The 55,799-nt window shown below is 51.9% G+C and carries 50 protein-coding genes; 15 read left to right on the top strand and 35 right to left on the bottom strand.

Translation table 11 applies throughout. The features are described from left to right. Positions 1 to 74: 74 nt before the first annotated feature. A complete protein-coding gene (gene soxR, locus ACMWJS_RS19505) occupies positions 75 to 533 on the bottom strand; it encodes a redox-sensitive transcriptional activator SoxR (RefSeq protein ID WP_008503388.1) in 459 nt (152 codons plus the stop codon). A 98-nt stretch (positions 534 to 631) separates the two neighbouring features. Here soxR and soxS point away from each other — a divergent pair, with 98 nt between their 5' ends. Beyond that, a complete protein-coding gene (gene soxS / locus ACMWJS_RS19500; RefSeq protein ID WP_008503387.1) occupies positions 632 to 958 on the top strand; it encodes a superoxide response transcriptional regulator SoxS in 327 nt (108 codons plus the stop codon). A gap of 6 nt (positions 959 to 964) precedes the next feature. Here soxS and ACMWJS_RS19495 read toward each other — a convergent pair whose 3' ends face one another. Then, on the bottom strand, positions 965 to 2,530 hold the full coding sequence (locus ACMWJS_RS19495) for an EAL domain-containing protein (protein ID WP_414747440.1): 1,566 nt from the start codon (positions 2,528 to 2,530) through the stop codon (positions 965 to 967). Positions 2,531 to 2,869: 339 nt separating this feature from the next. Next, a complete protein-coding gene (locus ACMWJS_RS19490; RefSeq protein ID WP_048030236.1) occupies positions 2,870 to 4,273 on the bottom strand; it encodes a sensor domain-containing diguanylate cyclase in 1,404 nt (467 codons plus the stop codon). A gap of 491 nt (positions 4,274 to 4,764) precedes the next feature. Here ACMWJS_RS19490 and ACMWJS_RS19485 point away from each other — a divergent pair, with 491 nt between their 5' ends. Continuing rightward, on the top strand, positions 4,765 to 5,046 hold the full coding sequence (locus ACMWJS_RS19485; protein WP_045261050.1) for a YjcB family protein: 282 nt from the start codon (positions 4,765 to 4,767) through the stop codon (positions 5,044 to 5,046). Positions 5,047 to 5,432: 386 nt separating this feature from the next. On the opposite strand, the gene ACMWJS_RS19480 is transcribed toward ACMWJS_RS19485, so the two are convergent. From ACMWJS_RS19480 to ssb1, 7 genes are all read right to left on the bottom strand, one after another. Next, on the bottom strand, positions 5,433 to 7,907 hold the full coding sequence (locus tag ACMWJS_RS19480; protein ID WP_414747439.1) for a DEAD/DEAH box helicase: 2,475 nt from the start codon (positions 7,905 to 7,907) through the stop codon (positions 5,433 to 5,435). 721 nt (positions 7,908 to 8,628) lie between these two features. Next, positions 8,629 to 13,392, bottom strand: coding sequence for an AVAST type 4 anti-phage nuclease Avs4 (gene avs4, locus ACMWJS_RS19475; protein ID WP_414747438.1), 4,764 nt, complete (start codon positions 13,390 to 13,392; stop codon positions 8,629 to 8,631). A gap of 75 nt (positions 13,393 to 13,467) precedes the next feature. After that, positions 13,468 to 13,887 (bottom strand): hypothetical protein, encoded by a 420-nt coding sequence (locus ACMWJS_RS19470; RefSeq protein ID WP_181264021.1) that lies wholly within the window; start codon positions 13,885 to 13,887, stop codon positions 13,468 to 13,470. Then, positions 13,880 to 15,913, bottom strand: coding sequence for an integrase (locus ACMWJS_RS19465; RefSeq protein WP_414747437.1), 2,034 nt, complete (start codon positions 15,911 to 15,913; stop codon positions 13,880 to 13,882). Before ACMWJS_RS19465 ends, ACMWJS_RS19470 begins: the two co-directional genes overlap by 8 nt. After that, positions 15,906 to 17,465, bottom strand: coding sequence for a site-specific integrase (locus tag ACMWJS_RS19460; RefSeq protein WP_181264022.1), 1,560 nt, complete (start codon positions 17,463 to 17,465; stop codon positions 15,906 to 15,908). The genes ACMWJS_RS19465 and ACMWJS_RS19460 overlap by 8 nt, the downstream gene beginning before the upstream one ends. Continuing rightward, positions 17,455 to 18,702: a tyrosine-type recombinase/integrase gene (locus ACMWJS_RS19455; protein ID WP_044702296.1), complete on the bottom strand. Its 1,248-nt coding sequence runs from the start codon at positions 18,700 to 18,702 to the stop codon at positions 17,455 to 17,457. Before ACMWJS_RS19455 ends, ACMWJS_RS19460 begins: the two co-directional genes overlap by 11 nt. A 159-nt stretch (positions 18,703 to 18,861) precedes the next feature. Next, complete coding sequence (ssb1, locus tag ACMWJS_RS19450; protein ID WP_008503384.1) at positions 18,862 to 19,386, bottom strand: single-stranded DNA-binding protein SSB1; 525 nt, start codon at positions 19,384 to 19,386, stop codon at positions 18,862 to 18,864. Between the two features lie 250 nt (positions 19,387 to 19,636). Here ssb1 and uvrA point away from each other — a divergent pair, with 250 nt between their 5' ends. Then, a complete protein-coding gene (gene uvrA, locus ACMWJS_RS19445; protein ID WP_045909175.1) occupies positions 19,637 to 22,459 on the top strand; it encodes an excinuclease ABC subunit UvrA in 2,823 nt (940 codons plus the stop codon). Between the two features lie 3 nt (positions 22,460 to 22,462). Here uvrA and ACMWJS_RS19440 read toward each other — a convergent pair whose 3' ends face one another. From ACMWJS_RS19440 to tyrB, 4 genes are all read right to left on the bottom strand, one after another. Further along, entirely contained in the window at positions 22,463 to 22,816 is a 354-nt protein-coding gene (locus ACMWJS_RS19440) for an MmcQ/YjbR family DNA-binding protein (RefSeq protein WP_395996764.1), read from the bottom strand. 2 nt (positions 22,817 to 22,818) lie between these two features. Beyond that, entirely contained in the window at positions 22,819 to 23,235 is a 417-nt protein-coding gene (locus tag ACMWJS_RS19435; RefSeq protein WP_045909174.1) for a secondary thiamine-phosphate synthase enzyme YjbQ, read from the bottom strand. A gap of 113 nt (positions 23,236 to 23,348) precedes the next feature. Continuing rightward, positions 23,349 to 24,062 (bottom strand): acid phosphatase AphA, encoded by a 714-nt coding sequence (gene aphA / locus ACMWJS_RS19430; protein WP_111967844.1) that lies wholly within the window; start codon positions 24,060 to 24,062, stop codon positions 23,349 to 23,351. 259 nt (positions 24,063 to 24,321) lie between these two features. Continuing rightward, positions 24,322 to 25,515 carry an aromatic amino acid transaminase gene (gene tyrB / locus ACMWJS_RS19425; RefSeq protein WP_414747436.1) on the bottom strand — a complete coding sequence of 398 codons (1,194 nt, stop codon included), beginning with the start codon at positions 25,513 to 25,515 and terminating at the stop codon, positions 24,322 to 24,324. A gap of 206 nt (positions 25,516 to 25,721) precedes the next feature. Between tyrB and ACMWJS_RS19420 the strand changes: the two genes are divergently transcribed. The 6 genes from ACMWJS_RS19420 to ACMWJS_RS19395 all read left to right on the top strand — a co-directional run bounded on the left by ACMWJS_RS19420 (position 25,722) and on the right by ACMWJS_RS19395 (position 28,671). Continuing rightward, positions 25,722 to 26,279, top strand: coding sequence for a DUF2589 domain-containing protein (locus ACMWJS_RS19420; RefSeq protein ID WP_045335167.1), 558 nt, complete (start codon positions 25,722 to 25,724; stop codon positions 26,277 to 26,279). Positions 26,280 to 26,354: 75 nt separating this feature from the next. Continuing rightward, the gene (locus tag ACMWJS_RS19415) at positions 26,355 to 26,957 is read left to right on the top strand and encodes a DUF2589 domain-containing protein (RefSeq protein WP_111967846.1); all 603 of its coding nucleotides are present in this window, start codon (positions 26,355 to 26,357) and stop codon (positions 26,955 to 26,957) included. Then, on the top strand, positions 26,957 to 27,406 hold the full coding sequence (locus ACMWJS_RS19410; RefSeq protein WP_414747435.1) for a lysozyme: 450 nt from the start codon (positions 26,957 to 26,959) through the stop codon (positions 27,404 to 27,406). Before ACMWJS_RS19415 ends, ACMWJS_RS19410 begins: the two co-directional genes overlap by 1 nt. Positions 27,407 to 27,424: 18 nt before the next feature. Further along, positions 27,425 to 27,907, top strand: a complete 483-nt coding sequence (locus ACMWJS_RS19405) for a ribonuclease domain-containing protein (protein WP_167215073.1) — start codon at positions 27,425 to 27,427, stop codon at positions 27,905 to 27,907. A gap of 65 nt (positions 27,908 to 27,972) precedes the next feature. Continuing rightward, on the top strand, positions 27,973 to 28,380 hold the full coding sequence (locus tag ACMWJS_RS19400) for a hypothetical protein (protein ID WP_023334172.1): 408 nt from the start codon (positions 27,973 to 27,975) through the stop codon (positions 28,378 to 28,380). After that, entirely contained in the window at positions 28,381 to 28,671 is a 291-nt protein-coding gene (locus ACMWJS_RS19395) for a hypothetical protein (protein WP_111967849.1), read from the top strand. It abuts the gene before it with no gap. A gap of 80 nt (positions 28,672 to 28,751) precedes the next feature. Here the strand turns inward: ACMWJS_RS19395 and ACMWJS_RS19390 are convergent, their stop codons facing one another. Continuing rightward, a complete protein-coding gene (locus ACMWJS_RS19390; protein WP_240741472.1) occupies positions 28,752 to 29,345 on the bottom strand; it encodes a response regulator transcription factor in 594 nt (197 codons plus the stop codon). A 316-nt stretch (positions 29,346 to 29,661) separates the two neighbouring features. Here ACMWJS_RS19390 and ACMWJS_RS19385 point away from each other — a divergent pair, with 316 nt between their 5' ends. Continuing rightward, positions 29,662 to 30,792, top strand: coding sequence for a hypothetical protein (locus ACMWJS_RS19385; protein ID WP_167215129.1), 1,131 nt, complete (start codon positions 29,662 to 29,664; stop codon positions 30,790 to 30,792). Between the two features lie 51 nt (positions 30,793 to 30,843). Here ACMWJS_RS19385 and alr read toward each other — a convergent pair whose 3' ends face one another. Beyond that, positions 30,844 to 31,923: an alanine racemase gene (gene alr, locus ACMWJS_RS19380; protein WP_248223118.1), complete on the bottom strand. Its 1,080-nt coding sequence runs from the start codon at positions 31,921 to 31,923 to the stop codon at positions 30,844 to 30,846. A gap of 16 nt (positions 31,924 to 31,939) precedes the next feature. Beyond that, entirely contained in the window at positions 31,940 to 33,352 is a 1,413-nt protein-coding gene (gene dnaB, locus ACMWJS_RS19375; protein WP_008503375.1) for a replicative DNA helicase, read from the bottom strand. A gap of 60 nt (positions 33,353 to 33,412) precedes the next feature. On the opposite strand from dnaB, the gene ACMWJS_RS19370 reads away from it, so the two are divergent. After that, a complete protein-coding gene (locus ACMWJS_RS19370) occupies positions 33,413 to 34,396 on the top strand; it encodes a quinone oxidoreductase (protein ID WP_048226446.1) in 984 nt (327 codons plus the stop codon). A gap of 184 nt (positions 34,397 to 34,580) precedes the next feature. Here ACMWJS_RS19370 and pspG read toward each other — a convergent pair whose 3' ends face one another. From pspG to ACMWJS_RS19350, 4 genes are all read right to left on the bottom strand, one after another. Then, positions 34,581 to 34,823 carry an envelope stress response protein PspG gene (pspG, locus tag ACMWJS_RS19365; protein ID WP_008503373.1) on the bottom strand — a complete coding sequence of 81 codons (243 nt, stop codon included), beginning with the start codon at positions 34,821 to 34,823 and terminating at the stop codon, positions 34,581 to 34,583. 136 nt (positions 34,824 to 34,959) lie between these two features. Further along, positions 34,960 to 35,955, bottom strand: coding sequence for a tRNA dihydrouridine(20/20a) synthase DusA (gene dusA, locus ACMWJS_RS19360; protein WP_032623124.1), 996 nt, complete (start codon positions 35,953 to 35,955; stop codon positions 34,960 to 34,962). 82 nt (positions 35,956 to 36,037) lie between these two features. Continuing rightward, the gene (locus ACMWJS_RS19355; RefSeq protein WP_167215066.1) at positions 36,038 to 37,348 is read right to left on the bottom strand and encodes a conjugal transfer protein TraF; all 1,311 of its coding nucleotides are present in this window, start codon (positions 37,346 to 37,348) and stop codon (positions 36,038 to 36,040) included. Positions 37,349 to 37,520: 172 nt separating this feature from the next. After that, positions 37,521 to 38,009, bottom strand: a complete 489-nt coding sequence (locus ACMWJS_RS19350) for a cupin domain-containing protein (protein WP_262766910.1) — start codon at positions 38,007 to 38,009, stop codon at positions 37,521 to 37,523. Between the two features lie 115 nt (positions 38,010 to 38,124). Here ACMWJS_RS19350 and zur point away from each other — a divergent pair, with 115 nt between their 5' ends. Continuing rightward, complete coding sequence (zur, locus tag ACMWJS_RS19345; RefSeq protein ID WP_008503369.1) at positions 38,125 to 38,637, top strand: zinc uptake transcriptional repressor Zur; 513 nt, start codon at positions 38,125 to 38,127, stop codon at positions 38,635 to 38,637. Positions 38,638 to 38,684: 47 nt separating this feature from the next. On the opposite strand, the gene ACMWJS_RS19340 is transcribed toward zur, so the two are convergent. The 4 genes from ACMWJS_RS19340 to ACMWJS_RS19325 all read right to left on the bottom strand — a co-directional run bounded on the left by ACMWJS_RS19340 (position 38,685) and on the right by ACMWJS_RS19325 (position 41,501). Continuing rightward, positions 38,685 to 38,894: a CsbD family protein gene (locus ACMWJS_RS19340; RefSeq protein WP_014830284.1), complete on the bottom strand. Its 210-nt coding sequence runs from the start codon at positions 38,892 to 38,894 to the stop codon at positions 38,685 to 38,687. Between the two features lie 120 nt (positions 38,895 to 39,014). Next, positions 39,015 to 40,352 (bottom strand): MATE family efflux transporter DinF, encoded by a 1,338-nt coding sequence (dinF, locus tag ACMWJS_RS19335; protein WP_414747434.1) that lies wholly within the window; start codon positions 40,350 to 40,352, stop codon positions 39,015 to 39,017. A 63-nt stretch (positions 40,353 to 40,415) separates the two neighbouring features. Then, entirely contained in the window at positions 40,416 to 41,024 is a 609-nt protein-coding gene (gene lexA, locus ACMWJS_RS19330) for a transcriptional repressor LexA (RefSeq protein ID WP_045909165.1), read from the bottom strand. A gap of 108 nt (positions 41,025 to 41,132) precedes the next feature. Next, complete coding sequence (locus ACMWJS_RS19325) at positions 41,133 to 41,501, bottom strand: diacylglycerol kinase (RefSeq protein ID WP_021242750.1); 369 nt, start codon at positions 41,499 to 41,501, stop codon at positions 41,133 to 41,135. A gap of 154 nt (positions 41,502 to 41,655) precedes the next feature. Between ACMWJS_RS19325 and plsB the strand changes: the two genes are divergently transcribed. Next, entirely contained in the window at positions 41,656 to 44,076 is a 2,421-nt protein-coding gene (gene plsB / locus ACMWJS_RS19320) for a glycerol-3-phosphate 1-O-acyltransferase PlsB (RefSeq protein WP_021242749.1), read from the top strand. A 104-nt stretch (positions 44,077 to 44,180) separates the two neighbouring features. Here plsB and gntU read toward each other — a convergent pair whose 3' ends face one another. From gntU to ACMWJS_RS19295, 5 genes are all read right to left on the bottom strand, one after another. After that, positions 44,181 to 45,521 (bottom strand): gluconate transporter, encoded by a 1,341-nt coding sequence (gene gntU / locus ACMWJS_RS19315; protein WP_014833577.1) that lies wholly within the window; start codon positions 45,519 to 45,521, stop codon positions 44,181 to 44,183. Between the two features lie 3 nt (positions 45,522 to 45,524). Continuing rightward, entirely contained in the window at positions 45,525 to 46,052 is a 528-nt protein-coding gene (gene gntK, locus ACMWJS_RS19310) for a gluconokinase (protein WP_008503362.1), read from the bottom strand. A gap of 126 nt (positions 46,053 to 46,178) precedes the next feature. Further along, complete coding sequence (gntR, locus tag ACMWJS_RS19305) at positions 46,179 to 47,174, bottom strand: gluconate operon transcriptional repressor GntR (RefSeq protein ID WP_021242747.1); 996 nt, start codon at positions 47,172 to 47,174, stop codon at positions 46,179 to 46,181. A gap of 101 nt (positions 47,175 to 47,275) precedes the next feature. Beyond that, positions 47,276 to 47,971, bottom strand: coding sequence for a pirin family protein (locus ACMWJS_RS19300; protein ID WP_021242746.1), 696 nt, complete (start codon positions 47,969 to 47,971; stop codon positions 47,276 to 47,278). A 123-nt stretch (positions 47,972 to 48,094) separates the two neighbouring features. Continuing rightward, the gene (locus ACMWJS_RS19295) at positions 48,095 to 49,132 is read right to left on the bottom strand and encodes an oxidoreductase (RefSeq protein ID WP_063622868.1); all 1,038 of its coding nucleotides are present in this window, start codon (positions 49,130 to 49,132) and stop codon (positions 48,095 to 48,097) included. Between the two features lie 255 nt (positions 49,133 to 49,387). On the opposite strand from ACMWJS_RS19295, the gene yhhY reads away from it, so the two are divergent. Next, complete coding sequence (gene yhhY / locus ACMWJS_RS19290) at positions 49,388 to 49,879, top strand: N-acetyltransferase (RefSeq protein WP_262781104.1); 492 nt, start codon at positions 49,388 to 49,390, stop codon at positions 49,877 to 49,879. A gap of 86 nt (positions 49,880 to 49,965) precedes the next feature. On the opposite strand, the gene ggt is transcribed toward yhhY, so the two are convergent. Continuing rightward, positions 49,966 to 51,711, bottom strand: coding sequence for a gamma-glutamyltransferase (gene ggt / locus ACMWJS_RS19285; protein ID WP_414747433.1), 1,746 nt, complete (start codon positions 51,709 to 51,711; stop codon positions 49,966 to 49,968). Between the two features lie 123 nt (positions 51,712 to 51,834). On the opposite strand from ggt, the gene ACMWJS_RS19280 reads away from it, so the two are divergent. Beyond that, the gene (locus ACMWJS_RS19280; RefSeq protein WP_045328887.1) at positions 51,835 to 52,212 is read left to right on the top strand and encodes a DUF2756 family protein; all 378 of its coding nucleotides are present in this window, start codon (positions 51,835 to 51,837) and stop codon (positions 52,210 to 52,212) included. Here ACMWJS_RS19280 and ugpQ read toward each other — a convergent pair. The 4 genes from ugpQ to ugpA are packed head-to-tail and all read right to left on the bottom strand — an operon-like array spanning position 52,196 to position 55,740. After that, entirely contained in the window at positions 52,196 to 52,942 is a 747-nt protein-coding gene (gene ugpQ, locus ACMWJS_RS19275; RefSeq protein ID WP_414747432.1) for a glycerophosphodiester phosphodiesterase, read from the bottom strand. The two genes, ACMWJS_RS19280 and ugpQ, sit on opposite strands and share 17 nt — an antisense overlap. Continuing rightward, positions 52,939 to 54,009: a sn-glycerol-3-phosphate import ATP-binding protein UgpC gene (locus ACMWJS_RS19270; protein WP_414747431.1), complete on the bottom strand. Its 1,071-nt coding sequence runs from the start codon at positions 54,007 to 54,009 to the stop codon at positions 52,939 to 52,941. The genes ugpQ and ACMWJS_RS19270 overlap by 4 nt, the downstream gene beginning before the upstream one ends. Before the next feature lies 1 nt (position 54,010). Further along, a complete protein-coding gene (gene ugpE, locus ACMWJS_RS19265) occupies positions 54,011 to 54,856 on the bottom strand; it encodes a sn-glycerol-3-phosphate ABC transporter permease UgpE (RefSeq protein ID WP_414747430.1) in 846 nt (281 codons plus the stop codon). Beyond that, positions 54,853 to 55,740: a sn-glycerol-3-phosphate ABC transporter permease UgpA gene (gene ugpA, locus ACMWJS_RS19260; protein WP_032650577.1), complete on the bottom strand. Its 888-nt coding sequence runs from the start codon at positions 55,738 to 55,740 to the stop codon at positions 54,853 to 54,855. The genes ugpE and ugpA overlap by 4 nt, the downstream gene beginning before the upstream one ends. Positions 55,741 to 55,799: the final 59 nt, after the last annotated feature.

The raw sequence follows: 55,799 nt of genomic DNA, 5'->3' as shown, positions 1-55,799 counted from the left end.
GGCTACGCCTTACCCGGCCTACATTTGCGGGTTTGGTAGGCCGGGTAAGCGAAGCGCCACCCGGCAAACCGATCTCAATCCTCTTCCAGCAACCGCGCTCCCGTCCCCTGCTCGCCCAGTTTGTCGCCGGGGTTACGCAGCGGGCAGTCGCTGCGCGACAGGCAGCCGCAGCCAATACAGCCATCCAGTTCGTCACGCAGCGCGACCAGCGTATGAATACGCCTGTCCAGCTCTTCACGCCACTGGGACGACAGCTCTTTCCACTCTTTCGGGCTCAGCGTGTGCCCTTCCGGCAGCACGCCAAATGCCTCGCCGATCGTGGCCAGGGGAATTCCGATTCGTTGCGCAATTTTGATAATCGCCACGTAGCGGAGCACGTCGCGGGTATAGCGACGCTGGTTGCCCCCGTTGCGGATGCTCTTGATTAACCCTTTGCTTTCATAGAAGTGGAGCGCCGATACCGCCACGCCGCTTCGCTTTGCCACTTCGCCGGGGGTTAACAGCGCTTTAATGCGCGGCAATCTCTTTTCCATAAAACCTCTTTACCTCAAGTTAACTTGAGGAATTATACTCCCCCGCAGAGAAAACGACGAATTAACCGAGATAGTTGTATCTACAGAGGGGCAACCTTATGTCGCATCAGCAGATTATTCAGACGCTTATTGAATGGATTGATGACCATATCGACCAACCGTTGAACATTGATGTGGTCGCGAAAAAGTCGGGCTATTCGAAATGGTATTTACAGAGAATGTTCCGTACGGTCATGCATCAAACGCTGGGTGAGTACATTCGTCAGCGCAGACTGCTGCTGGCGGCGCAGGCGCTACGCTCAACGCAGCGGCCGATTTTTGATATCGCGATGGATCTTGGCTATGTGTCGCAACAAACCTTTTCCCGCGTGTTTCGCCGCGAGTTTGACCGCACGCCGAGCGACTATCGCCACCAGTTGAATTAATCACGCTCAGTGCAAAGGTTGCTGCTGCCAGGTCATAAATTCCTGGGGCGGCATCGCTTTCGCGAAGTGCCATCCCTGACAAAACTGGACGCCGCGCTTCAACAGCCAGCTCACCTGCTCTGCCGTCTCAACCCCTTCCGCAATGGTTTTCAGTCGCAGGCTTTGCGCCATCTCGATAATATGCTCGGCGATCAGGTGGCTGGTGCTGTTGGTCGTTAAGGTATCGATAAACGATTTGTCGATTTTCAGAATATCGACGTTCAGCGAGTACAGATTGTGCAGGTTCGAGTAGCCGGTACCGAAATCATCGATCGCCACTTCATACCCCGCCTGACGAAAAGCCTGAATCACCGGCGTGGTTTTAGGCACGTCGATAAAACCGCGTTCCGTCACTTCAATTTTGATTTGCTGCGCGCGGACGGCATAGTGGCGGGCCTTCTCAGAAATCATGGCGATCAGCCGCGAGGAGTGGAAATCCGTCGCCGACAGGTTAATCGAAATATAGAGATGCGGATGTTCGGCAAGGAAATGGCCCAAATCGCTGAACACTTCCTCAACGACATAATCCGTAATCCGCTCGCTCATCCCCTCATTTTCAGCCAGCGGAATAAACTCAGCCGGGCTCATCACCTGCCCGTTAAAACCAGGCCAGCGTAATAACGCCTCCGCGCCGACACACCGGTTGTTCTTGATATCAATAATCGGCTGATAGTGCACGCAAAGCTGGCGTTTGTTCAGCGCCCTGTGCAGTAAACGCCCCGGCGAATTGAGCTCACGATAGGTGCGGGACCAGACCAGCAAAATAATAATGCTGCAAATCATTCCCAGCGGCAGCGTTAATGTCGCCTGATGGTAAAGCGTTTCATAAAAGCGTTTATTCGATGTCGACACGATGGCTGCAATCGGTCTTTTGGGGGACGTGACGATCGTATAAAAGCGGTTATCTTTTTGAAATACCGATTCCTTATCCCGAATCATCGAATTTAATAAAGAAACATTGGCTTTCTGACTGACGGAAAAGAAAGCATTGGTTACCGTGTCGTATACCCCCCACGAGAGAGAATGATCCGCAGACATGACTTCGCTGTATGAAAGTGGATTAACGACCACCACATAATTTCCACGCTGCATATATGTCATTTTATAACCAGTATAAAATGGGGTATCGCGATAATAATAGATAGCGACGTCAGGTTTACGCGTGTAATTAGCGACGGGAATGGCGTAGGGACGATCCGGTGTAAAAACGGTCGAACAAAGAAAATTCTGACCTTCAGCATAAATTAAATCGGCAACAAACAGGCGGCCACGAACAACGTTCAACATATATTGACGGTGCCCCGGGGTGCAAAGCTCGCCCCGATATTTTTCCGCCTCGTCCCGGGCCAGATCAACCTGCTGTATAACCAGCTCTGTTTTGTCTAAAGCCAGTTCAGCAAATGTCCGTAGCTGGGCGCTTGTTTCAGACACGGCTCTTAGCTGGGCAAACCATAGCGCAAGCATCACCGGCAGCATAACTACCATGATGATCCCTACCACCCTGAGCATCTTGCGCTGCGCGCTACGATTCATTTCCCGCCCTATATCCCTGCATGTTGTACGCCTGTAGTAATGAAGGCCGGATGCTGTGTTAAACAGGTGATTACGTTGCATGAATCATGCGAAGTTAGCAACTGACTTTTCGTATTAAAAATCTTAAATTTCGTTATGACGATAATATTTTCCCGTAAGTGAAACTGTAAGTATTCGTTCCGTTTCAATTAAGGAAAATAATTATCCAGCCCGTAAGGGCGGTGGGAAGATAACACAACAGACGATTGTTGATTAAGCCAAACTTCTGGCAGCATGAAAAAAGCACACCGTCATCATGACGTTTTATGCTATTTGATCGGGTGTATTGTGTTCACTGATTTATAAATAATCAGCCGCCACCACCGTTTTTCCTCGCCCCAAATGCTTAGCTTCATATAACGCTTTATCAGCACGCCTTAGCAAGGCTGAAGTATCCCGCTGTCCCCCGCGGACTTCCACGACCCCTGCGCTAAACGACAGCGACAGCGTTCTCTCGCCCACAATCAGCGGATGAGTTTGCAGAACGGTGCGCAACCTGGCGGACAGTTGCGCAGCGCCATTGCCGTCAGTTTGCGCCAGCAGGAGCAAAAATTCCTCCCCTCCCACGCGCCCTAATGCGGAGCCCGAAGGGGCCAACTCACGGATAGCATTACAGAAGTGAAGAAGCGCCGCATCGCCCACCGGGTGTCCCCACTCGTCGTTGATCTGTTTGAAAAAATCCAGGTCAAACATCAGAACGCAAAAATGGCTGTTAGCCTCCTGCCTGGCACTGGCGGCCAGCGCAAGCTCCAGCTGCTGCAAAATCGCCGACCGGTTAAAGCAGCCGGTGAGATCGTCAGTGGTGGCTTTAACTTCGAGTTGCTGTTCGGCTTTTTTCCGCTCGGTGATATCCAGCCCAATATTCAGGATAGAGTTGTCCGGCAACAGAATGTTTGACCACAGCACCGTCAGCGGGGTGCCGTCTTTGCGTAGCGGATGCCATTCATACATATCCTTCAGCGGCGAGACATTGACCGACTCTCTTACCCGCCGCCGCTCTTCAGGATCGGGATAAAACAGCGAAAGCGGATCGGCATGTTCCGCGATCTCCGCCATCGTCCAGCCGAATACTTTTTCACATTCGGCATTCCACAGCACGCAGCGGTTAAATTTGTCGAAAGAGTTCATTAAAACCGGGGCGCGTTCAAAGAGCGTCTTATATTGCGTCACGACGCGCTGCATTTCCTGCGCCGTTTTTTCTCGGGCAATAATTTCCGCAAAATAGTCTTTTAATTTTTCGACCAGCACCACGACGATATTTTTCAGGATCGGCAAAGAAGAAAGCCTTTCTTCGAACGCTAAAAAGAAATAGCCGCTGCAGTGCCAATTTTGGGTGGAAAGCTTGCACAGCACACCGCTTTGCAGTTGCGCATAGCCCGGGTGCTGAGGAGGAAATAACGTGCGGCCAATATTCTCTTTCCAATAGACCACCCGCCACGATCGATGATGTCGCTGAAGCAGCGTGTTCGCCAGGAAATCGGCCACGTCGAGGGGATGGCAGGTCATCTCCCCGGCGGATACCACGCGCTTCAGCCCGTCATCACCGTTTACGCTGACCCAGGCAAGGCTTGCGCCCAGCGCGCGACTGATGGTCGCCAGCATGTCGGCCAGAGAACATTGAGCATGAAGCTGGGGCATTAGCTTAGCCAGCGCATGCAATGCCTGCATGCTGTCATTAACAATCTCACGTCGGTTTTCTTTCATTTTTTTCGCTGATTATCAGGCGATAAACCGGACGCAACTTTCTTCAGATTCGAAAAATCGACAAACCAATGCGCAGGCTGAATCTCAGCGTAGCGAATTAAAAACAACGTTGTGTGTAATTAAAAACGTACAAATAAATAAAAAAATAATGAAATTCAAAAACCTGAAAGGTTAGCTGCGAGTAAAATTAATTGTCCACTCAAGCATAAGCCATAGGGTTATTGCTGTAAACATTGTACAGAGTGCGTCCTTTTGCATCAGTTTTGCTATCTTAATGAATTCATTATAAAGAGTGCGGGAACTGGGGAACTTAGCCAGCAAAGATATATTTTCACTCAGGCACCCACTGATTCTCGGCAACTATGAATCGCTCGTTTTTCATCATCCCGGGACTGGCGAATAAAACAGCAAACGTGATATAGTTCACACAACTTATGTAACGAAAACACTCTGTTTCATTCAGTTCGTCTGTTTTATAGAGGATGGGTTTTATGGCAACCATTACTACCAGCATGGTACTCCTGCGCTGGCCTTTGTTGAGTGCGGTACTGATGTTTTTGGCCAGCACGCTGAACATTCAGTTTCGTAAATCTGACTACGCGGGTCTCGCTGTCATCAGCACGCTGTTGGGGCTGGGGGCTGCCTGCTGGTTTGCAACGGGTCTGCTTGGCATTACCCTGCTGGATATGGCCGCCGTCTGGGAAAATATCAAAGTGGTGATGGTTGAGGCGATGAGTCACACGCCACCAGACTGGCCGATGGTGATTACCTGATCCCTTATGGAATAAAAAAACCCAGACGATGTCTGGGTTTTTTGTTTGGGGTACGCGGAAATCAGAACGGTTAAGTTTACCTAATACCTTGTCTATTAACACTCAATAGACAGTTGGGCCTTAGCAAACGCTTAGATAGGTTAGAAACTGAACACTTGTTTCCTAAACCGCGAACTTTTCTAGGCTCAACTGTAATGAATTTTGTAAGGTATTAATTTCATATACTTGTCAAACTTTACAGTTTAACTACCTTCGCCAATTCTGCCCGAATGCAAGAACTACTTGCATGCAACTTACCAGTTAAGGCTAGTTGACGACGGCTAGCAAGCTAAATTTAATCGTATGTCACCAAGCAACAAATGCGGGCCAAAGTAAAGTGAGTTACGTCACTTTGCACCTTGTGCTACCGTACACAAAGCCTCAATATCTTCAGCAGAAAGTTTATGATGTTTAAGTTGCTTATGAACGATTTGCGAGTCGGCATACCCACCATTACTCGCCAACGAGATTGAATATGCTTGTATCGCATTGCGCATCCTATTGAGTCCTTGTTCGTTAACTATTCGGATGTCGGAATGGGGCGATGCCGCGTGTTCAAATATGGTTTTAGGATGCACCAAGATGGGAGTCCTTGTACAAGTGTGACCGTACTTTTCATCAAACCAGACGATGGACCCATTTAACTGGTTCGTGTCATGTTTGGAGATTCTTTCTGCCAGAACAGCTCCGCTCTTGCACTCAATCACGAAATACCTCGAGTTGCCAAGAGCCCAAAGATTATCTGGTCCTCTGCCCACTAGGTCTTCTGGCCTCTCGGATCCGAAACCGAGAAAAATGCCTAATTCCTTAATGGCAGCCTCAAACCGCTTCGACCCTTCCTCTCCCCATTGTAGATCGTCTAACAACCCGTTGACCCATATGATGAGATCGTTTCCTTCGAGAAAACGCGTCATGAACTGAACGGCTGCGGCCGCTTGTCCGCTAGCGGGTGCGCTGAGACGGTGATAAGTCGTTCCTGCCAAGGGTTTAAGAAGTCGATAGTTATCGCTGAGCGCGGCCAGTTGCAGTTCCTGCGCCTGTGAAGGGTCAGTGAAATTCGTATACGCCGCTAACTGCTGCTTCAGATAGCCTTTGATCTGACGCTCGCTTGCTGCATTCACCGCTGTCTGAGCCTTATTCTTAGCAATGTCATATCGCGACACACGGGCCGCATCGAAGGCCTCCCGCAACAGGACCTGATTATCGTCAATCCGTCCCCCTTCGACAGGTGGCGCATTCACAACCGCATTACGGCCAGCCTGTACCCAGTTGTCATCTTGGGTCAGGCATAGGCCCATAATACCCTGCAGCTTCTCAAGCGATTGTCCACGCAACTGCTCCGCCACACTTTTACCGAGCTCAATCTGAGCACGAGTGGCTGAAGAAAACATCGTTTCAGCTTCGGGTTGATGGAGTCGTTGCGTCAACCTGCCACCAAGCAATAGTACGACACAATGATCGTCACTTGAACGTACACCACGACCCATTCCCTGTTCAATTCTCTGAACTTGGCGCACAAGTTGGCGTTTGGTTCCGTCTAGCAGCAACATTTCACGCCTTTCACCGAGTCCGTAAACCTCCGGCAAGCCATCAATGACGAGCAACTCACAAGCCTTTCCTGGCAAATCGATACCGTCGTATTTATTAATTAGTACGGTTAGGCCTACAAAACCGTCCTTGAGACGCTGTATTCCAGCCTGAATGTTATCTTTGTTAAGTATCTGATGAGCAGAATCTTTCCAGAATTTCGCGCGTTCTTTAGAGGGTACGATAACTACTACGTTCAGATCCTTTGCGATATCTGACACAAGTTCGCGGATCTCCTCCATTTTGAAGTCCGGATTGATCTCCTGTGGGGCAAGAATCATTCGGTCTCCAATATCTCCGCCCCCTTTAGGTCGGATCGGCTTAACTACCTCGTCCGCCAATGCCCCAAAGTGACTCACGAGGATCGTGTCGTCAGCTAAGGTGGCCGTCATATAGATTCTTCGCTGAGCAGTTGCGAAGGATGGAATGCGGTCGATCGGAATGAAATGCGGCGCGATTTCTAGTTTACCGCCGCCGAAAAGGCAGGTGCAGAGCGGGATACAATCGCGCAACAAGGGCCAACTCCATTCCAACTCTGCAGAATTCCGTTGTGCATGAAGCAACGCGATTACTTCCTTTTGTTTAGACTGCCAAGCCCAGTATGGCACTTCCATTACAATGCTAGGATCTAGAGCCTGCACGTCGAGCAGCCCAGTAGGGGACTGTTTATCCAAGTCGTTCTCAAAAAGGTTCAGAAGGTCGTCGTACACCGGTGTGCCAACATCTGCCTTTATCGAGAACTGGTCGTGGACCACGCTAAGACATGCATGTGCATCATCGACAACAACACAGCCTATCGGGATCTTTTTCTGTCCGACCCCAAAAACCGATCTTGCATTGAATAGCTTCCACACATTAGCAACAAGGATGGCACGTCCAGCAAGGAAATCTGGATCCTTCTCATCGTCTGTTGCGGGAATGCCGAGCGCCTTAGCCTCATCTAGTACCTGATTGACAAGGAAACTATCGGGCGTAATGTATACTGCGGGCTTGACGTTTTCGTTGAGGGAGCTCTGCAAGCACAGCAGGCCCACCACAGTCTTACCACCGCCGGTATTCATCTTCAGCGTCAAATCTTTGGCCTGCCTCCGTGCATACCAAACGTCAAGTACGTCCGCCTGTTCATCCAATGGCCGCTTGAAACGAGCGTCTCGCTTAAGCGTCGTAAAGATTTTTCTCGGGTCAGTTTGTTTTGCACCGATACCAGCGTTCAGCTTGTCAAAGTCTAGGCTCATGTAACAATCTCAAGTTAGGATTGGGCTATGTAAGTCCCCAATATTTCTATAATGTATTACAATGACCATGCAACGAGATAGTCATTGCCCCAATTAGAACTTTAAAGCACTCCGTTTCTAGATTCATTGAACCACTACAAATTTTATTAAAACGCTACAAGATAATTCCTCCTAGAGCTAGGAGAAAATTGGGGGCTATCAATCCATAGATTGACTTGCACCACAGCTGACGACATGGAGTCTAGATGACAGAATTTATGACAATACACACTTTTATCTGCTAGATAGTGATATAATATTCCATCCTATTGATATATACCGAGGTATACGTGAAAAATCAGGTTGATATCGAACTCCAGAGATTGATAAGGGCGCGGTATGACGCCGCGTTAGAAAATTGGAGTGAATGGAAATGGTTAGAAATCGGGCATGGCGTCGTCATCATATATCTCGATTAAAATTTAAGAGAAAAACATATCGAACTGCGGTGGCTAAAACAGCAAAAGTTGTAGGGAAAATTTACTGCACTCCTTGTGCTTGTTCTTGTTATTTATGTGGTAATCAAAGAACTCATCACGGATTGAACATTCAAGAGCTACGAGCCTTGCTGCGTTTCACTGATTGACTTATAAAAAATTAATCTATTAGATAATAAAAAAGGCTCCAACCTCAGGAGCCTAAATTGCTAAAGAGCTAATTAAAAACATTATCTTTTACTACATCAAAGAATATTTTCCCGTGACATATAACCAACAACAGATCCTTTTTCCACCAAAAACTCTAATATTACTAAAACCTCTTCCTTCAACTGTTTTGTTCGTCTAATTCGCTCACGCTCAGTGTTAATATACCGTCTAACCAAACATTCTAAATAATAAACTGTATCATTCTCCAATTTCTTTTCACATAACTCTTTATTAGCCGACAATATCCCTGAAAGCCAGGTTATACCTTGATTAAGATAGCAACCAGCAATATTATTCAAAGATTTAGCAAGAGAGTATAAAGTTGAAGGGCAATGACCCATAGTTTTAGAAACATCGGAAAAGAATTGACTGTTGCTATCTTTAAATGTGTGCCAACCATTAGAATTTTCTTTCCAAGAAGTTTCAGCAAAAAGATAACTTTTTAGAATTTTATCAACATACCAATACCTATCTCCATCTTTGCACAAAGTAACCACCTTATCAAAAAACAAATCCCAAACCTGCCAAAATTTGGCATAAGTATTTAATTGATCTTCGGCAAGAATAAATTCTTTAAATAATTCTGCAATAGGTTCAGAACCATTGAAACCATCAAGAAAGGGTTTTAAATAATCAGGGAGTTCACTCGCAGATGTATGAAGTGTAAAATAGGCAAATCTTTCTAAGAATGAGTGCCGTACAGCGTAATCTACTCTATCCTCCCGATCACTCGATAATAGGCTTGTAGAAAAATGTTTAACAATCAATGATACCAATTGCTTATGCTCAATATTAACAGTATTAATTGGGATCAAATGAAAAGCAGTATTCAAAATATGTAGTTCAACCTTTTCCATATCTCCTAAATGATCTATAGAAATTTTATTACCAATGACATTTGATATGCATTGTCCATAATCATTTAAGAACCTCTCATTGAGATTCGTTTTTTTGATATCATAGTCGCCCTGTCGATACCTCTCATGAATAATTTCCCGTCCGAGAGCCACATGCTTTGGCTTTAAAATCAAAAAACCAAACAATAAAGACTGCATGTCATCAAAATAGTCTTTCCATAATTTATGAATCACCATACTAGGAAATACGGAGTAACGTCCCCCTAACATTCCAGTAGGATAATCATTAAACAACGTTAATAGTAATATTATTTTGATAGTATCCCTTTCCATTGGGTAATTATGATAAACTACAGATAAAGCTGAAATTGCAGAGGTTGTCCCATCAAGAGCCTGATAATTATAACCGTCCGACAAAGGCAACTTTGAATACGCTAAAACAATATCTTTACAGTATTCTCTTTCTTCATATGCTAGCTCGTTAAAATGCTCTAATAGCAATATAGAACAAACATCCGCTGGTATATTACTATTTAAAAGGCGGAAATCGTCATCACTGTTTTCATTAAGCTTACACATTATTTCCTTAGTCTCTTGTAAAACAACCTGCGGTTTATTCTCATACATTTCATACAGCTTGTGACGTTCATCCTTATCTCTTTTATAGCTTACCCAAAGCTTCAGCGTCATATACTTCATATGTTCGGAATTTTTCTTGATTGCTTCATCACTATACTGTTTTAGCTTAGGGTCGATCTCAGGATTGAATAATATCTCAATCCCTTCATCTTTCTCCTTAGTAGTTATCTTCATCTTCCGCCGATCCATTCTCGCTAAGCAAAGCCTCCACGTTTTATCGACTTCTGTTTCTTGTGATTCATCAGGAAACTGACTATAGTATTTATCGAAAATATCCCAAAGTACTTGTTGTCTTTCCTTAACAACTTCCTCCGTTATATTTTCACTTCTGAATATTTGATAATGCAAAGCTAGATTTTCGAGATAATTATTTCTGTGGACATCATCACAAGCCTTAATCCTATCTTCTTCGTGTAAAGTGTTTTTGTAATTTGCACCGCCAAAGCTATTCCTCAGTGAGATTAATGAACTTTTATGTGTTTTGTCTAGAATCATTCGATTCATATCAAAATGGAAGAAAGCCTTTGTTTGGAATAGCACTTTAGCTACATTGAATGACTTCTCAGGAAATGCAAGTACAATACTCGTAACTACCGCGGAGATAGAAGCTGACTTGGAATTTCTCAGCAAATAGAGAAGCCAGCTTTCCAGTACTTTTGAGTCTGCATTTTTAAATTTCTCAAGGAAAAACTTCTCCAAAGCCATATGAATTGATGAGAGTAAGTAGGCAGAGACCTGTGTGCCTCGATATGAACACCATAGACGATTGCATATATATTGCTTTATTAACTTCCCGTCTTCGATAAAAACTTCAACTTCTTCAACTTCGTTTTTAGCAAAGCGGGAGTGTGCAAAACATACCGTTGTCTTGTTCGTAAAATCAAGAATGAAATCTATTGTTTTTTTGAACTGTAATTGTAGCAACCAATATATAGGAGTCTGATATGGACTTTCTGGATAATAGTCATGATGAGACCTAAATAGACCGAACTCATCTTCAATATCCATATGGTGATAACGTTCGCCTTTTTCTTTAAGTGGCCGATACCAGAACAGATCTGCCAATTGTAGAACATATTCCGGGAGAGATGCCCAAACCGGATGTGAATCTAAGTCTGTAAGGATTAAAGTCATAAGATCGAAATATGGGGTACCGTGCTCGTTCCACCTATTTTTAAGAACCTTAACTAAAACCTCTTCTATTTCAGGTTTAATCATGGCCGCCCCATGAAGAATCGCATGCAAAATATTTTTCTCATTACCCCTTCCGGATAAATAGACATCCTCCTCTACAGTCCATTGATAATATTTTAGGGCTATCAAACTAGATAATCGAGTCGTTTCACCCACTTTGTTCTTTTGATTCCACTCTTGAATCACCGGAAGTATAAAATTAATATTTCTGACGCCGATTTCATCTAAATTTTCATGGATTAATTTGATCAAACTATGCCAACCAGTTCCCTTTGGCTTGGTAAGAACATATTTAATGGAAAGCAGATCAGAATTACTAACCCCTAACTGTCTCAGGAGATCGTAATCAACATCCTTGCAAGCAAGCCTAAGTAAGAAAGTTAGTCTTTTTAAAAGATTCTGGTCATTACCAAGTAAATATCGTTTAAAGAAATTAAAAAACATATCTGAGTTGTCGGAAAGAAGGACAGCTATCCATAACTCATCTTTCCAAAATTTTGATATTCCTTCCCCACAGACTATTTCGGCGATAAAAGGCTTTAATGTCTGGTCATCTAAAAGCAATCGTTCAGATATCCAATTCCGGAAACTACGGCGAACAGGAAGTGATTCTCCTATTTTTTCGAAGAATTCATTATTGTTCGCTTTACGGATATAATCGACGGAAATTTTCTTTTCTAATGCCCATTCCTCGTATATATCATGTGTAATGAAGTAACCAGCAGCTTCATAGCCGATAACTCCGTCTTTAACTAACGCATCTAAAATTTTTGTATCACATGCCGGGGAGACAAAAAATTGGCCCTCGCTAGCCCGCTGAAAAGCAGTCGCTAAGAAACACTGCTCTCGAGAAGGTTTATTTTTAACAATAATCTTATTCCAAAGCTTTTCTTTGAAGCTCACATAATCGATACTTTCATCGGTATAGAACCTCAGATATTCACTTAGATAAAATGGATTTTTGATTAGCTCTAATAATCGAACATCTTGAGGAAGGCTAAATCCATTATTATCAGATAACTCTATTAGCTCGCTGCGTTCAAGGTTCTTTATTACTAAGTTCTCAGGAGTTATCTTATAAATATCTATGAAAGCATAGTTCAGATCTGACAAGTAGTTGTTACGGGTTGTGAAAACAATCTGCCATTTATCCTTTATTAAAACAGTTAGGAATTCTTTAAAAGGATCGATATTGGTCAGTTCTAAAAGCTTTTCAGCAGAATCTACGACTATGACTTTACGTAATTCGTCTTGATGAGCATTAGAGAAATCGTCTAAGCCATGCGCACCGAATAGCTCATTAATGCTGTCCTTTTTAAATTCGCTAGCCTTAAAGACATAGAAAGGAGTGCATTGTTTTTCTGCTTCATAAATTTTTTTGATAACTGCTGTTTTTCCAACTCCACCCTCTCCGCTGACGATGACAATTTTTTTCTGAACTAGATTCTCATATAGAATTTCTATGCAATGTCGTCTGTCAATTTCAATACTTCTGTCTTTGAAATCTATATTGGTTTGAATTTCATATAAAACATTTTCTGTGTGCTTGCGCTTTTCTTCTAATAAATCAAAGATGCTTTCATTGAGGGAGAAAAAATGTTTTGCAATCTTTTCATTCTCAACTATTACAAACGGTGATTCAAAAAAACTAGCAACTCTCCATACTATTTCGATACCCGACTCATATGCTTTCTGATCAACTTCAATTTTTATTTTTGGATCGTTACTATTTCCGATATTTTCCAGATAATTATCAGCACTCTTCTCGTCTTCAGGTTCATGGGACTTTCTCCCCTGCCCCCACTCTTGATTGGTATAGAAAATGATCTTACTTAATCCTGGATAAGCCTTTTTGCTTTTCCCAATCATTTCTATAAGATCAGCTTTGTTATCCGACAATTTTGTGTCATAGAATTTAGCTTGCCAACCGATAAGCTCATTATCTTTGGTTATCGGATTAGTTTCGATACCAGATTGATTCTTATATCTAAATATACCTGCGGGTATTTTGAACTCTTGACAGAACAACAAGTAGCAAAACCACTCAAAATTATCTTGAGGATTCTCATTAAATTTAGCTTTAAAATTATCCCAGTTTGGTTTGACCATTTAATTATTCTCCTAGTTTTTTGTAAATAACTGCCCCTATACAGAGAAATGCACCCTCGATATCGTACTCAGCAACTATCTTCTTTCTCCATCAGAGCGCTCACGGTCAATTTTTGTCAGCTGCGTATTAAGTTGATGTTCTGTCATTCCATGTTTGTATGCATTGTATTGCCAGATCACAAACTGTTGTTTGTACCTCCGGTTCTCTTCCTTAAGCTCTTCGATTTCGCTTTCAAGATTCACAATCCTAGCGGCTGCAATGTTCAAACTAGCTGGACGCGGATTTTTGGGGCCACGGCCTTTAAGCGCCCCTTTCTTTGTTTGATAGGCAGTCACTATTGCCTCATGTGCATTAAGGGACTGTCTCGACGGCAACTTTCCGACCAATGGTTCTGCCGCCTCACAGATTGCTGACCAGGACAGTTTTGGTTCCTGCCATCCTCGAATTAGATTCACGATGGCGTTAATGTCTCTATTGTCCAGATGCTTAGCCAAGGCCACCTCCTAACAAAGTTGTCAAATCATCTAACATCACAGCTTCTTCGCTTTCTTTGCCTTTTTGCTCGATGGCCTCAATAGACGTCTTTGCGACAACACGTCGAAGCTGGCTGAAATCATTGCCCCGGAGCTTAATCTGGGCACCATTTTCAATGCCTGGATTCTCTAAAATAGCGACTAGCTCACGAAGCCGGGTGACAGTTTTCTTGTGGTATTGATACCAGCGATCAGCCCCCATCTCGCAGCTTTCTACCGCTGCATCAGCAATACAAAGCATTTGTTCTAACGTCACCAAACGTTTCTTAATTCGATCCAATATTTCTGTATCCTCGCCTTTGATACAAACCTGCTCGGTACAATTGATGCAATCTCGGAACTTCTCGCAAGGACCGATGGTGTAATCATGTACGCAGTAGCCATACTCCGTCACATGGACTGCGGCATGCTCTAAGGTACTGAACTCCAGCATAGTCATAGGAAAGTGCTTCGCCACCTCGCCTGCCGGCCCAAATAGAGCTTTTGAGGAATCGAGGCGTTCAGCCATGCCAACCAGCTCATATTCAGTCATGTGGTTGTAAGTTCGATTTTGTTTCACATCTGCCCGCCCCGACCACTTGGCAATTTCCAGGTTTGACAGACCGCCGCGCTGGGCAATGGTATTGAGTAGATGTCGAGCCTGGTGGGAGGTCAGTTTTACCGGTTCTCCGTTTACAGCATGGTAACAATGGCGATCAAAGATACTGGTGTGTTTTCCTTTCAAAACAAGACGAGGAGTTAGATCGCTGTTGAAGAAATTATTGGTTGGCTTATGCAATTCTACTGGTAGGCATCCTCTGTTACCGTGGAACTGATTTGCATTCAGCGCAAACAAGGCATTGCTGTACTTAATTCCCTTGTCTTTATCAAACCACGGGAAGTCATCAGGCAAACGCGCCAACGTATGCTCCCACAAGCTTTTTAGTGTATGAACACCATCTTTATGGGCCAACCCTCGATTATAAAGAGAAGAACGGCATTGTTTTTTGGATTCAGAGACAAGACCGAGAGCCATACATGACTGCTCTATCGTCAAAGGCTCATCATCGGCGACATCAGGGCAGTTAGCATGGCGGTAAAATCTATTCGGATGTGACTCAATCCACTTAGCTAGTTGCCGAGCATTCTCAGTTAACATTTTAATTCTGGCTACGGCTATTTTAGCGACGCTGACCATTACTGTGGGTATCCATTTGATGTCTCCCTCATAGCCTTTACCGGCAAAGAAACGCCAACCATAGCGTTCTATACCATCGCGGTCCGTTTCGAACACCTCACAATCCGCAGGAAGTGCTAACACCTCAGAAATGCGTGAAGGAGCTGACATCAGCATGGCAAATACCGATGTTGTAAATATGTCTCTTCCGTCTATTGGATCATTGGCAAAAATTTCCGCAAGCGCATTGAGAGCGATATCACTCGGTAGTTTCTCTTCCCTATTTTTATTCGCCTCTCTACCTGTTTTGTTCTTGTCGTCTGCACGCTTAATGGGGTTGACCCAATTTTGCACAGCACATGATACAAGCTGGTTTTCGACGACAAACTTAGCCAGCCGCTCAATCTCTCGACCACAATGATATGCTGAGCCATCGGAGTAGTGCTGCCTTGCCAACTCGGCTGCTTCATCCAGTACTGAAATCGAAAGGCCATTAATATTTGCATTCCCATTGACTTGAAGTAAAGCCGCCTCGACTGTACGGAAAGCCTTACTTTCATTCTTTGCTCCCGTGGGATGATGCCCCTGCTGGTAACGGAAATAAGCTTTGGCAAAATCAATGAAAGCAGGGTCTTGTACCTCTCCCTGTATAGGTTTTCGCGTAGTCATGCCTAACTTGGCAAATACAATTATGTTTGGCCAAACAGGTGCCCCCCAATTTAAATCGGAGCCGAATACAGTCAATTGATCTCGGCACTTGGATATGAATACTCGAAGGTTTTCAGCTGCTGTCAGCGTAGCCTTTGGCTTAAACTGGAAAATCTCAGCCATTGGCGATTGCTCCCTGTGGACGAAGCTCTTCACGACGTTTTGCACAACGCATGATCACATCTGCCACCGCGATAATGCTGCGATCAAGTACGGCAGCAATCTGGATGTCGCCGGTTATCTCTTTCACCCGTTCACGTTCGTTGAGCAGCCACTGATAGACATCGTCATGGGGGCCATCCAGCCAAGGCTGGAAATGCATGCAGGTGTAGCAAGGAATAGGAACATTGGCACCACAAAAGCCATACTCCCCACAATTACCAACACTATGGCCCATATCGGTCCTAATACGACTGGCAGGGTCGTTACCTCGATACGCGCCCCTCTCGGAATCGACAAGTACCCCGACAAAAGCCTGGGCGTATGGTGCCAATTGGAAACCAACCGCCTCATCAAGCCTTTTCACATGCTCGGGAATGTTTTTGATGTAAACTCCGGCGTTTTGGGTATCCGTATGGTCAAGCAGTTCCGCAATAACCAACTCGCCAAAGCCTTCCCTAGCTGCTCGTGTGCCCGTGGTATAGCGAAAACGACGAGCATTGATATGTAATAGCTCACCGGTGCGTTCCGACCGGATATCCGATTTTTCTATGATGTACTGAAGTGTGTTGGTTATCTTTGCTGCGGGAATGTGGAGTTTGTCAGTAGCAAGTAGCTGGCGGAATTCATAAAGAGATTGGACGACATCTAACACATCAAGATCTGGAAACAGAGGGATTTGCTGTCGGTCACCTTCCTGCAATTCAAACCTTAGATGATTCTCAATCAGTGAAATCGCATTTCTTGCCTGAGCGCTCAGAATTGCCCATAGTTCCAGTGATATCGCAAAAGGTTTGAAATTTTTACGAAAAGAGCTGTTGCACTGCTTGGCTCGCGGCACATTCAAAACATAGAATGGCTCACCTTTTTCATTTTCACCGCAAAGCACATCGACCGCATGAAGCATCGAGATCTGAATGGGCCGTCGTCCTGTATGACTGATGCTAAGTGCCATCGCCAACTCAGCTATGGTAATTAAGCTCTTTTCATAAGCCCGAACAGCCCCCTCGTTAAACGCTGTCAGCTCATTATCTGTCAGTGGCCCTTCATGAGGATCCTGACGCTTAACCGCATCCCCCTTACGATTACCCTTTAGCCTCCAGCCATACAGCAAACGGATCACATCTTTGCTGATACCGGGATAACCAAGCTGGTGCCAAGTTCGAAGAAAGCCACGTATAGTTGCCAGATACCATTCTGTTGCAGGCGTCAACATTGAACGATAATTAACCAATGTCGTATCAGTGATTGCTTCCGCTTCAGTCTCACGCAGCATGTGCTGAAACCGCATAGTAATGTTCATAGTATGAGAAGCGGAAAGACTAGAAGCATAAAATGCTAGTGTACGCAGGCAGCCATCAAGTACCTCGCCTGACAAGTGTTGGTGAATATCTGCAAGAGTAACAGTTGTATTTTTATCCAAAACCCACGATGGATCATACAACTGAAAGAAGTAGCCATTGGCCTTGGCACGGATTTGATCTGATGATGCTCCAGGTACAGCTCTATTCGTCATCATTCTTCATGTCCTCTGGTAAACGGGTACCGCTGCCTTCTTGCAATACCAGAGCGGCCTCAAAACCCTTTTGCCGAATGAAACGTTTGTTGTAAATAGCTGCGGTTCCTGAGCCATCCCTCCAGCCCATTAAATACGAACGAAGCTGTTCTTGGCGTTCCTCGCTGACTTTCTCATCCATTGCATCCATTCTTTCTGAAAACTTGCGATTCCAGGTATGACGGAGCGAATGCCCGGTCGCTGCATACAATTGCGGCGAGACAGTCCTGACCACGGAAAAAATTTTGTGATATCCCGCCTTCGAAATAGGATTACCCACAGTTGGTCCAGACTTGTATGTCACAAACAAGTAATCATTTTTCTTAGCATTTCGGATTTTACGCCGATCATGAATGATATAACTATGCAGTTCTAGAACTAAAGATTCAGACAACGGTAAGAGTCGTTCTCTGGTTTTGGCATTAGGCTCATTGGTTCTAGAGTCAGCCCGCTCATCTGCTCGCCTAACAATACGGATCCTGTTAGTACTAAAATCAACATCCTGTATTCTGATATTCAATAATTCACCACCCCGAATACCAAGATAAAACAGAAGCAAGATCATCAGCCGATTTCGGCGCTGCACTTCAATTGAAAAAGGATTTAATTTGGATCCAGGAAGGATAACTTCAAATAGTGAATCCAATTGAATATCACTCAGTGACCTATCTTGTAGCTCACTGCTTCTGCGCTGTTTAGAAGGCCTGCGCTTCTTTATCTGTTGCGCCATAGCGTCGATCTGTTGGACCACTTCCAGTTCTGCCGTCTTTAAAATATGCATCGCATACCAGTGTAAATAGTTGGCACACGTTGTCAGCCTAGAATGCTGTGTTCCGTTATCAACAATATCGGACTCCGGCTCATCAAGCCAAAGGGTAGAGGATGTATTTAACGACTTCTTTGCTTGCTTACGCTGAGCAAAATCTCGCAGGTCGTCCAGCTCATGTGGTTTTAAGAAATTTTTGGTCAAAAAACGCTGTTCAAGGTCAATTCCACGAATATCTAAAAAGCGGAGCAAAACAATTAGGTTGCTAGCCGCCGCTGACATCGTTGAAAAAGCATCCCCCCTATTGCGGAGTTGTGTTGTTAAATAAAGAGTAGGGTAATACACGGGAAGGCCAGAAGAGCGATTCATCACTATGCAGTAGCGCTCGCCACTGTCCATAACAAATGTTTTAAGCCCGTAGTGATTCTTCATGCACCTACACCTCATAAATTTTACACAATTGCAAGGTCCATAATATCCTAAGAGAGGGTCAATAAAAAATTGACGGTTTTGATATGTCGAATACAAAAAAGCCCCTGTATTAACAGAGGCTTGATAGAAAATTCATGACTAAATGTTCTTAGGTAAATCCTAGAACGGAATGTCGTCGTCGAAATCCATTGGCGGTTCGTTAGACGGTGCAGGAGCAGACTGCTGCTGCGGGCGAGACTGCGCGCCGCCGCTGAACTGGTTGCCACCCTGCGGTTGCTGAGGCTGACCCCAACCGCCCTGCTGCTGGCCGCCACCTGCTGGTGCGCCACCGCCCTGACGGCCACCCAGCATCTGCATGGTGCCGCCGACGTTAACCACCACTTCCGTCGTGTACTTCTCAGCACCGGACTGATCGGTCCATTTGCGGGTGCGCAGCTGGCCTTCGATATAGACCTGAGAACCTTTACGCAGATACTCACCGGCCACTTCGGCCAGTTTGCCAAACAGCACAACGCGGTGCCATTCGGTCTGCTCTTTCATCTCACCGGTCGCTTTATCACGCCAGGATTCGGAAGTAGCCAGCGTAATGTTGGCAACTGCGCCACCACTCGGCATGTAGCGTACTTCCGGGTCCTGGCCCAGATTACCGACGAGAATCACCTTGTTTACGCCTCTGCTGGCCATGTTCGTGTCTCCTGAATACGTTTCTTAATAGTGTAAACGCGCGAGTGTACCATTTCCATGCTGCACTTTGATAGTTGCGTAGCACGTTCCAGAGTTCTCCCGCAACTCGACATTGTTACACAGCGAATCAGAAAATGCATTCCAATACTGTATATTCAAACAGGTCAAATTGTGTCATAATTAGCCGTTTCTGACAGCCGTTTGTCCTTCAAACAAACCAGGCAATCCGTGTTCCAACCGGGAAAGGTGAATGGATAAGATCGAAGTTCGGGGCGCCCGCACCCACAATCTCAAGAATATCAACCTGATAATCCCTCGCGACAAGCTGATTGTCGTGACCGGGCTGTCGGGGTCTGGCAAATCCTCACTGGCTTTCGACACCCTGTATGCCGAAGGACAGCGTCGTTACGTTGAATCACTCTCTGCGTACGCGCGTCAGTTCCTGTCGCTGATGGAAAAACCGGATGTCGACCACATTGAAGGGTTGTCCCCTGCTATCTCTATTGAGCAGAAATCCACCTCGCATAACCCGCGTTCAACGGTCGGTACCATTACCGAAATCCATGACTACCTGCGTCTGCTGTATGCCCGCGTGGGTGAGCCGCGCTGCCCGGACCACGACGTCCCGCTGGCGGCACAGACCGTGAGCCAGATGGTGGACAACGTCCTGTCGCAGCCGGAAGGCAAGCGCCTGATGCTACTGGCGCCGATCATCAAAGAGCGTAAGGGTGAGCACACCAAAACGCTGGAAAACCTGGCAAGCCAGGGCTATATCCGCGCCCGTATTGACGGCGAAGTGTGTGACCTGTCCGATCCGCCCAAGCTGGAACTGCAGAAGAAGCACACCATCGAGGTGGTGATTGATCGCTTTAAGGTGCGTGACGATCTCGCCACGCGTCTCGCAGAATCGTTTGAAACGGCGCTGGAACTCTCCGGCGGCACGGCCGTGGTCTCCGACATGGACGACCCGAAAGCGGAAGAGCTGCTCTTCTCCGCCAACTTTGCCTGCCCGATTTGCGGTTACAGCATGCGCGAGCTGGAACCGCGCCTGTTCTCGTTCAACAACCCGGCGGGCGCCTGCCCGACGTGTGACGGCCTGGGCGTGCAGCAGTATTTCGATCCGGACCGCGTGATCCAGAATCCGGAGCTGTCCCTGGCGGGCGGCGCCATTCGCGGCTGGGACAAGCGTAACTTCTATTACTTCCAGATGCTGAAGTCGCTGGCGGAGCACTACAAGTTCGACGTGGAAGCGCCGTGGGCCAGCCTGAGCCCGAACGTACACAAAGTGATCCTGTTCGGCTCTGGCAAAGAGAACATCGAGTTCAAATACATGAACGATCGCGGTGATACCTCCGTGCGTCGCCACCCGTTCGAAGGGGTGCTGCACAACATGGAGCGCCGCTACAAAGAGACCGAATCCAGCGCGGTGCGCGAAGAGCTGGCGAAGTTCATCAGCAACCGCTCCTGCGCCACCTGCGAGGGCACGCGCCTGCGTCGCGAAGCGCGCCACGTGTTTGTGGAAAATACGGCGCTGCCGACCATCTCAGACATGAGCATCGGCCACGCGATGGACTTCTTCAATAACCTGAAGCTCTCTGGCCAGCGCGCGAAAATCGCCGAAAAAGTCCTGAAAGAGATTGGCGATCGCCTGAAGTTCCTGGTGAACGTCGGCCTGAACTACCTGACGCTTTCCCGCTCGGCAGAAACGCTCTCCGGCGGTGAAGCTCAACGTATTCGTCTGGCGAGCCAGATTGGTGCGGGCCTGGTGGGCGTGATGTACGTGCTGGACGAGCCGTCCATCGGCCTGCACCAGCGCGATAACGAACGTCTGCTCGGCACCCTGATCCACCTGCGTAATCTCGGTAACACGGTGATTGTGGTCGAGCACGACGAAGACGCGATCCGCGCCGCTGACCACGTGATCGACATCGGCCCGGGCGCTGGCGTACACGGCGGTCAGGTGGTGGCGGAAGGGACGCTGAAAGACATTATGGCGGTGCCCGAGTCGCTGACCGGCCAGTACATGAGCGGCAAGCGCAAGATTGACGTCCCCAAACAGCGCGTAGCAGCGGATCCGGAAAAAGTGCTGAAGCTGACCGGCGCGCGCGGCAATAACCTGAAAGACGTCACCCTGACCCTGCCCGTCGGGCTGTTTACCTGTGTCACCGGCGTGTCCGGCTCCGGTAAATCGACGCTGATCAACGATACGCTGTTCCCGATTGCACAGACCGCGCTTAACGGTGCGACGCTGGCAGAGCCGGCACCGTACCGCGACATTCAGGGGCTGGAGCATTTCGATAAAGTTATCGATATCGACCAGAGCCCGATTGGCCGTACGCCGCGCTCTAACCCGGCAACCTATACCGGCGTTTTCACGCCCGTACGTGAACTGTTTGCCGGTGTGCCGGAGGCGCGCTCACGCGGGTATACGCCAGGACGTTTCAGCTTTAACGTACGCGGCGGCCGCTGCGAAGCGTGCCAGGGCGATGGCGTGATCAAGGTTGAGATGCACTTCCTGCCGGATATCTACGTGCCGTGCGACCAGTGCAAAGGCAAACGCTATAACCGCGAAACGCTGGAGATTAAGTACAAGGGCAAGACCATCCACGAAGTGCTGGACATGACTATCGAAGAGGCGCGCGAGTTCTTTGACGCCGTTCCGGCGCTGGCGCGTAAGCTGCAGACGCTGATGGACGTCGGCCTGACCTACATTCGTCTGGGTCAGTCCGCAACGACGCTGTCCGGCGGTGAAGCGCAGCGCGTGAAGCTGGCGCGCGAGCTGTCAAAACGCGGTACTGGCCAGACGCTGTATATCCTGGATGAGCCGACCACCGGTCTGCACTTTGCCGACATCCAGCAGCTGCTGGACGTGCTGCATCAACTGCGCGATCAGGGCAACACTATCGTGGTCATCGAACATAACCTGGACGTGATTAAAACCGCGGACTGGATTGTCGATCTCGGCCCGGAAGGCGGCAGCGGAGGCGGTGAAATCCTCGTCTCCGGTACGCCAGAGACCGTTGCAGAGTGCGAAGCCTCGCACACCGCGCGCTTCCTTAAACCGTTGCTGTAATTGTCACACGGAGAGCTGCTGTCGGGTCGTTTCCGGCAGCAGCTCAACCGCCTGCTGATAGGATGCGTCCACCAGGTAGTAAATTTGTGAGCCTGGAATCGATCCATCCAGATAGACGGTGCTCCAGTGCGCCTTATTGAGGTGCTGGCTCGGCCTCACGTCATCATGCTGCTGACGGAGTAAATCGGCCAGTTCAGGGCTGGTTTTCAGCGACGCCGCCGGACGGCCGTCCACCTCTTTCACCATCGCAAACAGCACATCCCCCACTTTAACCTGCGTGGCCTTCCAGTCGCTGTGGACGCTCTGCTCCGCGCCGGGCTTGCTCATGCAGTACTGAAGTATCTCCGAAATTGTCATCTTTATTCCCCTTGTAGCGTGGCGATAATTTTACGCGAACCACCGTGAATGCGATGCTCTCCCAGCCAGATCCCCTGCCACGTGCCCAGCAGCAGCCGCCCGTTGTGGACCGGCAGCATCAACGATACGCCCAGCAAAGAGGACTTAATATGCGAAGGCATATCGTCTGCCCCCTCATAGTCATGCTCGTAAGGGGCGTTGTCCGGGACGCTCTTCAGAAAATGCCGCTCCATGTCAGACCGGACGGTGGGATCGCAATTTTCATTCAGCGTCAGAGAGGCAGACGTATGCTGAAGCAGCAGATGCAGCAAACCCGTTCTGACGCGCGACAGGTCGCGGAGTTGCCCGATGACTTCATCCGTCACCAGGTGAAATCCGCGTGGCTTCGCGCTTAAGGTCAGGGTCTGTTGGTACCACATAGGCTGCTCCATGATGAAAGATGAATCTTTCTAAGTGTGCAGCAAGAAGACGAAAGGTAAAACCCGCAGCAGCGAGATTTGATTAAAAAAGAGTCAAACTCGCTGCCAGGGACTCAGTACTCCGAGTTGACGATCACCTCTTCGCCAAACTTTCCGGCCATCGGCAGCGGTCGATAGGTAGAGTTAGACGCGCGTAACACCCTGATCCCTCTGGCTCCTGCATCCTGCGCGGCGGTAATGTCGTTATCCGAATCGCCATAAAACACTTTGATGTTTTTCTTTTCCAGCCACTGGGTTTTGGTGTTTTGCCCCTCTTTGTCACCGGCAAAAATGACCGGGTTCATGTTGGCTGCCGGGATCTGGAAATCGTCCTGCAGTGTTCTGGAGACGGTTTCCGTTTTGGTCTGGCTACGACCGGTGACGAAATAAATACTGTCGCCACGCTTAACATGCATAGCAATTACCGCCCGGGCGACCTCTTTCGGAATGCTGTACTCGTCCCAGCCGTTATTCATCTTTTCCCAGAACTCCGGGTTCTTCAGATACGCTTCGCTGTCGGGAGAATACATTTTTTTGCCGCGCCAGAATCCCGGGCTTGAGAACAACACGGTATCGTCAATATCGAAGCCCACGGCCATTGGTGGGCGCCCCATCAGGCTGTTTTCGATTTGGGCCACGGAAACCCAGTGAATGGGCGCCTGCTCGGCGAGAATGGCGGCGGTAGTGCCGGTGTAAAGCGGCGTCGGGGCGGAAGCTCGCGCGACGACGGCGCTGTTAAGTGAGAACAATAAGCAGGCGGCGCTGAGCGCCAGTGTGATCTTGCGCATATTTTCCCCTGAATATTCAGCTTGTTATCGTTTTATTTTGAGTGAATGGTCAAAAAACTATCCGACCATAACCCCAGCGGGAGGTGAAGGGAAGGAGTTTTTGCTTATGAAGCGGAATAAAAAGAAGACGATCACAAAGAGTGGATGAGTGATGTAGGCCCGGTAAGGCGCAGCCGCCACCGGGCAAGATTTTCTGCGGCCTGATGCCCTCACCCCAGCCCTCTCCCACAGGGAGAGGGAGATAATAAGTAGTGAGTACTTACATCACAGCTGCAAACGCCTGCGCCACGCGGTGAACGTTGCCGGCATTCAGGCCCGCCACGCACATACGGCCGCTGGCGATCAGGTAGACGCCGAACTCTTCGCGCAGGCGATCGACCTGCGCCGCGCTCAGTCCGGTATAGCTGAACATCCCGCGCTGCTTGAGCAGATAATCAAAGTTATGCCCGGGCACGGCCTCTTTCAGGACATTAACCAGCTCCTGACGCATCGACAGGATGCGCTTACGCATCGCCTCCACTTCGCCAAGCCAGGACGCTTTCAGCGTTTCGTCACCGAGAACCGTTGCCACCACCTGCGCACCAAAGTTTGGCGGGCTGGAGTAGATACGGCGCACCGTCGCTTTCAGCTGACCCAGCACGCGGCTGGCTGCTTCGGCGTCTTCACATACCACGGAAAGACCACCAACGCGTTCACCGTACAGGGAGAAGATTTTAGAGAAGGAGTTACTCACCAGAACAGGCAGCCCGGCGCTGGCAGCGGCGCGAATGGCATAGGCGTCTTCTTCCATACCCGCGCCAAAGCCCTGATAGGCAATATCGAGGAATGGGATCAGGTTACGGGCCTTCAGCACCTCGATCACCGTATCCCACTGGGCATTGGTGAGATCGGCACCGGTCGGGTTATGGCAGCACGGATGCAGCAGCACAATACTGCGCTCCGGCAGGGTGTTCAGTTTTTCCAGCAGCGCGTCAACGCACACGCCGTTCGTTTCGCTGTCGAACCACGGATAGGTCGCCACCTTAAAGCCCGCGCCCTCGAAGATCGCTACGTGGTTTTCCCACGTCGGGTCGCTGACCCACACGCCTGAATCCGGGAAATATTTTTTCAGGAAGTCTGCGCCCACTTTCAGCGCACCCGAGCCGCCCAGCGTCTGGATGGTCGCCACGCGTTTTTGCGCGAGCACCGCGTGATCGGCGCCGAACAGCAGCGGCGCGATGGTGTTGCGATAAGCGTTTAGCCCTTCCATCGGCAGATACAGAGAAGCGCCGTGTGGAACAGCGTTCAGACGCGCTTCGGCTTCAGCTACGGCTTTTAATTGAGGAATAATGCCATCCTCGTTGTAATACAGACCGATGCTGAGGTTCACTTTGTCGCTGCGAGGATCTTCTTTGAAACGCTCCATTAAGGAGAGGATAGGGTCGCCGGCATAGGCGTCAACTTTCTGAAACACGCGATGGTTCTCCGGAATTCGATGAGGCAGGGATTTCAACAATAAACCGGAATATCACGCAACACCACCCCTTAAGATTATCCTGCGATCGGCATAGGTTTTTTGCGTCCTTTAGCCATGACATTTACCCAATATTTTCCCCTTCTCGCTTTCCGTAATGTGACTCCTGCGCAACCGCGCATTCACTGATTCAAGGAGTTCACATCATGGATTCACAATTTATTGGTTCAGTTATTAACGCCCTGCCGCTGGAGCATATGATCGGCGGTCCGCTGCAGGCGATGATCAAAGCACAGGTTCAGGCGAGCAAGTCCTATACCGACTTCCTGCTCTCTGTCTGCATTAAAGACGGCAAAGCCGTCGCGATCGAGTTCGACTACGACGAAACCGTGGTAGACGAACAAGGCGTGAACAAAGGCAGCGTGACCCGCAAGATGAGCATTCCGCTGCTGGCGGCGATCACGCACCCTATCATCTGTATCGAAGACGGCACCATCGACTTTGAGCTGGAAGTGAGCCAGAGCGAAGCCAGTTCCAGCAGTACCGAAGCGGAGGCCTCCGTGGAAGCGTCCGTCGGCTGGGGCGTCTTTAAAGCCAAAATGACCGGCAAGGTCTCCCATAAATCGGAGCAGACCCGTTCGACCGATACACGCGCGAAATACTCCATTCATACCCAGATCAAACGCCAGGAGCCACCAGAAGCTCTGCAGCGCGTAATTGACTACCTGACCAACGCCAAAACCAAGCCTGTCGCCGCGCAATAATCTTCCACGCCGCGACATACGTGCGATTCCGTAACGCAGGGGCTACCCGGGTAGCCCCTTTTCCAGGAGCGAAATATGTCTTTTAAAAAATGGCTGCGCGGCGGCAAGGATGAAGAGCCGGAAAACAGGACGGGCAAAGGGGATGAAGGCACGCCGCCGGTACAGGAAAACACGCCCCCTACGCCGACAGCCGATATTCCCGGCGTGCCGATCTCGCTTGAAGATATCACGCGCGGGATGCAGTACGCGGCCACGGCGGCCAACGAACTGATTGCTCAGCAGTATATGAAAGCGCTGGATCCCTTTTTCGAACCTGCTGAAGACGGTTCGTTGGTTCCACGCACGGTACAGCTGGCACTGGATGAAAAGCACTACTTTGACCTGCCCTTGGTCGCGCTCTCAACGCCGCGCGGGCTGATGCTGGAGAAAATGAAGGTCAACCTGACGATCCGCACGGAAGGCATGCAGGCACCTTCCCGCCAGTCCGGTGAAAACGAATTTGGTCGCTTTCACGTCAGCCTTTCGCCTTCCAGCGATAACAAAGGCGGGCGTGACAGCCGCCACGTCGATGTGGAAATGCAGTTTACCGCGCTTGAGCCACCGGAAAGCGTTATGCGCTTGATTGACGAATACACCAACAAGGTGATTCCCCGTCCGAAAGCAGAGGAGACTCCGTAATGCACAAACAACCAGAACGTACAGGTGACAAGGGTATTCAGCTGATTTGCCAGTTTGAAGGGCTGAAGCTGGAGCGATATCGCGATGCCGTAGGTTTATTGACCATCGGCTATGGCCATTTGATCCTCAAAGAGGAGATGGAAAAGCTCACCAAAATTACTACCGGTGAAGCCAAAGATCTGCTGCGCAAAGATCTGAAACGCACCGAGGACGGCGTGAAAAAGCTGCTGAACCAGCCAGCAACGCAGGCGCAATTCGACGCGCTGGTTTCCTTCGCCTTCAACCTCGGCGTTGGCAATTTAAAGAAATCAACGCTGCTCAAAAAATTCAACGCGGGCGATGTTCAGGGTGCCGCACTGCAGTTCAAAAGCTGGAATAAGGCAGGCGGGAAGGTATTGGCCGGTCTGACGCGTCGCCGCGAGGCGGAAATGAAGTTATTTCTCAGTTAACTCGACAGGAAAAACACAATGAAATCATTATTCAAAGTGAAAATGGCCGTTCTTTCTGCTTCCTTATTCGCCGTTTTACAGGCTACTGCCGCCATGCCAACCTGCGAAGATGAAATAAAGGAAGCTAACGCCTTTTTATCTTCTCAGGGTGTACCGCCCGTCAATAATGTGACCGAGCTGGCGACAACCCTTCGTCATATCAAAAATTTTGGCCGCCTGCCCGACCGCTATATCACGTCGGAAGAAGCCAAACGCCTCGGCTGGTCGGGGAGTGAAAGCGAATCACTTTGGGGGCTGAAACTCACTCATCAAAAATGGATCGGAGGCGACAAATACAGCCATAGCGCTCTTCCTGCCGGTCAGCCCTGGCTTAGCGCGGATGTGGATGTCGTAAAGGGGTATCGCTCTCCTGAACGTTTGATTTACAGCCTGTCAGGGCAACAGCGCTTTATCACTACCGATAAGTATCAGCATATTGTTGAGCTGGATCCCTGCCAATAATAAGCGCCCGTTACGATAATAAATCCCCTTTTTCGAGGGGGTTTATCCTTGCAGAGGATGAATGTATGTCTGACATCTATCTCCCGACCCTCATCAGCGAAGCCTTGCTGGCATTTTCAGGCTTATTTGGCGGCGTCAGTATCTCGTTTTTCTGGCAACCGCAGCGGCTGCATCAGCACAGCCGATTTATGGCAGGCATTATTTTTGGCGGAATCAGCATGGGTGCGGCCGTCGCATTGGGTGGCTTATCAGCCCGCTGGTTAAAGATAGACCTTAACCAGGCCGATATCACGCTTGGTTTAGGTTATATCCTCGGGGCAATGAGTAATGGTCTGATCGTCTGGCTGGCAAACTTTTTCCGCCGGCACGAGCAGCGCGATATTTTTGATGTCGCCAGCGTCATCAAAAGCAAAGTCAGGCACGAGTCACTTTCTCCGCCTGATTTAACCCATAACAAACCCGATGGAGAGTAAATGCTTAACATAATGAATGGCTGGGTTCTTCCCTTTATTATCCTCGTCGACCTTGTCACCTCACTGCTCATTTTGTTTGCAGCCTATAGTCGAAGAGTCCATGCTCTGCCGGTAATGTGTAAAGTCGGCTTAGCTGCCCTCGCCTTTGGCTTTTTTGGTGAGAGCAGTTTAAACATGAAATTTATCCTTACTGGGGCTGATATACTGAGTGACAGTTTTCCCTTCTGGCTATTGCAGGACTTTGGAACGCTGGTGGTCGTGATATACTATTTCAAATCTCAGTATCATTAAAAAAAGCGCGACAGTATTCAGCCTGTCGCGCTTTTCACTAAACATAGTTTGATACCAATCCTGCGTCTTACAAAAACGGCCTAATTGCCCATATATTTAAAATAGAGCATTGCAGCCTGTGTTCGATTGTTGACCTGCAATCGGTGAAAAATGGATTCCAGATGTACTTTGACCGTACCAGCACTGATATTCAGTTGTCTGCTGATCTGCTTATTTGTTCCTCCATTCGCCAGCAGCTTGAGCACTTCCTTCTGCCGACGACTCAGAGTATGAATCGGTAAACCGCCAGTGGGTTGCTCTCGCTGAATCACGGCCTGCTCCGGAAAGCAGACCACTCCCGAGGAAACCATGCTAAGTATCTGGCTGATTTTCTCGGCGGGAAGATCCTTAGTAAAAATGCCCTTAATGCTTTGACGAATGTAGAAGTTGAATATCTTATCCGTCGTTTTTCGTAACATTACCACGATCGGTAGCTCAGGCCAGTTTGACATCAAATTTGTGATAAAATCACGGCATTTCATTTCACCATCCAGCAAAATAATGCTGACTGGCATAGAGGTTAAAATTGCGTGTGCATCTTCAAAGTTGTTCGCTGAAAAAACAGTGCATTCCGGCATTACGCGTTCCAGCTCTGTTTTCATACCGTGAATGAAGATCGGTAATTCATCGATCATTAATATGTTCATTGTAGCATAACCCCGTGTGAAATCTATTTTCTTAGATTATTCAACTAACTTATTCCGAAATTAAGTATGCGTGCTATTGCAGAACTGTAAAAACAGCATTCGGCATAAGGCAAATGTCATATGCCTAAGCAAAAAGTTAAGCAGTGCTACACATTAAACATAGCCATATTTAATTAAGAACGAACTTATCGCTATCAAAAATACCCTGGGCTTAATAGCATATTCCTCGAAATATTGCCGACACGTATTATTTAACTGCACGCGTGCCATCCACCTACATATTAATATTTCAATGAGGTCATTTATGACAATACTAACAGTGTATTTCTGTGGTACTGGTTCTAATAAGTTTGATGAGTCTCATGCTAATTACTGGAACGGCGAGCTCATTTCTTCTCTGGCCGCCAATAACAAGGGTAAAGAGTTCGCCGAATGGGTCATTCTTGATGGCCCGGGAAGCGGTAATCTTCAAAGCGATGAACTTTGGGTCAAAAGCGGAGAATATTCTCAGCTTCGGGCCCAGCTTCTGGGCAGCGGCTGGAATGAGAATGTTCAGCACGCGATCAATATTATTAAAGGGCACGTTGACTGGCAGCGAGAAAAGCTCACAAAAGAGAACTATGAGCAGCTCAAAAAGGCGGGCGTGCCGATTCAGGACGTTGAGGTTACCGGATCGTTTTGGTGGCGCAAGTATGATTATGGTGACCGTAAAGTTACCCAGCAGGCGCTGCAGCAGCAAATCATTAAAACCTTCCGTCAGGGCCAGATTCTGCCCACTCAGGTGAACCTTGTGGGATGGAGCCGGGGCGGAATTAGCTGCCATATGCTTGCGAATGCGATGCTGGCCGATCCCCTTTTGACGACAATTCCGGTGAATATTTTTGCTGTTGATCCGGTTCCGGGCATGGGTAATTTCCAGGCGGAAAAAGTCACTCTGGGCAGCAACGTGAAGGAGTATGTGGCTTTCTATGCCCGACACGAGCGTTCAAAAGGTTTCTCGTGCGTCATTCCACAGACCGATAGCACGACAAAGGTACATATTTATCCTATGTCTGGTCGTCACGCTACGCTGGTGGGAAATGCGTCGGCTAATGGGAATAGCGGGGAAAAAGTGGTGCATGAACCCGGCACGATCGTGCGTCATTTTGCCGAAGTTTGCCTGCAAAGATGGGGGGTCACGCTGGATAAAAAGCTCAATCTTGATGGTGTGCAACTGCTGGAATTGCATCAGGCCATTCAGCGTAACGCTCCGCTGTTCGCCGAAATGCAGAAAACGGTGTACACCATTTCGGAAAACGATGGGGGAGAACGCTATGTCTCACTGGGCAGCACAGGAAAACGCTTCTCATCCATCCAGGGCGCGCGCTTCAGTCCAGAGTCAGGGCTGGCGTCAGATTATTTAACGAATCAGGCGATTTATAACGTGTTGAAATAAGCGTTACTTGTCCAACGGCAGCGTATGCCGTTGGACTGTTATGTACACGTTTCAGTCGACGTACTTCATCGCCACCCGAGACGTCAGGCGGGTAATAAGTTCGTAAGCACTCACTTTCGTGATTTCAGCAATACGTTCAACGGGTAAACCTTCCCCCCACATCACCACATCGTCGCCGGGTTTATCCTGGGCTTCAGGACCCAGATCGACACAAATCATGTCCATCGCCACGCGGCCAACGATCTTCACTTCGCGACCGTTGACCAGCACCGGCGTACCCGTGGGTGCAGCGCGCGGATATCCGTCGCCATAGCCCATCGCCACGACGCCGAGGCGGGTATCACGCTCGCTGATCCAGGTGCCGCCGTAGCCCACCGGCTCACCGGCTTTGTGTTCGCGTACGGCAATCAGAGTAGACACCAGAGACATGACTGGCTGAAAACCCATGTCCGGCCCCCAGGGTTTATTCTCCAGCGGCGACACGCCGTAAAGAATGATGCCCGGTCTCGCCCAGTCGAAATGCGACTGCGGCCACAGCAGGATCCCGCCGGATGCGGCGATCGAGCGCATCCCCGGCTTGCCTTCGCAGAAGGTATTAAAGATATCCAGCTGCCGCTCGGTCGCACCGCACTCGGGCTCATCGGCACGGGCGAAGTGGCTCACAATATTCACCGGCTGGCGCACGTTTTTACACCGGCATAAACGCTGATAAAACGCATCCGCACTTTCCGGACGCACGCCCAGACGGTGCATGCCCGTATCAAGCTTCATCCACACGGTCACCGGCTCGCTCAGCTCGGCGGTTTCCAGTGCGGCCAGCTGTTCTTCGTTGTGTACCGCCGTGTGCAGATGCTGATCTGCGATGGTTGGCAGATCGGTGGCTTCGAAAAAGCCTTCGAGGAGCAGAATCGGTTGGGTAATCCCCCCCGCGCGCAGGCGGAGGGCTTCTTCAAGACGGGCGACGCCAAAGGCGTCGGCATCGGGGAGCGTTCGCGCGGTCTCAAGAAGACCGTGTCCGTAAGCGTTCGCTTTCACGACTGCAACGAGCTTGCTGGCGGGTGCCAGTTCACGCAGACGTTGCAGGTTGTGTCGCAGAGCGCGGCGGTTAATTACAACAGTTGCCGCTTGCATTTGAATTCCTTAGAAATTACTCATCATCATATTGAGGACCGGCATAGTTGTCGAAACGCGACCACTGTCCGTTAAAGGTCAGACGTACCGTCCCGATCGGGCCGTTACGTTGTTTACCAATAATAATTTCGGCGATCCCTTTCAGGTCGCTGTTCTCGTGATAAACCTCATCACGGTAGATAAACATGATTAAGTCGGCATCCTGCTCGATGGAGCCGGATTCACGCAGGTCGGAGTTGACCGGGCGCTTGTCAGCACGTTGTTCCAGAGAACGGTTAAGCTGCGACAGTGCCACCACCGGCACGTGCAGCTCTTTGGCTAATGCCTTGAGCGAGCGGGAAATTTCGGCGATCTCCAGCGTACGGTTGTCGGAGAGCGACGGGACGCGCATCAGCTGAAGGTAGTCGATCATGATAAGGCCGATACCGCCGTGTTCACGGGCGATACGACGCGCGCGGGAACGGACTTCCGTCGGCGTCAGGCCGGAAGAGTCATCAATATAGATGTTACGTTTTTCCAGCAGAATGCCCATGGTGCCGGAGATGCGCGCCCAGTCCTCATCGTCGAGCTGGCCGGTACGGATGCGGGTCTGGTCCACGCGCGACAGCGATGCCAGAGAACGCATCATGATCTGCTCAGAGGGCATCTCAAGGCTGAAAATCAGTACCGGCTTATCCTGCAACATCGCCGCATTTTCGACGAGGTTCATCGCAAATGTCGTTTTACCCATCGACGGACGCGCGGCAACGATAATCAAATCCGACGGCTGCAGACCGGCGGTTTTCTTGTTGAGATCGTCATAGCCGGTGTTCACCCCGGTCACACCGTCGTGCGGCTGCTGGAACAGCTGTTCGATACGGGCGACGGTGGCGTCGAGGACATCGGCGATGTTTTTGGGGCCTTCGTCTTTGTTGGCGCGGCTTTCGGCGATTTTGAAGACGCGGGACTCGGCAAGATCGAGCAGGTCTTCGCTGGTGCGCCCCTGCGGATCAAAACCGGCTTCGGCGATCTCATTCGCCACCGAGATCATCTCGCGGACAACGGCACGTTCACGCACGATGTCGGCATAAGCGCTGATGTTTGCCGCACTTGGCGTGTTTTTAGACAGTTCTGCCAGATAGGCAAACCCGCCGACGCTGTCCAGCTGTCCCTGACGCTCCAGCGATTCCGCGAGCGTGATCAGGTCAATTGGGCTACCCGACTCCTGCAGGCGCGCCATTTCGGTAAAGATATGACGGTGCGGACGGGTGTAGAAATCCTCAGACACCACGCGCTCGGCAACGTCGTCCCAGCGTTCGTTATCCAGCATTAAACCGCCCAACACCGACTGTTCCGCTTCAATCGAGTGCGGCGGGACTTTTAACCCTGCGACCTGGAAATCACGCTCGCGAGGCTCAGTCTGTTTGTTGAAGGGTTTGTTTCCTGCCATAGTGAATGGAGTTACCGAGATAAAGAGTGGGTCGAAAGATTACCACATTCTGGAGGAAGCATGGCAACACGTATTGAATTTCACAAGCATGGTGGCCCTGACGTACTCAACGCGGTGGAGTTCACTCCCACCGCGCCTGGCGAAAACGAAGTGCAGGTTGAAAACAAAGCCATCGGCATAAACTACATTGACACCTATATTCGCGGCGGGCTCTACCCGCCTCCGTCGATGCCAAGCGGACTGGGCACCGAGGCAGCCGGTGTCGTCATCAAAGTGGGCAGCGCGGTTAAGCATCTTAAAGAGGGCGACCGCGTGGTGTATGCGCAATCTGCGCTGGGCGCTTACAGCTCCGTCCACAACGTCCCGGCGGATAAAGCCGCCCTGCTGCCTAACGCCATCTCCTTTGAGCAGGCGGCAGCCTCCTTCCTGAAAGGGTTAACCGTTTACTACCTGCTGCGTAAAACCTATGAAATTAAACCCGATGAGCAGTTCCTGTTTCATGCCGCGGCGGGTGGTGTCGGGCTCATCGCCTGTCAGTGGGCAAAAGCGCTGGGCGCAAAACTGATCGGCACCGTGGGCAATGCCCAAAAAGCGCAGCGCGCACTGCAGGCGGGCGCCTGGCAGGTGATTAACTACCGTGAAGAGAGCATCGTCGAACGGCTGAAGGAGATCACCAGCGGCAAAAAGGTGCGCGTCGTATATGACTCGGTTGGGAAAGACACCTGGGAAGCATCGCTGGACTGCCTGCAGCGTCGTGGGCTGATGGTGAGCTTCGGAAACGCCTCAGGTGCTGTCACCGGCGTGAATCTCGGCATCCTGAACCAGAAAGGCTCGCTGTACGTCACGCGCCCTTCCCTGCAGGGTTACATCACCAACCGGGAAGAACTTGAGGAAGCCAGCAACGAGCTATTCTCGCTGATCGCCAGCGGCGTCATTAAGGTGGATGTAGCAGAAGCGCAGAAATACCCGCTAGCCGATGCGCAGCGTGCGCATGAGGTGCTGGAGAGCCGGGCAACGCAGGGGTCGAGTTTGTTGATTCCCTGAGCCCCAAAAAGAAATTGGGCTTCCCGTGGGAAGCCCTTTCTTTTTTTAGTTCGGCTGTATGTAGGGTACAGCGCGATGAATTCTTTAACGGCAGTCATAGTGACAGATTCGATAAGTAAATCCTATTCTGTTCTAAGCCATGCTGCCGGAAAAGTTACAACTCTGTGACGAACCCCTCAATACCTTAGTAACGGAAGCGGTTATTGCGCTGATAACTGGGCACTTTTGGCGATTTAATCGCCCGTATCACCCACACCACCGCCACGGCCAGCAGTAGCCACGGCAGCAGTTTGATCGTCAGCGCAAACAATCCGCCAATAAACATGACGACCGTCGCCACCACGATAGCCGCCAGAATGCCGAGCAGCGAAATGCCCGTTGCTAACAGCATGACAAAAAAGCCAATCACAAAAAGTAGTTCCAGCATGGTGCTCTCCCACGAGTTCCCGAATGATGCTGCAAACATTACAAGAATCATGCCAGACATAACGTGTTGTTCTTAAAGCAAAACGCCCCGCGAGAATTCGCAGGGCGTGGTGAATTTGACGAACTTTTAGCGAAAGTTATCGCTTGTCTGCCACCAGTCGCAGCGCATGTTCCAGCACCTCGATATCGGCACCGGCTTTATGTGCGTTTTCGCTCAGGTAGCGACGCCACTGACGCGCGCCCGGAATGCCCTGGAACAGCCCAAGCATATGGCGGGTGATATGGCCGAGATACGTCCCGTTGCTCAGCTCGCGCTCAATGTAAGGATACATCGCCCGCACGACGGCAACCGGATCGGTGTCTGCACCTTCGATGCCAAAGATTTCGCGATCGACCGTCGCCAGAATGCCCGGATTCTGATACGCCTCGCGCCCAACCATCACCCCATCCATATGTTCAAGGTGCGCTTTGGCCTCTTCCAGCGACTTGATGCCGCCGTTAATGGACATGGTCAGGTGCGGGAAGTCACGCTTCAGCTGATACACGCGCGGGTAGTCCAGCGGCGGGATTTCACGGTTCTCTTTCGGGCTCAGGCCGGAGAGCCAGGCTTTTCGCGCATGGATGATGAACATCTCGCATTCACCCTTTCCGGAGACCGTATTGATGAAATCGCACAGGAATTCGTAGCTGTCCTGGTCGTCAATCCCGATACGGGTTTTGACCGTCACCGGAATGGAAACGACATCACGCATCGCCTTGATACAGTCCGCCACCAACTGGGCATTCCCCATCAGGCAGGCACCGAACATACCGTTTTGCACACGGTCGGACGGACAGCCAACGTTCAGGTTGATCTCGTCGTAGCCGCGCGCTTCTGCCAGCTTCGCACACTGCGCCAGCGCGGCCGGATCGCTGCCGCCCAGCTGCAGGGCAACCGGATGTTCTTCTTCGCTATAGGCCAGATAGTCGCCCTTCCCGTGGATGATTGCGCCCGTGGTCACCATTTCGGTGTACAGCAACGTATGGCGGGAGAGCTGGCGCAGGAAATAGCGGCAGTGTCTGTCCGTCCAGTCGAGCATCGGCGCAATGGAAAAACGGTGTGCAGGGAAAGCGGTCTGTAATTCTGACGACATGGCGAAGTTTTAAGCATCTGGTGGAAAAGGGGCGCTACTATAGCACAAAGAAAAGCCGGAGGCGCAGCGCCTCCGGTTGACTTTAGAACGTCATGCTCAGCTGAGCCCCTGCGCCCCAGGTTTCGTCTTCACCGTACAGGCCCATCAGGTCAACATGCACGGTGCTAAACGGCGCGAAACCGACACCGCCGGTAAAGACATTACTGTCGTTACCCTTCACATCGGCACGATAACCCGCACGCACCGCCAGCCAGCTCAGCGGCGTCACCTCGGCACCGACACCCACGTACTGCGACGTATCTTCGCTCTTGAAGCCTTTGGTTTCCGTCAGATCGCCATCGGCGGTCAGCGTCACCAGGTCGTTGTGCCAGGCAGCACCGGCGGTCACCAGCGGACGGATCTGATAGGTATCTTTATAGCTCACCACTTCTCCCGTACGGCCATTGCGGATACGGATATCTTTGGTGTCGATATCACGCGACATCAGGTTTTGTCCGCTCACGCCGACGGTCCAGTGTTCGCCGAAATCGGCCGCAATACCGGCATCCACGTTGAAGCCCGTATCGTCAGTACGGTAGCGGCTGTCGTTCCACTTGTTACTGTCGTAATCGTAGATTGACGTGGTGTAGTTATAGACCCAGGTTTTTTGCAGTTTTGGTGTTACGCCCACGGAAACCGGGACGCCGCCGAGATCAAACTGACGGGCAACGGCAACACCGTAGTCGGAGACAATCGCCGCCCGGCCGGACGCCGTTGAGTTGAGGTTCTTGGTGATCTGATCCGTACCGTTCAGCGCAGCATCCAGCGCAACACCGGCCGCCACCACATTACTTCGTTGAATACCACGCAGATAATCAATGTCTTGCTGATCGATAGACGAGCTGACCCGGCCATGTGCATAGCCTTTCGCCATGAAGGCGACGGAAAGGACATCGTTAGGGATACTCACCGCAAGCCCTGCACCAGCCGTTGCGCGTGCGGTTTTGCCTTTGAGATAGTCCAGCTCATCGGCCAGATCTTTGGCCGCACCCTGGAATTGATTAATGGAACCTAAGGGATTGGTAATAATTTCTCGTGGCGTGAGATTATCAACCACATCCTTGTAGTGATTGATTTTGTCGTTGATGTTATCAATCTCGTCCTGAAGATTGTCTTCATCCGTCACCTGCACCCCAACGGCTGGCAAGATGACCGTCACATCATCGTCCGGTTTTGCCTTTGCCAGCAGCGCCGGGTTGATTAACGCCCCACTGCCATAGCTTCCCGAAGCCACGCCGGTGCCACCCATGGCGTCGCTGCGTGATTCTGTCCAGGTATTGGCTGCTCCCGCCTGATTTGCCATAAACAAGGAGACAGCAATGCTAACCACCGAAAATTTAAAATTTTTTTTCACAGTATGCCCGTTATAGTCTGTTATGAAATAACCCCTGTCTGTTATCACCCAAACAGGAACGAACTATTGCTGTGAATAAGTAGTAAAAGACCCGCTATTTCTTTCCCTAAGTAAAACTCCCTTACGGCCTGTTATATTTTGTGACGGCCCTCAATATTTATAGAAGAGGAAATTATTTTTTCCCAGGTTTTCCATCATGCGGCCCAAAAAACTGTGGGGGATGGTCTACCCAGCGATCTTCCCGCGTGGCGGCATACTCAGGGTTGAGCGGATAGTAGATACGGTTGTGCTTTTTGTTGGCCTCGCCAACGACCAGTAACCGAACCTCGTCGTCCGTGTTGTTGATAAAGGTATGACAGATGCCGGTTCCGGCGGGAAAACCTACACTGTCGCCAGGCTCCAGCTTCCACAAATAGCCGTTAATCCAGGCTTCAGGGTAACCTTCGAGCACATAAATAAACTCTTCTTCGTCGCTCTCCGCATGCGGATAGGACGTTCTGCGCCCCGGCGGCAGGCGCTCATGATGGATGCCAATACGCCCGAGCCCAAGCTTGCGAGCCAGCGGTGCGCCGATAGAGAACAGCTCATCGCTGTCGGGGTAGGTCGAGTCATCCGCGCCTTCCACGTCGCGCCAGTGCCGAATACAGTCAGGTCTTTTCATTATGCATCTCCCGGTTTGCGATGGGTCAGGTATAGCACAGACTGGCGGATCTCGGTGTTTTTAGCAGAACATGATAAAGTGGGGGTTTTCCGTCCTATAAGATCCGGGGTGCTACATGGATAAGTCCACAAAAGAGCTGTTAGCGCAGGCCGAAAAGCTGTGTGCGCAACGCAATGTGCGCCTGACTCCGCAGCGCCTTGAAGTCTTACGCCTGATGAGCCTGCAGCAGGGTGCCATCAGCGCCTACGATCTGCTGGATCTGCTGCGCGAAAGCGAACCGCAGGCAAAGCCGCCGACGGTCTATCGCGCACTGGATTTCCTGCTTGAACAAGGGTTTGTGCACAAGGTGGAATCCACTAACAGCTATGTGCTGTGCCATCTGTTCGATCAGCCCACCCACACATCGGCGATGTTTATCTGTGACCGCTGCGGCGTGGTGAAAGAAGAGGCTGCGGAAGGCGTGGAAGATATTATGCATACGCTGGCAGCGAAAATGGGTTTTGCCCTGCGTCATAACGTGATTGAGGCGCACGGGCTCTGTTCTGCGTGCGTGGAGGTGGAAGCCTGTCGTCATCAGGACGCGTGTCAGCACGACCACTCTATTCTGGTGAAGAAAAAGCCGCGTTAACGGCAAAAGAAAAGGCGGCTTAGAGCCGCCCTGTGGGTTATTCAGCGTTACCAGCGGTAGTCGTTGCGTTTTTCCCAGTCGCCCACTTCTTTTTCCGCCTGGTCTTTTGCGTAGCCGTAACGTTCCTGAATTTTACCGACAAGCTGATCGCGTTTACCTTCGATGACGGTCATGTCGTCATCCGTCAGCTTACCCCACTGTTCTTTCGCTTTACCTTTGAACTGCTTCCAGTTGCCGCCGATTTCGTCTTTATTCATCATCGTGTCCTCTTCGTTAAGCGTCGGGTCGTAACGTCCGTTACGTTCTTTTCTGCTGGACGTGATAATTATTGTAGTTAAGGATTCCGTGGTTAATTTCATATTCGGAATCTTTAACCGTCACGATATATCGTGGCGCGGGGGAAACCAGGTATTGTTTTGCCAGTGTCGATGCCAGATAAACGCCAGCGATAACCCGCGCAGTGAGAGGAAGACGGCCAGGGCCAGCCACAAACCATGATTACCCAGCCAGGGGAGCGTCAGCAGCGTCAGACCAAACCCTGCCGCCGCGACGGCCATGCTGTTGCGCATTTCGGCCCCGCGTGTCGCACCAATAAACATGCCGTCCAGCAGATAACACCAGACGCCAACCACCGGTAAGACGACTTGCCAGATGAGATAGTGGCTCGCCAGCTCGCGTAGTGCAGGGAGAGAGGTAAGCAATGCAACGATCTGCTCACCGAAGCAGGCGTAAACCAGGCCAAAGGCCAGCGCCACCAGTCCCGACTGACGGCAGGCTGCCCGCCAGACATCTCGTAGCTGCCCGCTTTCACGCGCACCGTACGCCTGCCCGGAATGCGCTTCAACCGCATAGGCAAAACCGTCCAGCGCGTAGGCGGTAAACGTCAGCAACGTCATCAATACTGCGTTGACCGCGACGATTTCTGGCCCCAGTCGAGCTCCGAAAACCGTCAGTGCCCCGAAGCAAAGCTGGAGAAGAAGCGAGCGCAGCATGATGTCACGGTTGAGGGCCAGCAGCTTACGGATATTGCCGCGCCATGCGGTTTTGAGCAGCGCCAGGGAGATCCCGCGCATGGCCAGTACACGCCAGACCATCCACAAGCCAATGATAAAGGTCCCGTATTCGGCAATCGCCGTCGCCAGCGCCGCACCCCGCACGTTCATATGCAGACCCATGACCAGCCAGACATCCAAAACGATATTGAGCAGGTTACCCACCACCAGCAAAATCACGGGCGCACGGGCGTACTGCACGCCCAGTAGCCACCCCAGCAGAACCAGGTTAGCCAGCGATGCGGGCGCGCTGAGCCAGCGGATTTCAAGGAAACGTCGCGCCTGCTCTAATACCGCCTCGCTGCCGCCAACAATATGAAGCGCAAGATCGATCAGGGGTGCCCGCAATAAAACGATGAACGCACCCGCGCCAAGCGAGAGGATCAGCGGCTGCACCAGCGCGCGCGCCAGACGCAGCGGATCTTTCGCGCCATAAGCCTGTGCGGTAAGACCGGTAGTGCTCATGCGCAAAAAGAGCAGCAGCATAAACAGGAAGCTGGTTGCCGTCGCGCCAATCGCCACGCCGCCAAGATAAACCGGTGAATCAAGATGGCCTATAACGGCAGTATCGACCAGTCCCAGCAAGGGCACGGTAATATTGGAGAAAATCATCGGCAGAGCAAGACGCCACAATGCCTTATCGGATGCCGTCAGCAGTGACATGAAAGATACCGGGAGTGGGGAATGAATCAGGCTACAGCTGTGCCATAGCCTGTGAGGAAGAGGTTACAGCCATTCACCGTTGCGAATCACCCCGACCGCCAGTCCTTCGATAGAGAAGTTCTGTTCGCGGAGATCGACCACAATGGGTGAAAACTCGCTGTTTTCAGGCAGCAACTGTACGCTGTTACCCTGTTTTTTCAGACGTTTAACGGTCACTTCGTCATCAATGCGCGCCACCACCACCTGGCCGTTTCGCACATCCTGTGTTTTATGCACCGCAAGCAGATCGCCATCAAGAATACCGATGTCTTTCATCGACATGCCGCTGACGCGCAGCAGGAAGTCAGCGCTCGGTTTGAACATGCCAGGATCGACCTGGTAGTGACCTTCAATATGCTGCTGAGCCAGTAAAGGCTCACCGGCAGCAACACGCCCTATCAGCGGAATGCCCGTCTCTTCTTCCACCAGCAGGCGAATACCCCTTGACGCGCCCGAGACAATCTCAATCACGCCCTTACGCGCCAGCGCTTTCAGGTGTTCTTCGGCAGCATTTGGAGAACGGAAACCCAGACGCTGCGCGATTTCCGCACGCGTGGGTGGCATACCCGTCTGGCCGATATGATCCCGGATGAGATCAAACACCTCTTGCTGCCTGGTCGTTAACGCTTTCATTCCGCCCCCTGGGTGTATATACAGTTATGCTGTGAGTATATACAGTCAAAGGCGATTTTGGAACCAAAAACTGCACAAAAAACCAGGGACTTAATTATTCCTCGAGGCTCATCGGAAATGTGACCAAAGCAGCGTGACCCAGGTGATAACGGCAGTGATAATCGCCAGCAACACGGCAGCAGAGCCCATGTCTTTTGCACGGCCAGAAAGCTCATGGAAATCGGAACCAATGCGATCCACAACGGCCTCAATAGCGCTATTAAGAATTTCCACTATCATCACCAGAAGAACGGAACCGATAAGCAGTACGCGGGTAATCGCATCAACATCAAGGAAACAGGCGACGATCACCGCGATGATAGCGGCGACGCCCTCCTGGCGAAAGGCGGCTTCGTTGACCCATGCGGCACGGAAACCTTTCCATGAATAGCCGGCGGCTTTGATGATACGTGTTAACCCAGTGGTATTATTGGCCATTAAAAGAACCTTTTTTAAAAAAGAGCGTCAGTAACAGGAGCCGTAGCACGTTTCGCTACAGCCTGAAGTATGACGGGTAACAACAGAAATTTTGCGCGCTTTCTGTTATCCTTGCGCCGCAATTGCATTATTAACCAGAGGCTTTACATCGTTTATGTCCGGCTGGCCACGAATTTACTACAAATTACTTAATTTACCATTAAGCATCCTGGTAAAAAGCAAGTCTATCCCAGCAGAACCCGCGCTGGAATTGGGGCTCGATACGTCACGCCCCATTATGTACGTTTTGCCTTATAACTCGAAGGCTGACTTACTGACGCTTCGCGCCCAGTGTCTGGCGCATGACTTACCTGACCCGCTTGAACCGCTGGAAGTTGACGGTACGCTGCTGCCGCGCTACGTGTTCATTCACGGTGGACCGCGCGTGTTTACCTATTACACGCCAAAAGAAGAGTCCATCAAGCTGTTCCATGACTATCTCGACCTGCACCGCAGCAATCCCGACCTGGATGTGCAGATGGTGCCGGTATCGGTGATGTTTGGTCGTCGTCCGGGCCGTGAAAAAGGCGAAGAGAATCCGCCGCTGCGCATGCTTAACGGCATCCAGAAGTTCTTCGCGGTCTCCTGGCTGGGACGCGACAGCTTTGTGCGTTTCTCCCCTTCCGTTTCGCTGCGTCGCATGGCGGACGAGCACGGCACCGACAAGATCATCGCGCAAAAACTGGCGCGCGTGGCGCGTATGCACTTCGCCCGTCAGCGCCTGGCTGCCGTAGGGCCACGCCTCCCGGCGCGTCAGGATCTGTTCAACAAGCTGTTGGCCTCCAAAGCGATTGCCCGCGCCGTTGAAGATGAAGCGCGCAGCAAGAAAATTTCGCATGAGAAAGCCCAGCAGAACGCCATTGCGCTGATGGAAGAGATTGCAGCGAACTTCTCTTACGAGATGATTCGCCTGTCCGATCGTATTCTCGGCTTTACGTGGAACCGCCTCTATCAGGGCATCAACGTCCATAACGCCGAGCGCGTGCGTCAGCTGGCGCATGATGGCCATGAGATTGTCTATGTCCCCTGCCACCGCAGCCACATGGACTACCTGCTCCTTTCCTACGTGCTCTATCATCAGGGGCTAGTACCACCGCACATCGCAGCCGGTATCAACCTGAACTTCTGGCCAGCAGGTCCGATTTTCCGCCGCCTGGGCGCGTTCTTTATTCGTCGTACCTTCAAGGGCAACAAGCTCTACTCCACCGTGTTCCGCGAGTATCTGGGCGAGCTGTTCAGCCGCGGCTATTCGGTGGAATACTTCGTGGAGGGCGGTCGTTCCCGTACAGGACGTCTGCTCGATCCGAAGACCGGCACGCTGTCGATGACCATCCAGGCGATGCTGCGCGGAGGTACCCGTCCGATCACGCTGGTGCCTATCTACATCGGCTACGAGCACGTGATGGAAGTGGGCACGTACGCGAAAGAGCTGCGTGGTGCGACCAAAGAGAAAGAGAGCCTGCCGCAGATGCTGCGCGGCTTGAGCAAGCTGCGCAATCTCGGTCAGGGCTACGTGAACTTCGGTGAGCCGATGCCGCTGATGACGTACCTGAACCATCACGTTCCGGAGTGGCGCGAGTCCATCGATCCTATCGAAGCGGTGCGTCCGGCCTGGCTGACGCCAACGGTTAACGGCATCGCATCCGAGCTGATGGTGCGCATTAACAACGCCGGTGCGGCTAACGCCATGAACCTGTGCTGTACGGCACTTCTGGCTTCACGTCAGCGCTCGCTGACCCGTGAACAGCTCACGGAGCAGCTGGATTGCTATCTGGATATGATGCGTAACGTGCCGTACTCGGTTGATTCGACCGTGCCTTCTGCAACCGCCAGTGAACTTATCGATCACGCGTTGCAGATGAACAAGTTTGAGGTCGAAAAGGACACGATCGGCGACATCATCATTCTGCCGCGCGAGCAGGCAGTACTGATGACCTACTACCGCAACAACATCACGCATATGCTGATGCTGCCGTCGCTCATGGCCGCCATTATTACCCAGCATCGTCATATCTCCCGTCAGGAGCTATTGCGCCATCTTGAGACCATCTATCCGATGCTGAAAGCGGAGCTGTTCCTGCGCTGGAGTAAGGATGAGCTGGCGACAGAACTGGATAAGATGACGGAAGAGATGCGTCGCCAGGGGCTGATTACCCTGAACAACGACGAGCTGCACATCAATCCGTCACGCTCCCGCACCCTGCAGCTGCTGGCGGCCGGTGCGCGCGAAACGCTGCAGCGCTACGCCATTACGTTCTGGCTGCTGAGCGCGAATCCGTCTATCAACCGCGGTACGCTGGAGAAAGAGAGCCGGACGCTGGCCCAGCGCCTGTCCGTTCTGCACGGCATTAACGCCCCTGAATTCTTCGACAAAGCGGTCTTCAGTTCCCTGGTGCTGACGCTGCGCGATGAAGGCTTCATCAGTGATACGGGTGATGCCGAGCCGGAAGAGACGCTGAAGGTGTACCAGATGCTGGCAGAGCTGATTACCTCGGACGTGCGCTTGACGATTGAGAGCGCCACGCAGGGCGAGTAACACAATGCCGGGTTATGGCCCGGCCTGACGCCCTGGATAATAAAAAGGCCCGGTAAGCGCTGACGCTACCGGGCCTTATTTTTAGCCTTGTTAAATCACCGCATTTAGCTGAGCAGCGTAAAGGCAATCATCCCGACAATTGCACCCGTCGTGCCGAGAATGGTTTCCATCAGCGTCCAGGTTTTCAGGGTTTGCGCTTCGGTGGCGCCGGTAAACTTACCGAACAGCCAGAAGCCGGCGTCGTTAACGTGAGAGACCACAATCGAACCACCCGCGATACAAATAGAAAGCGCGGCCATCTGGGCACCGGAGTAGTTCAGCTGTTCAATCACCGGCATCACCAGACCCACGGCGGTTAAACACGCCACGGTAGCAGAACCCTGGATGATACGTACCGCCGCAGCCAGCACAAAGCAGGTCACCGCAATCGGCAGGCCCATCCCGGTCAGCGCTTCACCCAGAGCCGGGCCCACGCCGGAATCCACCAGCACCTGCTTGAACACGCCGCCTGCACCGATCACCAGCAGGATAATCCCCGCAGGCTGCAGCGCAGCACCGCAAATCTCCATCACCCGGTCTTTTGGCATCCCCTGACGCATCGCCAGGCCGTAAATCGCCACCAGGCACGCCACCAGAATCGCCGTAAACGGGTGACCGATGAACTCAAACCACTCGTAGGCAGTGGACCCCACCGGCACAAAGCGCGCAGCGATGGTTTTCAGACCCACCAGCACCAGCGGCAGCAGGATCAGCGACAGGCTGAAGCCGAAGGATGGCATTTTGCCCTCGCCCAGGTGCGGCTCGGTGATGTCATCCGGAATATGCAGCTCAACGTAACGGCTGATGAAGTTGCCCCACAGCGGGCCGGCGATGATCATCCCCGGGATTGCCGCGCACAGGCCAATCAGAATCATCCAGCCAAAGTCGGCGTGCATCTGGGATGCCAGCAGCATCGGGGCGGGTCCCGGGAGCAGAAACGCCGCAGCCGCCGCCACGCCCGCAAACAGCGGAATGACCAGCTTCACGAGGTTAGTACCGGTATGGCGCGCCATGGAGAATGCGACGCTTATCAGCAGCACAACGGCCACTTCGAAGAACAGCGGCAGCGCGCAAATCAGACCGGCCAGACCAATCGCGTAATGCGCACGGCTGTGGCCAAAGGATTTCAGCATCTTGACGGCAATCTGGTCGACCGCACCCGTCTCGTGCAAAATCTTGCCAAACATCGCGCCCAGCGCGACCACAATCGCCAGGAAGCCCAGCGTACCGCCCATCCCTTTTTCCATCGTCGCGGCGATCTTGTCGAGCGGCATACCGGAAAAGAGACCAGCACCAATAGAAACCACCATCAAAGCAACAAAGGCGTGCATACGCGCCTTCATCACTAAAAACAGCAGCAGCAATACCGAACCCACTGCTGTCAAAACTAGCGTTAATGTACTCAAAACTTACTGCCTTTTATTAATGACCTCGATGGTGCTGGCAACAACACCCTCCAGTGACTGATCGATATCAACCACTAAGACGTCTTTCTCGTCTTCACCCGGTTCCTGCAGCGCTTCGAACTGCGTTACCAGCATCTGGGTTTTGAAGAAGTGACCTTTGCGCGCCTTCAGGCGGCTTTCAATCACCTCGAAATCCCCTTTCAGGTAGATGAAAGAGAGGTTTGGGTTGCCGTCGCGCAGCAGGTCGCGATAGGTTTTTTTCAGCGCGGAGCAGACGATCAGGGAGACTTTGTTGGTGCGCTGCATCGCGAACGCGGCGTCATTCAGCGCCTGCAACCACGGTTTGCGGTCGTCATCGTTCAGCGGCTCGCCGGAGGCCATTTTCATGATGTTGCTGCGCGGATGGAGGAAGTCGCCATCAAGAAACGCAGCCTGGAGTTGATGCGCCACTTCGCTGGCCACGGCTGATTTCCCGCTACCGGAAACGCCCATCAGGACGTAGACGTGGTGATCGTGATTAGTCGTGCTCAAAGGGTGTCCCTCAGTCAATTGTTACGGGTAACAGTTATCGGTAACATTGTCCTGCTGGGGCAAAAGAGAAGCAATATCCAAACGTGCGCGAAGTGAATAAGTGTGAGCTACTTCAAATTTGTCAGTTCAAATAGATCCACCCGGTGACAAGGTGAAACCTAAATCTAACATTTTCGGGGTCACCGTCTCGCCACGAATGCGCGCCAGCAGGCGTTCTGCGCCAATACGGCCCATACGTTCACGCGGCGTCAGGACGCTCGCCAGACGCGGCTCCATCACCTGGCCAATATCGTGGCCGTGGAAACCGGCGATCGCCATATCATCAGGGATCTTCAGCCCCAGACGCTGACACTCAAATGCTGCGCCGACCGCAAGGTCATCGTTGGTACAGAAAATACCGTCCAGTTGCGGATACTCGCGTCGTGCCTGACGCATCAGCTCAATACCCGACGTATAGGAAGAGGACTGCTCCACCATCACGCTGTACGGGGTTAAGTTCGCGTCGAGCATCGCCTGTTCGTATCCCTTCTGTTTGATGATAGTACGTTCATCAAGACGCGCACCCAGATAGGCGATATGACGATGCCCGCGGGCGATAATGGCCGCCGTCATCTGACGCGCCGCTTCGAAGTTATCAAACCCCACGGCGATGTCGAGGCACGGCGACTGGCTGTCCATCAGCTCCACGACTGGGATACCGGCCACTTCAATCATTTTGAGCGTGCGGGCAGTGTGGGTTCGTTCGGTTAAAATCAGGCCGTCAATGTTCCAGGAAAGCATCGATTCAAGACGTTCCTCTTCGAGTTCCGGCTTGTACCCGTAGTGGGCGAGCATGGTCTGGTAGCCAAACGCATCGGTAACGCTTTCGATTCCACGTAGTACTTCGGCGAAAACCTGGTTGGTCAAAGAAGGAAGCAGAACGCCCACCGCGCGGCTGGTCGCATTGGAGAGAATATCGGGCGCGCGGTTGGGGATATAACCCAGTTCATCAAGGGCAGCGGCAATCTTGCCACGTAACGCCACGGAAACCTGTTCCGGGTTACGTAAAAAACGGCTGACCGTCATTTTGGTCACACCGACGCGATCGGCGACATCCTGAAGTACGGGGCGTTTCTTTTTCATCGTCCTGAGAAATCTTGAAGTGAGAGATTTGCTCAGTTTACCACGGACAAAGCCCATCCTTCCCCTGTCAAAGGGAAGGATGGGGATTTATTTATGTTTTATTACACCGGCGGCAGGTCAAACAGCAGAATTTCGCTTTCGCTGTCGGCGTGCACGGAGATCGCCTGCTCGTCCCAGATGGCCAGACCATCGGCGGTTGTCGCTTTGGTCCCGTTGATGGACACGTCGCCTTTCACCACCTGGATCCAGACGCGGCGGTTAGCGGCAATCTGATGCACGGACTGTTCATCTTTCGCCAGCGCCCAGCGGTACAGCTCCATATCCTGATGCACTTTCAGGGAGCCTTCACGCGCATCCGGGGAGAGCACCAGTTGTTTACCCTGTTTGGCGTCGAAGCGGCGCTGCTCGTAGCGCGGCGTGATGCCGGTCTCTTCTGGAATGATCCAGATTTGATACAGGTGCAGTTTTTCCGTTTTGCTTGGGTTGTACTCAGAGTGACGCACCCCGGTACCCGCGCTCATAATCTGGAACTCGCCCGCCGGAACCTGCTCTTTGTTGCCCATGCTGTCCTGGTGCTCAACCGCGCCTTCCAGCACATAGGTCAGGATTTCCATGTCTTTGTGCGGGTGGGTACCAAAGCCCTGGCCTGCATCAATCACGTCGTCGTTAATCACGCGCAGTGCGGAGAAGCCCATGAAGTTCGGGTCGTAGTAGTCGGCAAACGAGAATGAATGCCATGAGTCCAGCCAGCCATGATTCGCGTGACCACGTTCGTTTGCTTTGCGTAAGTAGATCATTGTTTTCACCCTCAGTTCGTTTCGATGGAGTAAGTGTGGACGCAAACGGCCTGGGATCATAGAGGGTGAAAATTGACTCCTCTGTTCAAAAATTGTGAACAAGTGCAGAGGAGCCGTTTTTGCTTATTTTGCGAGGGTTATCGTGGCAGGAGAAGCCTGTTCGAAGGCCCGTTCAAGGATTTCAAGGTTGGTCAGAACGTCAGATTCCTTGACGTAATTCGCCGTGCCGTTTGTGAGGGTCTCAAACAGCGCATCATAGACGCGGCCATAGTCGCCGGTTTCCGGCTTCAGCGTTTCTTTGACCGTCACGCCCTCGTCGTTCACATACTCCAGCACGCCCACGGAATCGTCCGCGGCAAAGCCTGGCTCACCCGGCATGATATTGGCCTTCAGGCTGGTCTCCTGCTGGTCAATGCCGTATTTGATAAACGAACCTTTAGTGCCGTGAACGATAAATTTCGGGTAGTCGATTTTCACCAGATGGCTGGTTTTGACGATGGCCTTCAGGTCGCCGTAGAACAGCTGGGCTTCGAAGGTATCGTCCGGGTTGGCTTTATTGCGCAGGCTGCGAATGTCATACGCCACGTGGTCCGGGCGGCCAAACAGGGAGATGATCTGGTCCATGGTGTGCACGCCCAGACCATAGAACGAACCATCCTGCGGCAGTCCGGGTTGCGTTTCCGCCACCGGACGGTAGTAATCGAAGTGACTTTCGATTTCCACGATGTTGCCGAGCTTGCCGCTTTCAATCGCTTTTTTCGCCGTCAGGAAGCAGCTGTCAAAGCGACGGTTCTGATACGGCGTGACGGTCAGGCCTTTGCTTTTCGCCAGCGCGAACAGCTCTTTCGCTTCGGCAATAGTCGGGGTGAACGGCTTTTCTACCAGCACGTTTTTACCCGCATTGAGCGCGCGTTTGGCATAGTCAAAATGGCTGTCGGCATGGGTGCAGACAACCACCAGCTTCACCTGCGGGTCGTTAAGCACCTCATCGAGATCGCTGGTGAAGTGGATGTGGGAATACTGCGGAGATTGCTCTTCCGGCTTCGCGCGGCGGCGGTAGATATGGGCCACATGCCAGCTGTCTTTGCGGTTAAGGACATACGGCAGGTGATAGCGGGTCGTACTTTTACCAAATCCAATAAATGCGCAATGTAGTGTCATAGCTCAGTCCTTTTGGAAGGTTACTGAGTCTAACCATAACAAAAAAAAGCCAGCTAAAAGCTGGCTAAAGTAATACTGGAAGCAATGTGAGCAATGTCGTGCTTTCAGGTTCCCGTAGGGGTCTTCCTGAATGCAAAGCAATAATAATCATTCTCATTCGCACTTGTCCAATACTTTTTGCAAAAAATAGCGGTTGACTCAAATTTTAAAGTCATTGATGTTGGAAGGGACGTTTAACTGACTGAGGAACAAGGAATGAGTGAGATAGTGATACGCCATGCGGAACCGAAAGATTATGACGCCATTCGTCAGATCCACGCCCAACCGGAGGTGTACCACAACACACTACAGGTTCCTCATCCGTCTGAGCAAATGTGGCAAGAACGACTCACCGACCAGCCCGGCATTAAGCAACTGGTCGCCTGTATAGACGGTAATGTCGCCGGGCATCTGTGCATCGCCGTCGCGCAACGCCCACGCCGCAGCCATGTGGCTGATTTTGGGATTTGTGTCGGCGCGCAGTGGCAAAACCGGGGCGTTGCCAGCGCGCTGATGCGCACCATGATTGATATGTGCGATAACTGGCTGCGCGTTGACCGCATTGAGCTGACGGTGTTTGTCGATAACGAGCCGGCGATTGCGGTGTACAAAAAATACGGGTTCGAAATTGAAGGCACCGGCAAGCGCTATGCCCTGCGCAACGGCGAATATGTGGACGCGTATTTTATGGCGAGAATGAAGAAGTAGTGATTTGCCGGGTGGCGGCTTCGCCTTACCCGGCCTACGTTCGTGCAGTTGTAGGCCCGGTAAGCGCAGCGCCACCGGGCAATACATCAATACCCCGCCGTCAAATCATCCACCGAACGCGGATCTGATGCGCCAAACAGCGCTCCGTCCGGCCCCACCATAATGCTCTGGGTGCTACCCATCGCCTCTTTCACCACCACCTTCTGCCCACGCTGCTCAAGCAGTTTAATGGTGTCCGGGCTAAAGCCCTTCTCGACGCGCAGCTCGTCCGGCAACCACTGGTGGTGGAATCGCGGGGCGTTGGTGGCTTCGGCGACGTTCATCCCAAAGTCGATGCTGTTCACCACCATCTGCAATACGGTGGTGATAATCCGGCTGCCGCCCGGGCTACCGGTTACCAGCCAGGTTTTGCCCTCTTTCACCACGATGGTGGGCGACATGGACGACAGCGGGCGTTTCTTCGGCCCTACCGCGTTCGCATCGCCGCCGACCAGCCCGTAGACGTTCGGCACGCCCGGCTTGGCAGAGAAGTCATCCATCTCGTTATTCAGCAGAATGCCGCTGTTACCCGCCACAATCCCGGTGCCGAAGGTCGTGTTGAGCGTATAGGTCACCGCCACCGCGTTACCGTCTTTATCCACCACCGAGAAGTGGGTGGTCTGGTTGCTTTCATACGGCGCCAGCTTGCCGGGGCGGATCTCGCTCGACGGCTTAGCCTTGTTGATGTCGATCTGATCGGAAATAGATTTGGCATACGCCTTGTTGGTCAGCGCCTGCCACGGTACCTTCACGAAGTCCGGATCGCCGAGATATTCCGAGCGGTCGGCGTAGGCGCGTTTTTCCGCTTCCGCCATCACCTGCATGGCATCCGCACTGCCGAAGCCGAACTTGTGCATATCGAAGTTTTCAAGAATGTTGAGGATCTGCACGATGTGAATGCCCCCGGAAGACGGTGGCGGCATGGAGAAGACCTCGTAGCCGCGGTAGGTGCCGCTAATCGGCTCGCGTTCCACCGCCTTGTAGTCCGCCAGATCCGCTTTGGTGATAAGACCGCCGTTCTTCTGCATCTCTTGCGCAATCTGGTCGGCAATCGCCCCTTTGTAGAAGGCGTCAGGACCGTGCTCGGCAATCAGCTCCAGGCTTTTAGCGAGGTTCTTCTGCACCAGCTTATCGCCCTTCTTCAGCGGTTCACCGTCTTTCCAGAAGATGGCCTTGCTGTTTTCGTGATTCGGAATCACTTCGCTGCCGTAGGTTTTGAGGTCGTCTGCCAGCGCGTCATTCACCACAAAGCCCTCCCGCGCCAGCTTGATAGCAGGCTGCACCACCTTGTTCAGCGGCATCGTGCCGTATTTTTCCAGCGCCAGCGAGAAGCCCGCAACGGTGCCCGGCGTGCCGGACGCGAGATGCGAGGTCAGGGATTTTTTACTGTCCGGGTTGCCCTGGTCATCGAGGAACATGTCCCGTGACGCCTGAGAAGGTGCCATTTCACGGAAGTCGATGGCGGTGGTTTTCCCGTCTTTGGTACGCAGCATCATAAAGCCACCGCCGCCCAGGTTCCCCGCCTGCGGGTGCGTCACCGCCAGCGCGTAGCCGACGGCGACCGCCGCATCCACCGCGTTACCGCCCTGCCTGAGAATATCGACGCCCACGCGGGTCGCCAGCGCATCCACGGATGCCACCATGCCGTGGGTTGCCCGCACGGGATGAAAAACATCTTCCTCCACGCCGTAAGAGACCGGAGGCGCCGCGGGCGGGTTGGCCGCCACGCTAAATGTACCGCCTGCCATCAGCGCGGCGAGGGCGACCCAGCGCAAAAACGTTGGTTTCATCATTATTGTTCTCCAGGTGAAGGGATCCATATTCCCCGCTTAAGCCTGGTTCACAACTCCTAAAAAATCATCGTCATGGTGAAATCAGGGTAAACTTAAGAGAGACCTCAACAGGAGGAAATGACAATGAAACGCTTATTGATTCTTACGGCGCTGATCCCCTTTGCCGCGCTCGCACAGCCACTCAACACCATGAATAACCCGAACCAGCAGGGGTATGTCATCCCGAGCCAGCAGCGTATGCAGACCGAGATGATGAGCCAGCAACAGCAGCAAAAAGGGATGCTGAATCAGCAACTGAGAACACAGACCCAGATGCAGCAGCAAAGCCTGCAAAATCAGATGAACGCCAACACCCAGCGCGTGCAGCAGGGGCAGGTGCGCGAGCAGCCGCTGCCGAATAAAAACGGTGGAATGTTAGGTGGGATGACCTCGTCAGGCAGCGGACAGCAGCATATGCTGCCGCCGCAGTCGAATGGCAGTATGCTTAATCCGCAGAACTAAAGTCCGGGCCGATCAGGTCAATCGCATCGGTACAGATGCTGTCCACGCCCCAGCGCAGCAGTTCGGCCGCACGCTGGGGTTTATTGACGGTGTAAACCAGAATACGCAGACCCGCGTCTTTTAGCATCTTCACCCGCGCCTCATCCAGCAGCTTGTGATTAAGATGAATAGAGACACACGCTAAGCGCGTCGTTAGCTCGCGCCAGTCCTCGCGCCACTCGTCCAGCAGCAGCCCGAGCGGCAGTTCCGGCGCTGCGGCCTGCGCGGCCTCCAGCGCATCGATTTCAAATGATGACAGCAGCGGCGCGGTCATCCCCTCCCACAACTCGCGCGCGGCAAGGGCAATGACTTTGCCCGTCAGCGGCCCGGTGCCAGTGGTCGGTTTAATTTCAATATTGGCCATCATGCCATGCTGGCGACAGCGATCGGCCACTTCCGCCAGCAGCGGCAGCGGTTCGCCTTTGAATTCGCCGCTGTACCAGCTTCCGGCGTCGACTTTCAGCAGATCGCGCCACGGCAGCTCGCCCGCGACGCCCCAGCCGTTGCTGGTGCGTTCGAGGTTATCGTCATGCAGCAGGAAAATCTCGCCGTCTTTCGACAGCTTGGCGTCGAACTCGATCATCGTGTGGCCGTAGCGCGCGCCAACGTCGATCGCCGCCAGGGTATTCTCCGGCGCCAGCTTACCGCCGCCCCGGTGGGCGACGACATGGGGATAAGGCCAGTTGCTCATACTCGTTGTCCTGTTTCACCGTCAAACAGGTGCAGATGATTTTCCGGCAGGTGTAGCCACAGCGTACTGCCTGCTTTAGGGCGCTCCTGATGTGCCAGCCGCACCACCATTTTTTGTTCGCCCCAGCGCCCGTGCGCCAGGTTATCTGCACCCAACATCTCCAGCGTGTCCATCACCAGCGGCACGCCGCCTTCCGCCTGAGTGGTTAAACCGATATGTTCCGGGCGGATACCGAGCGTCATCTTACGCCCGGCGTAGCCACGATAGTACCAGTTGATCGGCAATGCCATCCCGCTTTCCAGCTCAAAGTGCGAGCCCGCGCTGCTGATGCGCCCTTCCAGCAGGTTCATCGCCGGGCTGCCGATAAAGCTCGCCACGAAACGGGTGGCCGGTTTCTCGTAGACTTCCACCGGGGTACCAATCTGCTCGGCAACGCCTTTGTTCATCACCATCACGCGCTGGGCGAGGGTCATGGCTTCGACCTGATCGTGGGTAACGTACAGCGATGTGGTTTTCAGACGACGGTGCAATTGCTGCAGCTCAAGACGCATCTGCACGCGCAGCTTGGCGTCGAGGTTAGACAGCGGCTCGTCGAACAGGAATACCGCCGGGTCGCGCACGATGGCGCGCCCCATCGCTACGCGCTGGCGCTGGCCACCGGAGAGCTCGCGCGGGCGGCGCTTGAGCAGGCCGTCCAGTTCCAGAATACGGGCGGCTTCTTTCACGCGCTCCTCAATATGGCCTTTGCCCATGCCGCGGATTTTCAGCCCCCAGGCCATGTTCTCTTCCACGCTCATGTGCGGATAGAGAGCGTAGTTCTGGAAGACCATCGCGATGCCTCTGTCTTTCGGCTCCATCTCGGTGACGCGCTGGCGGTCAATCCAGATATCCCCGGAGGTCACGCGCTCCAGCCCCGCCACCATGCGCAGCAGGGTGGATTTGCCACAGCCGGACGGGCCGACCATCACGATAAACTCCCCGTCCGCCACGTCGAGCGTGAGCGGCTGAATCACCTGGGTTTTGCTGTCCCAGCTTTTGGTTACTGCCTGAAGTTTTAAACTTGCCATCTTATTTCTCGCTATCGACCAGGCCGCGGACAAACGCGCGCTGCATGGCTAAAACAATGACTACGGGTGGGATAAGGGTAAGCAGCATCGCCGCCATCACCTGGTTCCAGAGGGTGGTGCCTTCGCCGGTGGCAATCATGCCTTTAATGCCCGCCACGGCGGTGCCGAGATTGACGTCCTGAATAATCAGCAGCGGCCACAGGTACTGGTTCCAGCCGTAGATAAAGGTGATCACAAACAGCGCCGCAAGGTTGGTTTTCGACAGCGGCAGCACGATGTCGCGGAAGAAACGCATCGGCGATGCGCCATCAATGCGCGCCGCTTCAATCAGCTCGTCCGGCAGGGTCATAAAGAACTGGCGAAACAGGAATGTGGCGGTCGCCGAGGCCATCAGCGGCAGGGTCAAGCCCGCGTAGCTGTCGAGCATCTTCAGGTTGGCGATCACTTCCACCGTAGGGAAGATACGCACCTCCACCGGCAACATCAGGGTGATAAAAATCATCCAGAAAAACAGGTTGCGCAGCGGAAAACGGAACCAGACGATGGCGAAGGCCGAGAGCATCGACACCGTAATTTTGCCGACCGTAATGCCGAACGCCATGATGAAGCTGTTGAGCATCATCAGCCAGAACGGCGCGCTGTTGGCGCCCACGCCCAGGGTCCAGATGGTCTTCATATTCTCGAACAAATGTGTGCCTGGGATCAGCGTCATCGGCGTGTCGAACACCGCTTTGGTGTCCAGCGTGGCGGCGACAAAGGCCACGTACAGCGGGAAGAGGATGACGATAATCCCCAGAATCAGCATGGTATGGCTGAAAATCGTCAGCCCGCGACGGTTCTCAATCATTGGTAGCGCACCTTACTTTCGACATAACGGAACTGCACCACCGTGAGGATGATGACGAGGAACATCAGCACCACCGACTGCGCGGCGGAGGCGGAGAGATCCAGCCCGGCGAAACCTTCGCGGTAGATCTTGTAGATAAGCGTCGTTGTCGCCTGCACCGGGCCGCCTGCGGTCGCCGCATCGATTACCGGGAAGGTGTCGAAGAAGGCGTACACGAGGTTAACCACCAGCAGGAAGAAGCTCACCGGGGCGATCAGCGGCAGCGACAGTCTGAAGAAGCGACGAATCGGCCCTGCGCCATCAATCGCGGCGGCTTCCACCAGCGAACGGGGAATGGACTGCAGCGCGGCAAAGAAGAACAGGAAGTTATAGCTGATCTGCTTCCACACTGAGGCAAACACCACCAGGAACATGGCCTGACCGCTGTTCTGGGCGTGGTTCCAGTCGTAGCCGAACTCTGCCAGGAAATGGGTAATCAACCCTCGCCCCGGGTTAAACAGGAAAATCCACAGTACGGCGGCGACGGCGGGTGCCACGGCGTACGGCAGCAGCATCAGGGTCTGATAAATACGACTGCCGCGCACCACGTAGTCCACCAGCGCGGCGAAAAACAGCGAGGCGACAAGGCCGCTGACGGTGACCAGCGCGCTGAACTTCATCGTCGTCCAGAAGGCGTCCAGGTAGTAGCTGTCATGGAACAGCGCGGTAAAGTTGTCCAGCCCGACAAACTGGCTGGAGAGCCCAAACGGATCGACGCTTTGTACCGAGTACCACAGCGCTTCGCCCGCAGGCCAGATAAAGAAGATAACGGTGATGACCAGCTGAGGCGCGACCAACAGGTACGGCAGCCAGCGGGAACGGAACACCGGACGGGATGATGACATAGGTTAGCTCTGTAGGTATTCACCCCTCACCCTAACCCTCTCCCCAGAGGGGAGAGGGA

The sequence above is a fragment of the Enterobacter sp. HK-058-C-ECC genome (genome assembly GCF_047531125.1).
GTDB lineage: Bacteria > Pseudomonadota > Gammaproteobacteria > Enterobacterales > Enterobacteriaceae > Enterobacter > Enterobacter quasiroggenkampii.
This window is presented reverse-complemented; position numbering and strand designations above follow the sequence as displayed.

Excerpts from the sequence above, each read along its gene's own strand:
- soxR (WP_008503388.1), bottom strand. The coding sequence starts at position 533 with ATGGAAAAGAGATTGCCGCGCATTAAAGCGCTGTTAACCCCCGGCGAA.
- soxS (WP_008503387.1), top strand. The coding sequence starts at position 632 with ATGTCGCATCAGCAGATTATTCAGACGCTTATTGAATGGATTGATGAC.
- ACMWJS_RS19495 (WP_414747440.1), bottom strand. The coding sequence starts at position 2,530 with ATGAATCGTAGCGCGCAGCGCAAGATGCTCAGGGTGGTAGGGATCATC.
- ACMWJS_RS19490 (WP_048030236.1), bottom strand. The coding sequence starts at position 4,273 with ATGAAAGAAAACCGACGTGAGATTGTTAATGACAGCATGCAGGCATTG.
- ACMWJS_RS19485 (WP_045261050.1), top strand. The coding sequence starts at position 4,765 with ATGGCAACCATTACTACCAGCATGGTACTCCTGCGCTGGCCTTTGTTG.
- ACMWJS_RS19480 (WP_414747439.1), bottom strand. The coding sequence starts at position 7,907 with ATGAGCCTAGACTTTGACAAGCTGAACGCTGGTATCGGTGCAAAACAA.
- avs4 (WP_414747438.1), bottom strand. The coding sequence starts at position 13,392 with ATGGTCAAACCAAACTGGGATAATTTTAAAGCTAAATTTAATGAGAAT.
- ACMWJS_RS19465 (WP_414747437.1), bottom strand. The coding sequence starts at position 15,913 with ATGGCTGAGATTTTCCAGTTTAAGCCAAAGGCTACGCTGACAGCAGCT.
- ACMWJS_RS19460 (WP_181264022.1), bottom strand. The coding sequence starts at position 17,465 with ATGACGAATAGAGCTGTACCTGGAGCATCATCAGATCAAATCCGTGCC.
- ACMWJS_RS19455 (WP_044702296.1), bottom strand. The coding sequence starts at position 18,702 with ATGAAGAATCACTACGGGCTTAAAACATTTGTTATGGACAGTGGCGAG.
- ssb1 (WP_008503384.1), bottom strand. The coding sequence starts at position 19,386 with ATGGCCAGCAGAGGCGTAAACAAGGTGATTCTCGTCGGTAATCTGGGC.
- uvrA (WP_045909175.1), top strand. The coding sequence starts at position 19,637 with ATGGATAAGATCGAAGTTCGGGGCGCCCGCACCCACAATCTCAAGAAT.
- ACMWJS_RS19440 (WP_395996764.1), bottom strand. The coding sequence starts at position 22,816 with ATGACAATTTCGGAGATACTTCAGTACTGCATGAGCAAGCCCGGCGCG.
- ACMWJS_RS19435 (WP_045909174.1), bottom strand. The coding sequence starts at position 23,235 with ATGTGGTACCAACAGACCCTGACCTTAAGCGCGAAGCCACGCGGATTT.
- aphA (WP_111967844.1), bottom strand. The coding sequence starts at position 24,062 with ATGCGCAAGATCACACTGGCGCTCAGCGCCGCCTGCTTATTGTTCTCA.
- ACMWJS_RS19420 (WP_045335167.1), top strand. The coding sequence starts at position 25,722 with ATGGATTCACAATTTATTGGTTCAGTTATTAACGCCCTGCCGCTGGAG.
- ACMWJS_RS19415 (WP_111967846.1), top strand. The coding sequence starts at position 26,355 with ATGTCTTTTAAAAAATGGCTGCGCGGCGGCAAGGATGAAGAGCCGGAA.
- ACMWJS_RS19410 (WP_414747435.1), top strand. The coding sequence starts at position 26,957 with ATGCACAAACAACCAGAACGTACAGGTGACAAGGGTATTCAGCTGATT.
- ACMWJS_RS19405 (WP_167215073.1), top strand. The coding sequence starts at position 27,425 with ATGAAATCATTATTCAAAGTGAAAATGGCCGTTCTTTCTGCTTCCTTA.
- ACMWJS_RS19400 (WP_023334172.1), top strand. The coding sequence starts at position 27,973 with ATGTCTGACATCTATCTCCCGACCCTCATCAGCGAAGCCTTGCTGGCA.
- ACMWJS_RS19395 (WP_111967849.1), top strand. The coding sequence starts at position 28,381 with ATGCTTAACATAATGAATGGCTGGGTTCTTCCCTTTATTATCCTCGTC.
- ACMWJS_RS19390 (WP_240741472.1), bottom strand. The coding sequence starts at position 29,345 with ATGATCGATGAATTACCGATCTTCATTCACGGTATGAAAACAGAGCTG.
- ACMWJS_RS19385 (WP_167215129.1), top strand. The coding sequence starts at position 29,662 with ATGACAATACTAACAGTGTATTTCTGTGGTACTGGTTCTAATAAGTTT.
- alr (WP_248223118.1), bottom strand. The coding sequence starts at position 31,923 with ATGCAAGCGGCAACTGTTGTAATTAACCGCCGCGCTCTGCGACACAAC.
- dnaB (WP_008503375.1), bottom strand. The coding sequence starts at position 33,352 with ATGGCAGGAAACAAACCCTTCAACAAACAGACTGAGCCTCGCGAGCGT.
- ACMWJS_RS19370 (WP_048226446.1), top strand. The coding sequence starts at position 33,413 with ATGGCAACACGTATTGAATTTCACAAGCATGGTGGCCCTGACGTACTC.
- pspG (WP_008503373.1), bottom strand. The coding sequence starts at position 34,823 with ATGCTGGAACTACTTTTTGTGATTGGCTTTTTTGTCATGCTGTTAGCA.
- dusA (WP_032623124.1), bottom strand. The coding sequence starts at position 35,955 with ATGTCGTCAGAATTACAGACCGCTTTCCCTGCACACCGTTTTTCCATT.
- ACMWJS_RS19350 (WP_262766910.1), bottom strand. The coding sequence starts at position 38,009 with ATGAAAAGACCTGACTGTATTCGGCACTGGCGCGACGTGGAAGGCGCG.
- zur (WP_008503369.1), top strand. The coding sequence starts at position 38,125 with ATGGATAAGTCCACAAAAGAGCTGTTAGCGCAGGCCGAAAAGCTGTGT.
- ACMWJS_RS19340 (WP_014830284.1), bottom strand. The coding sequence starts at position 38,894 with ATGAATAAAGACGAAATCGGCGGCAACTGGAAGCAGTTCAAAGGTAAA.
- dinF (WP_414747434.1), bottom strand. The coding sequence starts at position 40,352 with ATGTCACTGCTGACGGCATCCGATAAGGCATTGTGGCGTCTTGCTCTG.
- lexA (WP_045909165.1), bottom strand. The coding sequence starts at position 41,024 with ATGAAAGCGTTAACGACCAGGCAGCAAGAGGTGTTTGATCTCATCCGG.
- ACMWJS_RS19325 (WP_021242750.1), bottom strand. The coding sequence starts at position 41,501 with ATGGCCAATAATACCACTGGGTTAACACGTATCATCAAAGCCGCCGGC.
- plsB (WP_021242749.1), top strand. The coding sequence starts at position 41,656 with ATGTCCGGCTGGCCACGAATTTACTACAAATTACTTAATTTACCATTA.
- gntR (WP_021242747.1), bottom strand. The coding sequence starts at position 47,174 with ATGAAAAAGAAACGCCCCGTACTTCAGGATGTCGCCGATCGCGTCGGT.
- ACMWJS_RS19300 (WP_021242746.1), bottom strand. The coding sequence starts at position 47,971 with ATGATCTACTTACGCAAAGCAAACGAACGTGGTCACGCGAATCATGGC.
- ACMWJS_RS19295 (WP_063622868.1), bottom strand. The coding sequence starts at position 49,132 with ATGACACTACATTGCGCATTTATTGGATTTGGTAAAAGTACGACCCGC.
- yhhY (WP_262781104.1), top strand. The coding sequence starts at position 49,388 with ATGAGTGAGATAGTGATACGCCATGCGGAACCGAAAGATTATGACGCC.
- ggt (WP_414747433.1), bottom strand. The coding sequence starts at position 51,711 with ATGATGAAACCAACGTTTTTGCGCTGGGTCGCCCTCGCCGCGCTGATG.
- ACMWJS_RS19280 (WP_045328887.1), top strand. The coding sequence starts at position 51,835 with ATGAAACGCTTATTGATTCTTACGGCGCTGATCCCCTTTGCCGCGCTC.
- ugpQ (WP_414747432.1), bottom strand. The coding sequence starts at position 52,942 with ATGAGCAACTGGCCTTATCCCCATGTCGTCGCCCACCGGGGCGGCGGT.
- ACMWJS_RS19270 (WP_414747431.1), bottom strand. The coding sequence starts at position 54,009 with ATGGCAAGTTTAAAACTTCAGGCAGTAACCAAAAGCTGGGACAGCAAA.
- ugpE (WP_414747430.1), bottom strand. The coding sequence starts at position 54,856 with ATGATTGAGAACCGTCGCGGGCTGACGATTTTCAGCCATACCATGCTG.
- ugpA (WP_032650577.1), bottom strand. The coding sequence starts at position 55,740 with ATGTCATCATCCCGTCCGGTGTTCCGTTCCCGCTGGCTGCCGTACCTG.